This window comes from Pseudoalteromonas sp. Z1A2 (genome assembly GCF_011378755.1).
Classification (GTDB): Bacteria; Pseudomonadota; Gammaproteobacteria; order Enterobacterales; family Alteromonadaceae; genus Pseudoalteromonas; species Pseudoalteromonas distincta.
The window spans coordinates 1-57,671 of sequence record NZ_WTKX01000014.1 but is presented as its reverse complement, the minus strand read 5'-3'; the positions used below and the strand labels follow the sequence as shown (position 1 = coordinate 57,671).

43 protein-coding genes (1 of these 43 running past the window's edge) are annotated in these 57,671 nt (G+C 38.6%); 20 read left to right on the top strand and 23 right to left on the bottom strand.

The annotated features are described in order from the left end of the window. Positions 1 to 1,386, bottom strand: the 5' portion of a protein-coding gene (locus GQR47_RS11240) for a malate synthase G (protein ID WP_165723786.1). Its footprint begins 804 nt before the window's first position; 1,386 of the gene's 2,190 nt are visible here — the first part of the coding sequence; its start codon is at positions 1,384 to 1,386; its stop codon lies off the left edge, out of view. A 239-nt stretch (positions 1,387 to 1,625) separates the two neighbouring features. On the opposite strand from GQR47_RS11240, the gene GQR47_RS11235 reads away from it, so the two are divergent. After that, on the top strand, positions 1,626 to 3,227 hold the full coding sequence (locus GQR47_RS11235; protein WP_002959200.1) for an isocitrate lyase: 1,602 nt from the start codon (positions 1,626 to 1,628) through the stop codon (positions 3,225 to 3,227). Positions 3,228 to 3,780: 553 nt separating this feature from the next. Here GQR47_RS11235 and GQR47_RS11230 read toward each other — a convergent pair. The 3 genes from GQR47_RS11230 to GQR47_RS11220 form a co-directional block, all read right to left on the bottom strand. Then, the gene (locus GQR47_RS11230) at positions 3,781 to 5,799 is read right to left on the bottom strand and encodes a S9 family peptidase (RefSeq protein WP_165723785.1); all 2,019 of its coding nucleotides are present in this window, start codon (positions 5,797 to 5,799) and stop codon (positions 3,781 to 3,783) included. A 153-nt stretch (positions 5,800 to 5,952) separates the two neighbouring features. Further along, on the bottom strand, positions 5,953 to 6,687 hold the full coding sequence (locus GQR47_RS11225) for a 5-oxoprolinase subunit PxpA (RefSeq protein ID WP_165723784.1): 735 nt from the start codon (positions 6,685 to 6,687) through the stop codon (positions 5,953 to 5,955). A gap of 1 nt (position 6,688) precedes the next feature. Then, positions 6,689 to 8,500 (bottom strand): glycoside hydrolase family 3 protein, encoded by a 1,812-nt coding sequence (locus GQR47_RS11220; protein ID WP_165723783.1) that lies wholly within the window; start codon positions 8,498 to 8,500, stop codon positions 6,689 to 6,691. A gap of 369 nt (positions 8,501 to 8,869) precedes the next feature. Here GQR47_RS11220 and GQR47_RS11215 point away from each other — a divergent pair, with 369 nt between their 5' ends. After that, positions 8,870 to 10,387, top strand: coding sequence for a sensor domain-containing diguanylate cyclase (locus GQR47_RS11215; protein WP_165723810.1), 1,518 nt, complete (start codon positions 8,870 to 8,872; stop codon positions 10,385 to 10,387). Here the strand turns inward: GQR47_RS11215 and GQR47_RS11210 are convergent. After that, the gene (locus tag GQR47_RS11210) at positions 10,384 to 10,908 is read right to left on the bottom strand and encodes a hypothetical protein (RefSeq protein WP_165723782.1); all 525 of its coding nucleotides are present in this window, start codon (positions 10,906 to 10,908) and stop codon (positions 10,384 to 10,386) included. The two genes, GQR47_RS11215 and GQR47_RS11210, sit on opposite strands and share 4 nt — an antisense overlap. 149 nt (positions 10,909 to 11,057) lie before the next feature. Between GQR47_RS11210 and GQR47_RS11205 the strand changes: the two genes are divergently transcribed. Then, positions 11,058 to 15,080 carry a rhombosortase-dependent M36 family metallopeptidase gene (locus GQR47_RS11205; RefSeq protein WP_165723781.1) on the top strand — a complete coding sequence of 1,341 codons (4,023 nt, stop codon included), beginning with the start codon at positions 11,058 to 11,060 and terminating at the stop codon, positions 15,078 to 15,080. Positions 15,081 to 15,357: 277 nt separating this feature from the next. On the opposite strand, the gene GQR47_RS11200 is transcribed toward GQR47_RS11205, so the two are convergent. After that, positions 15,358 to 16,233: a LysR family transcriptional regulator gene (locus tag GQR47_RS11200; RefSeq protein WP_024596039.1), complete on the bottom strand. Its 876-nt coding sequence runs from the start codon at positions 16,231 to 16,233 to the stop codon at positions 15,358 to 15,360. A gap of 106 nt (positions 16,234 to 16,339) precedes the next feature. On the opposite strand from GQR47_RS11200, the gene GQR47_RS11195 reads away from it, so the two are divergent. Beyond that, the gene (locus tag GQR47_RS11195) at positions 16,340 to 17,020 is read left to right on the top strand and encodes a hypothetical protein (protein ID WP_024596038.1); all 681 of its coding nucleotides are present in this window, start codon (positions 16,340 to 16,342) and stop codon (positions 17,018 to 17,020) included. Between the two features lie 179 nt (positions 17,021 to 17,199). On the opposite strand, the gene GQR47_RS11190 is transcribed toward GQR47_RS11195, so the two are convergent. After that, entirely contained in the window at positions 17,200 to 19,281 is a 2,082-nt protein-coding gene (locus GQR47_RS11190) for a TonB-dependent hemoglobin/transferrin/lactoferrin family receptor (RefSeq protein ID WP_024596037.1), read from the bottom strand. A 139-nt stretch (positions 19,282 to 19,420) separates the two neighbouring features. Between GQR47_RS11190 and GQR47_RS11185 the strand changes: the two genes are divergently transcribed. The 6 genes from GQR47_RS11185 (at position 19,421) to azu (ending at position 23,516) form a co-directional block, all read left to right on the top strand. Further along, on the top strand, positions 19,421 to 20,230 hold the full coding sequence (locus tag GQR47_RS11185; protein WP_024596036.1) for an ABC transporter substrate-binding protein: 810 nt from the start codon (positions 19,421 to 19,423) through the stop codon (positions 20,228 to 20,230). Continuing rightward, positions 20,227 to 21,279: an iron ABC transporter permease gene (locus tag GQR47_RS11180; protein WP_024603606.1), complete on the top strand. Its 1,053-nt coding sequence runs from the start codon at positions 20,227 to 20,229 to the stop codon at positions 21,277 to 21,279. The genes GQR47_RS11185 and GQR47_RS11180 overlap by 4 nt, the downstream gene beginning before the upstream one ends. Beyond that, positions 21,276 to 22,064 (top strand): heme ABC transporter ATP-binding protein, encoded by a 789-nt coding sequence (locus GQR47_RS11175; protein ID WP_029770352.1) that lies wholly within the window; start codon positions 21,276 to 21,278, stop codon positions 22,062 to 22,064. Before GQR47_RS11180 ends, GQR47_RS11175 begins: the two co-directional genes overlap by 4 nt. Continuing rightward, positions 22,061 to 22,804: a DUF2470 domain-containing protein gene (locus tag GQR47_RS11170; RefSeq protein WP_024596538.1), complete on the top strand. Its 744-nt coding sequence runs from the start codon at positions 22,061 to 22,063 to the stop codon at positions 22,802 to 22,804. Before GQR47_RS11175 ends, GQR47_RS11170 begins: the two co-directional genes overlap by 4 nt. Next, positions 22,801 to 22,974, top strand: a complete 174-nt coding sequence (locus GQR47_RS11165) for a hypothetical protein (protein ID WP_240915886.1) — start codon at positions 22,801 to 22,803, stop codon at positions 22,972 to 22,974. The genes GQR47_RS11170 and GQR47_RS11165 overlap by 4 nt, the downstream gene beginning before the upstream one ends. A 197-nt stretch (positions 22,975 to 23,171) precedes the next feature. After that, the gene (gene azu / locus GQR47_RS11160; protein WP_240915885.1) at positions 23,172 to 23,516 is read left to right on the top strand and encodes an azurin; all 345 of its coding nucleotides are present in this window, start codon (positions 23,172 to 23,174) and stop codon (positions 23,514 to 23,516) included. Between the two features lie 48 nt (positions 23,517 to 23,564). Here azu and GQR47_RS11155 read toward each other — a convergent pair whose 3' ends face one another. Further along, positions 23,565 to 24,497, bottom strand: a complete 933-nt coding sequence (locus GQR47_RS11155) for a ChaN family lipoprotein (protein WP_154902853.1) — start codon at positions 24,495 to 24,497, stop codon at positions 23,565 to 23,567. 723 nt (positions 24,498 to 25,220) lie between these two features. On the opposite strand from GQR47_RS11155, the gene GQR47_RS11150 reads away from it, so the two are divergent. Next, the gene (locus tag GQR47_RS11150; protein WP_024596535.1) at positions 25,221 to 25,601 is read left to right on the top strand and encodes a hypothetical protein; all 381 of its coding nucleotides are present in this window, start codon (positions 25,221 to 25,223) and stop codon (positions 25,599 to 25,601) included. Positions 25,602 to 25,840: 239 nt separating this feature from the next. Here GQR47_RS11150 and GQR47_RS11145 read toward each other — a convergent pair whose 3' ends face one another. Then, positions 25,841 to 26,341 (bottom strand): lactoylglutathione lyase family protein, encoded by a 501-nt coding sequence (locus tag GQR47_RS11145; RefSeq protein WP_002959229.1) that lies wholly within the window; start codon positions 26,339 to 26,341, stop codon positions 25,841 to 25,843. A gap of 114 nt (positions 26,342 to 26,455) precedes the next feature. Here GQR47_RS11145 and GQR47_RS11140 point away from each other — a divergent pair, with 114 nt between their 5' ends. After that, positions 26,456 to 27,331, top strand: a complete 876-nt coding sequence (locus GQR47_RS11140) for a LysR family transcriptional regulator (RefSeq protein WP_165723780.1) — start codon at positions 26,456 to 26,458, stop codon at positions 27,329 to 27,331. 61 nt (positions 27,332 to 27,392) lie between these two features. Here the strand turns inward: GQR47_RS11140 and GQR47_RS11135 are convergent, their stop codons facing one another. Together GQR47_RS11135 and GQR47_RS11130 are read right to left on the bottom strand one after the other, a co-directional pair. Further along, a complete protein-coding gene (locus GQR47_RS11135; protein WP_002959247.1) occupies positions 27,393 to 28,070 on the bottom strand; it encodes a haloacid dehalogenase type II in 678 nt (225 codons plus the stop codon). A gap of 79 nt (positions 28,071 to 28,149) precedes the next feature. Further along, on the bottom strand, positions 28,150 to 28,926 hold the full coding sequence (locus tag GQR47_RS11130; RefSeq protein ID WP_024596533.1) for a class III extradiol ring-cleavage dioxygenase: 777 nt from the start codon (positions 28,924 to 28,926) through the stop codon (positions 28,150 to 28,152). A 105-nt stretch (positions 28,927 to 29,031) separates the two neighbouring features. Here GQR47_RS11130 and GQR47_RS11125 point away from each other — a divergent pair, with 105 nt between their 5' ends. Together GQR47_RS11125 and GQR47_RS20595 are read left to right on the top strand one after the other, a co-directional pair. Next, positions 29,032 to 29,937: a LysR family transcriptional regulator gene (locus GQR47_RS11125; RefSeq protein WP_165723779.1), complete on the top strand. Its 906-nt coding sequence runs from the start codon at positions 29,032 to 29,034 to the stop codon at positions 29,935 to 29,937. 1 nt (position 29,938) lies between these two features. After that, on the top strand, positions 29,939 to 30,112 hold the full coding sequence (locus tag GQR47_RS20595; RefSeq protein ID WP_310736006.1) for a LysR family transcriptional regulator: 174 nt from the start codon (positions 29,939 to 29,941) through the stop codon (positions 30,110 to 30,112). Between the two features lie 86 nt (positions 30,113 to 30,198). Here the strand turns inward: GQR47_RS20595 and GQR47_RS11115 are convergent, their stop codons facing one another. Further along, a complete protein-coding gene (locus GQR47_RS11115) occupies positions 30,199 to 31,080 on the bottom strand; it encodes a LysR family transcriptional regulator (protein ID WP_165723778.1) in 882 nt (293 codons plus the stop codon). Positions 31,081 to 31,195: 115 nt separating this feature from the next. Between GQR47_RS11115 and GQR47_RS11110 the strand changes: the two genes are divergently transcribed. Then, on the top strand, positions 31,196 to 31,921 hold the full coding sequence (locus tag GQR47_RS11110) for an amino acid racemase (protein WP_165723777.1): 726 nt from the start codon (positions 31,196 to 31,198) through the stop codon (positions 31,919 to 31,921). Positions 31,922 to 31,988: 67 nt separating this feature from the next. On the opposite strand, the gene GQR47_RS11105 is transcribed toward GQR47_RS11110, so the two are convergent. From GQR47_RS11105 to GQR47_RS11080, 6 genes are all read right to left on the bottom strand, one after another. After that, positions 31,989 to 33,149, bottom strand: a complete 1,161-nt coding sequence (locus GQR47_RS11105) for an aldo/keto reductase (RefSeq protein WP_024596529.1) — start codon at positions 33,147 to 33,149, stop codon at positions 31,989 to 31,991. Positions 33,150 to 33,763: 614 nt separating this feature from the next. Next, positions 33,764 to 33,955: a DUF3185 family protein gene (locus GQR47_RS11100; protein ID WP_024596528.1), complete on the bottom strand. Its 192-nt coding sequence runs from the start codon at positions 33,953 to 33,955 to the stop codon at positions 33,764 to 33,766. A 51-nt stretch (positions 33,956 to 34,006) separates the two neighbouring features. Beyond that, positions 34,007 to 35,473 (bottom strand): DNA recombination protein RmuC, encoded by a 1,467-nt coding sequence (gene rmuC / locus GQR47_RS11095; RefSeq protein WP_024596527.1) that lies wholly within the window; start codon positions 35,471 to 35,473, stop codon positions 34,007 to 34,009. Between the two features lie 875 nt (positions 35,474 to 36,348). Next, positions 36,349 to 39,495: a DEAD/DEAH box helicase gene (locus tag GQR47_RS11090; protein WP_024596526.1), complete on the bottom strand. Its 3,147-nt coding sequence runs from the start codon at positions 39,493 to 39,495 to the stop codon at positions 36,349 to 36,351. 406 nt (positions 39,496 to 39,901) lie between these two features. Continuing rightward, positions 39,902 to 40,864, bottom strand: a complete 963-nt coding sequence (locus tag GQR47_RS11085) for a transcriptional regulator (protein WP_024596525.1) — start codon at positions 40,862 to 40,864, stop codon at positions 39,902 to 39,904. A 15-nt stretch (positions 40,865 to 40,879) separates the two neighbouring features. After that, on the bottom strand, positions 40,880 to 42,118 hold the full coding sequence (locus GQR47_RS11080) for an AAA family ATPase (protein WP_024596524.1): 1,239 nt from the start codon (positions 42,116 to 42,118) through the stop codon (positions 40,880 to 40,882). A gap of 773 nt (positions 42,119 to 42,891) precedes the next feature. Here GQR47_RS11080 and GQR47_RS11075 point away from each other — a divergent pair. Beyond that, positions 42,892 to 44,106 carry a hypothetical protein gene (locus tag GQR47_RS11075; RefSeq protein WP_024596523.1) on the top strand — a complete coding sequence of 405 codons (1,215 nt, stop codon included), beginning with the start codon at positions 42,892 to 42,894 and terminating at the stop codon, positions 44,104 to 44,106. Positions 44,107 to 44,176: 70 nt separating this feature from the next. Here the strand turns inward: GQR47_RS11075 and GQR47_RS11070 are convergent, their stop codons facing one another. Then, entirely contained in the window at positions 44,177 to 45,052 is an 876-nt protein-coding gene (locus GQR47_RS11070; RefSeq protein ID WP_165723776.1) for a DNA replication terminus site-binding protein, read from the bottom strand. A gap of 955 nt (positions 45,053 to 46,007) precedes the next feature. On the opposite strand from GQR47_RS11070, the gene GQR47_RS11065 reads away from it, so the two are divergent. After that, entirely contained in the window at positions 46,008 to 47,357 is a 1,350-nt protein-coding gene (locus GQR47_RS11065; protein WP_024596521.1) for a 3-deoxy-7-phosphoheptulonate synthase class II, read from the top strand. A 63-nt stretch (positions 47,358 to 47,420) separates the two neighbouring features. On the opposite strand, the gene GQR47_RS11060 is transcribed toward GQR47_RS11065, so the two are convergent. Next, positions 47,421 to 48,230, bottom strand: a complete 810-nt coding sequence (locus GQR47_RS11060; protein ID WP_007583184.1) for a pyruvate, water dikinase regulatory protein — start codon at positions 48,228 to 48,230, stop codon at positions 47,421 to 47,423. 157 nt (positions 48,231 to 48,387) lie between these two features. Between GQR47_RS11060 and ppsA the strand changes: the two genes are divergently transcribed. After that, positions 48,388 to 50,763 (top strand): phosphoenolpyruvate synthase, encoded by a 2,376-nt coding sequence (gene ppsA / locus GQR47_RS11055; protein ID WP_165723775.1) that lies wholly within the window; start codon positions 48,388 to 48,390, stop codon positions 50,761 to 50,763. 71 nt (positions 50,764 to 50,834) lie between these two features. On the opposite strand, the gene GQR47_RS11050 is transcribed toward ppsA, so the two are convergent. Further along, the gene (locus tag GQR47_RS11050; protein ID WP_165723774.1) at positions 50,835 to 51,044 is read right to left on the bottom strand and encodes a PGPGW domain-containing protein; all 210 of its coding nucleotides are present in this window, start codon (positions 51,042 to 51,044) and stop codon (positions 50,835 to 50,837) included. A 145-nt stretch (positions 51,045 to 51,189) separates the two neighbouring features. Between GQR47_RS11050 and GQR47_RS11045 the strand changes: the two genes are divergently transcribed. Next, positions 51,190 to 54,237: an FAD-binding and (Fe-S)-binding domain-containing protein gene (locus GQR47_RS11045; RefSeq protein ID WP_024605348.1), complete on the top strand. Its 3,048-nt coding sequence runs from the start codon at positions 51,190 to 51,192 to the stop codon at positions 54,235 to 54,237. Positions 54,238 to 54,376: 139 nt separating this feature from the next. Here the strand turns inward: GQR47_RS11045 and GQR47_RS11040 are convergent, their stop codons facing one another. Together GQR47_RS11040 and GQR47_RS11035 are read right to left on the bottom strand one after the other, a co-directional pair. Continuing rightward, entirely contained in the window at positions 54,377 to 55,576 is a 1,200-nt protein-coding gene (locus GQR47_RS11040; protein WP_165723773.1) for a cation:proton antiporter, read from the bottom strand. Next, the gene (locus GQR47_RS11035) at positions 55,576 to 56,787 is read right to left on the bottom strand and encodes a tyrosine-type recombinase/integrase (RefSeq protein ID WP_024605346.1); all 1,212 of its coding nucleotides are present in this window, start codon (positions 56,785 to 56,787) and stop codon (positions 55,576 to 55,578) included. Before GQR47_RS11035 ends, GQR47_RS11040 begins: the two co-directional genes overlap by 1 nt. Positions 56,788 to 56,936: 149 nt before the next feature. Here GQR47_RS11035 and GQR47_RS11030 point away from each other — a divergent pair, with 149 nt between their 5' ends. Then, positions 56,937 to 57,500, top strand: a complete 564-nt coding sequence (locus tag GQR47_RS11030; protein ID WP_024605345.1) for a YSC84-related protein — start codon at positions 56,937 to 56,939, stop codon at positions 57,498 to 57,500. Positions 57,501 to 57,671 lie beyond the last annotated feature (171 nt).

Sequence of the window (57,671 nt, the reverse complement as noted above, 5' to 3'; positions counted from 1 at the left end):
ATCGCCGGTACGGTCTAAAAATCCAGTATTTATAAATACAACACGCTCTTTGGCTGCACAAATACAGGCTTTTAGGTTTACAGAAGTGCGGCGTTCTTCATCCATAATACCCATTTTAAGCGTGTTTTTAGGTAAGCTTAGCGCTTCCTCTACTAAGCTAAATAAAGTGTTAGTAAATGCCACCTCTTCTGGGCCATGCATTTTGGGTTTTACTATATTAATACTTTGCGCGCTTGAATTTTTGATACCTGTTTTTTTATTTAGGTCGTGCAGGGCAGCAGTGGCTGTAAACATCGCATCCATAATGCCTTCAAACACCGGTTGATTAAACACATCGGTAATAGCAGGGTTCGTCATTAAATGGCCAACGTTTCTTACAAACATCATGCTACGGCCTTTTAAAGTAACGGTGCCGCCATCAAGTGCGGTGTATGTTTTATCACTTTGCAGGGTACGCTCAACAGTTTTATCGCCTTTTTTAAACGATTCAACTAAGTTACCTTGCATCAACCCAAGCCAATTTTTATAAACTTGTACTTTATCTTCTGCATCTACCGCAGCTACTGAATCTTCACAATCCATAATGGTGGTAAGAGCGGCCTCTAGCACTACATCTTTTAAACCAGCCTTATCAGCTTGGCCAATAATGTGGTGGTGATCGATATGTAGTTCTATGTGTAAGTCATTGTTTTTTAATAACACTACAGTTGGGTTTTGTGCTTCTCCTTGATAGCCAATAAGCTGAGATGGGTTAGCTAATGTGGTTTGAGAGCTGTCACGCAAGGTAATTAAAAGTGCGCCATCTACTACTGAGTAATTCGTGCTTTCTATATGCGAGCCATTGGTCAGCGGCAATGCTTTATCTAAAAACTGGCGAGCGTAGGCCATTACCTTAAAACCACGAACAGGGTTGTAGGTATTGCCTTTTTCAGCCCCGTCATCTTCGCTTAACACATCAGTACCATATAAAGCGTCGTATAACGAGCCCCAGCGTGCGTTAGCGGCATTAAGTGCAAAGCGTGCATTACTTACAGGCACAACTAACTGAGGGCCTGCTGTAAGGGCCACTTCGGGCTCTACATTTTGGGTTTCAATTTCGAAGTTGGCAGGCTCTTTTACTAAGTAACCAATATCTTGCAAAAAGGCTTGGTATTTAGCGCTATCCCAGGTTTTATTAGCAAGATGGTAGTCGTCTATTTGCTGTTGAAGCAGCTCTCGCTTTTCAAGCAGTGCCTTATTAATAGGGGTAAGTGTTTGAACGATATGTGCAAAACTTTGCCAAAATTGTGACTCACTTAAGTGAGTGCCTGGTAGCAATTGATTTTTAACGAAATCAGCGAGTTGTGTATCTACGCTGAGTCCTGAATGTGTGAGAGTGTGGGACATAGTTGCCTTCCTTTAAACGGTCGCGATGTTGTTGTGTGCTTGTGCGTAAGGCAACAATAACTCAAAAAGGCAATGTTGAGTGCTTTTTAGCTATTCACAAAATGTATAGCCACAATAACAACTATAAATTTACTAAATCTAGAAAAGGAGCCTAATGTTGAATTAAGCGCTACGGAACACACTCCTAGCCACTCTCACAACATTAAAATAATTTACACACTCGTTCGAAGGATTTTATTATGACAACATATCAACGCGAAACAGACACACTCTCTACTCTTTGCCAAACACAAGGCAGCGCATGGAAAGCTATTAACCCTGAATACGCAAGCCGTATGCGTTTACAAAACCGTTTTCGTACAGGGATTGAAATTGCGCAATACACAGCAGACGTAATGCGTGAAGATATGGCTGCATATGACGCCGACACAAGCCAGTACACCCAATCTTTAGGCTGTTGGCATGGCTTTACAGCCCAGCAAATGATGATGGCTATTAAGCGCCATCAAAAAACAACTAAACGCAGCTATGTATACTTAAGTGGCTGGATGGTTGCAGCGCTCCGCTCTGCATTTGGTCCGCTGCCAGATCAAAGCATGCATGAAAAAACATCGGTACCTGCGCTAATTGAAGAAATTTACACGTTTTTAAAGCAAGCTGATGCACGTGAACTAGACCACTTGTTTAACGACCTAGATGAAGCAAAAGCGAACGGCGGCGATGTTCAAGCTGTTATTGATAAAATAGACAACTTTGAAACCCATGTTGTGCCAATTATTGCTGATATTGACGCAGGTTTTGGTAACGAAGAAGCAACTTACTTACTGGCTAAAAAAATGATTGAAGCCGGTGCGTGTGCCATTCAAATAGAAAATCAAGTATCTGACGCCAAACAATGTGGTCACCAAGCGGGTAAAGTGACCGTTCCACACGAAGATTTTTTAGCAAAAATTAACGCAGTACGTTACGCCTTTTTAGAGCTAGGTATTGATAACGGTATTATTGTGGCACGTACAGATTCATTGGGTGCCAGCCTTACGCAAAAGGTACCTGTGTCGCAAACACCAGGAGACTTAGCAAGCCAATACAATGCATTTTTAGAAACCACGCCCATTAACGGTGTTGATGACTTAAATGAAGGCGACACGGCAATGAAAATTAATGGCCAGTTATGTAAACCAACTCGCCTAGATAACGGTTTATACCAGTTCCGCGAAGGCACTGAAAAAGACCGCGTAGTATTAGACTGTATTACTAGCTTGCAGTCGGGCGCTGATTTACTGTGGATTGAAACAGAAAAACCACATGTTAAACAAATTGCAGAACTGGTGAATCGTGTAAAAGAACACGTGCCAAATGCAAAACTGGTATACAACAACTCGCCTTCGTTTAACTGGACGCTTAAGTTTCGTGAGCAAGTATATCAAGAGTGGGAAGAAGCAGGCCGTGACCTTAGTGCTTACCCAAGCCTTGGCGATAATAAAGGCCTTATGGCACCAGAGATGGATGCAACAGAGCTTGCACAAGCAGCCGATTTACTAGTGCAAAACTTCCAGCGCGATGGCGCACGTGAAGCAGGTATTTTCCATCACTTAATTACTCTGCCTACGTACCATACAGCTGCGCTAAGCACTGATATTTTATCAGAAGGTTACTTTGGCGATATGGGTATGCTGGCTTATGTACGTGATGTACAACGCCAAGAAATTCGCCGTGAGCAAGCTTCTGTTAAACACCAAGACCTAGCAGGGTCTAATATGGGCGATACGCACAAAGAATACTTCTCTGGTGATAACGCGCTAAAAGCCGGTGGTGAAGACAACACCATGAACCAGTTTTAATTCCTAACTAGATAGTGTTACTCAAGGGCCAATAGGCCCTTTTTTATTGTTTTAAATAAAGTTAGAACATTTAAGCACAATTACAGATCAGACTTTAACTAACCAAATCATGTTGGATCACTATTTAACTACCTGAGTGAATTTACAGATCAGAGTTTAACTAACCTTTCATAAAACGGCATATTTGGGGTGATTTTGCTGTAAAAAGCGTTTACAACAACTTTAAAAGGTAGGTAAGTGACTGATTTTTGCTTTAATAGACAAACTTAGCGAATTTATAAACCGATTTTTTACTAACTTCTCCGTGCGATAAAACAAAATTTTACTAACTTAGAGGCTATAAACAGTGACTCAAACCGATTTTTTACCAACTCAAGTTACAAAAAATGCTATAAACCGAAATTTTACTAACTGAAGTTTTAGCTAAGTCCGATATTTAACTGTCACAGAAGTGTAAAGGGGGTTTACAGTTTGAATACTACGGCGATAAATATAAAAGCCACTTATTTAAAGTGGCTTTTATTTGAGCTATAAATGTTATACTAATTTTAGGTTATTTAGTGTGTTTATCAAACCACCATTGAATATAAGCAACTTTGGTCATTAAGTTTGATGGGCGAGCTGTAATACCATGTGAAGCATTAGGAATTCGCACCATTGCAGTATCAACACCTTGTAGTTTTAATGCTTGATAAAACTGTTCAGTTTCTGAAATTGGTGTACGGTAGTCAGATTCCCCAGTGAGCAACATAGTAGGAGTTTTAACGTTTCCAACATAGCTGATAGGCGAGCGTTTCATGTAATGCTCAATGTGATCCCATGGTTTTCCTGGAAACCAGTAATCAGCAAAAAACGGGTAAAAATCGGCAGTTAGTACAAAACTGATCCAATTAATAACCGGTTTGGCAACTACAGCCGCAGCAAAACGATCTGTATGACCCACAATCCAAGCTGTTAATACACCGCCACCAGAGCCACCGGTTACAAACAATTTAGACTCGTCGATAAAGCCTTTCCCTATTAGCGCATCAACGCCCGTCATTAAGTCGTCAAAATCGTTACTTGGGTAATTATGATGAATAGTTTGTGCAAACTCTTTACCGTATGAATCACTACCACGTGGGTTCATGTATAAAACGACATTACCTTTGGCTGCAAACAGTTGAATTTCAGCGCTAAAATGTGGGCCATAATTAGCTACTGGACCGCCGTGTATTTCTAGTATTAGCGGATATTTTTTACTGCTATCAAATTCTGGCGGGTAGGCGATCCACCCCTGAATAGGAAGCTCATCGTGGCTTGATTTAACCCAAATTTCTTCCACTTTAGCCAAAGCTTTGTCACCCAATGCATCTGCATTAAGGGTAGTTAAACGCTGCACTTTACCGCGTTTAATTGTTGCTATATCAGCAGGGCGCTGAGTATCTGCAAGGGTAAAGGCTACCTCGCCATCTTCGCTTACATCAAAGTCGCCACCAGAATAAGGGCGTCCAAAGGCAACGCTGCCAATTTGAGTTGTTATTATTTTACGCTTGCCACTGCGTGGTTGGTAGGCGAGGGCGGTTTGACCTTTATCGGCGTAACTAAAGTACACACCTTTTGAATTGGCACTCCATTTTATTTGACCTACGCTACGGTCAAAATTTGGCGTTAAGCTAGTTGTGTTACCTGTTTTTAAATCACGAATATAAAGTTGAGCATTTTCGTAATTAGTGCGTTTATCGTCATAACCTGTGTACGCTAAGTAACGACCATCGGGCGATACTTTAGGTTGTTCATCAGGGCCATCTCGTTTAGTAATTTCGGTTATAGTTTGCGAGGCCAAATCAAGTTTATAAATTTCATTATTTGTGAATTTTAGCTGGTTGTTAGTGTGCCTGTTCGCAGAAAAATAAAGTGATTTACCATCGTTACTAAAGCTTACATCGCCCGCGTTATCAAACTCATCATGAGTGAGTTGTTTAGCATTACCACCGTTAGCATCTATGGAAAATAATTGGCTAAAACCTTTTTGTGTGTAACCGCCACCATCTGAACGGTAATACACATCATCAATAAATTTGGCGGGCTCTGCCCAGGTTGCGCCTTTTGGTTTACCTGGTAAGCTCACTGGCGCTGAATTAGCGCTTGGAACAAACATGCTAAATATTAATTGGTTAGAATCAGGGCTCCATGTAATCGAACGTGGACTACTCGTTAAGTTACTAATTTTTGCCATAGCACCTGTTTTAAGCCATTTAATATATATTTGGCTGCTGCCATCGCGGGTTGATATAAACGCAAGGCGTTGACCATCAGGAGAGAGTACTGGCGAGTAATCCATGTGCACGCCAGAGGTTAATGGCTGCATTTGTTTGGTTTTGTAATCAACAGACCAAATATTCCCCACTTTACGATCTGTTTTTATATCCATGCGATTACGCACAAAATAAACAGTTTTACGGTCTTCGGTTATATCTATTTGATTGGCATATTCTAAATTAAACACGTCTTGCAGTTGTAGTGTATTTGTTTCAGCGTAGGCTAAATTACTACAGCCTAAAATGAGGCTAAGTGTTAAAAGCTTTTTCATTTTTATCCCTGTTGTTACTTTTTTTAATTTGCTAAGTAGTTATATGTTAGGGATTATTAAATTAACAGTAGGATGCGATAAAGCTCTTATTTAAATCTATGAGTTAAAGCTGTAAAGGGGGTTTACAGCTTCTATTTGTGGTTGTGTAAAAGTTTAGTTAGCTGAGTTACACAGGGCTTTTATGTCTTTTATAAGCGCTATGCCATCAGCGTTGTCGCCATGTACGCATAAGCTATGGGCGTTGAGCGTTAGTTTTTTTCCAGTTTGTGTTGTCACGCTGCCATCGGATAAAAGCTGAGTTACTTGTTTTAGTAATGCAGCTTTGTTGTGAACGCTACCCTCAAGTGTTCGTGACACTAAATGCCCGTCGTCGGTATACTGTCTGTCGGCGAATGCCTCAAGTATTAGATCAACTCCTGAGCTTTTGGCTATTTGAATGTGCTTATTGGCATTTTTAGTCGCTAAAATCATTAGCTTTAAATCTATTGGGTAGCTGGCAATTGCATTTATAACGGTTTGTAATATTTGATCATTTGCCATCATGTCGTTATACAGTGCGCCGTGGGGTTTTACATAGCTAAGTGTTAAACCTTGTACTTTTGCCATACCCTCAATAGCGGCTATTTGATAGTGCAGGCAATTTGTAAGCTCTTTTTCGCTAAGTACCATTGAGCGTCTACCAAAGCCCTGCTTGTCTGGGTAGCTTGGGTGAGCACCAATTTGTACGTTATGTTGCTTGGCAAGTACAAGAGTGTTTGCCATTACATCGGCGTCACCTGCATGAAACCCACACGCAATATTCGCCATATCAATATGTGGCATAACGTCATCGTCTAGCCCCATTTTCCACGCGCCAAAGCTTTCGCCTAAATCACAATTGAGCTTCATATTAATGCGCCTTTTGCGGTTTTATTGTGACAGGTAATACGCCGTTAGCAGTTGCTTCGCCTAGTAACACTTTTGCAAGTGCGGTAAAAGCAGGACCAGATACAATATCGTTTTTATCTACATCAATATTATATGCGTAGGATGCAAGTACAGCATTTGCATAATTGCCAAATTTAGCAATGTCGTAAGGGGCTCTTAGGCTTATAAAAACAGTGCTTTTGTTTTTCTCTTTTGCCATATTTAATAATGACTCAAGTGCTTTTGGCTGCTCTGCATTATTAAGTGCAAAATTTGAATCATCTTTTAAATCATCCATACCGCCAATTTCGACCGCACTTTGATTAGGCGTTGCATTACCGGCGATAACTACATCAGCAGCCTGTATTTGTGCTTTTGCATGTGCTGGATTAAACCCTTGTAAACTACTACAGCTATAGTTAAGTTTCTGCTGGCTGATAGCTTCAATTGCTTGCTGCATTGCCATACATTTACGCGTGTCGGGCATAATAATATGAATATTACTTCCTGCTTTTAAATTAAGCGGCAAAGTACTGTTATTATTTTTAACCTGCGTTATTGCCTCTACAGCAAGCTGCGCTTCTATTTCGCGATGTGCTGCACTGCCAATTGTTTGCTTTGCATTTATGAGCGCGGTAATAGGGTCAAAATTAGTGCTTAATCTAAATTTATTTTTAAGTGTAATTATACGCTGTGCCGATTGTGCTATTTCTTGCTCATCAAGTTGGTTTGATTTAATCGCTGCAACAAGATCTTTAATAAGATCATCGAGTTTATTTAAATCATCTGGTGTTCTAATTTCAATAGGCATTAGGGCAATGTCAGCTCCAGCGGCAAATGTATTTATTACCGCTTGAGTTGGTGTGAAGAAGTTACTAATACCAGCCATATCAAGCGCATCAGTTACTACAACTCCTTGGTAATTAAGCTCGCCACGTAAAATATCAGTAATGATTGCGCGCGACATTGTTGCTGGTTTTACCATAGTTTTGCCATTAACACTTATAAACGTTGTGCTATCAAGCGCTGGGTATTGAATATGCGCCGTCATTATCATACCTGGGTTTTGCTTGGCGATAATGTGTTTAAACGGTGCTAGGTCTTGCTCGTAAATAACTTCTTTTGCATGGTTTACTTTAGGCAAGCCTGTATGGCTATCTACGTTTGTATCGCCGTGACCCGGAAAGTGCTTTAACGAGGTAATCACGCCATTGCTTTCAAATCCTGCAACCTGTGCGGCGCCCAATTTACTCACTAATGCTGGGTTTTCACCAAACGAACGAACGTTAATAACAGGGTTATCGGGGTTCATGTTTACATCAACCGTGGGCGCGTAGTTTACATTTATACCCAGCGAATTTAGCTCTTTAGCTATTACTGTTGCTGTTTTTGTCGCAAAGCTTGTACCGTGTTTTTTGTAGGTTGCGCCAATCGACATATTACCGGTAAATGAGGTGGCAACATCGCGTGGTAAACGCGCTACACGTCCGCCTTCTTGATCTATTGATATAAATAGCGGCAGCTTACTACTGGATTTACTTGCAGCTGTTTGCAATTGGCTATTAAGCGCAATTGTTTGCTCTATCGATTGAGTGTTTTCAGAAAATAAAATTACCCCACCAATATCGTATTTTGCAATAGCGGTAGCGAGTTCATTAGGTAACTCGGTCATTGGAGTTCGGCATTTATTACTAACTCCTTGCTGGCAGAAGTAACGAAAGTCGAGTATTAGCTTTTGCCCAAGTTGTTGTTCAAGAGAAAGCACGGGTTTAGCAAGCGAGGATTGTAATGGCATTAAGCACCCAGATAAAAAAACGATAGACGATACAATACACTTATTTAGCAAAACACACTCCAAAGCTAAAAAGTAGATAAGTGTAAGCAGCTTAACTACTTTTTGAGGTAACTGCAAAAGAAGGATTTTTGCAGAGGAACCAATAACGTATTGTAAAAGTTAAAGAAAATTCATAATCTTGCAACTAGCGAAAAGTTATATTTAGTTATATTTTTTGTGGCTTTGTTAATATTAGATAATAAATTTTCAAGAGGGTATAATTGCGGGCTTTATATACAATTATAGGCTCGGGTACTGAATACCTGTACTTAGGATGGCATACGTTTGCGAAAAAAATTATTAACGGCCTTAAATCTTCGATTTCTTATTTTGCTTTTAGCGATTACGGCTTCTATTAGTACTTTAGTAAGTAGCTTTTATTCTACCTACCAAGTACAAAAAGAGCAGTTAACAGCTTACACGCTAAAAAGTAACTATGCTTATGCCAATAAACTGGCATCCGCAACAGATAATTTTTTAGAATCCGCAATGCAACAACTGGCCTATTCAGCTAAAAAAATAGAGCAAAGAGTTGATGATGAAGATTTATTAAACCAAGAAGCGACCCGCTTACACTTACAAACGAATAGCTTTAACTCGGTTGTAATTAATAAGCATAGTGTTGTTGTCGCAACCTCTCCTAAATTTCCGCAACTTATTGGTGAATCAATCCACTCACCTGGCGCTGTACAAGCGCTACAAGAAAAAAGACCATTAATCAGCGCGCCTTATATGTCGGCTGCTGGGAACTTTATTGTTTTTATTTCTCATCCTTTGTTTGATCAAAGTGGAGATTACCTTGGTTATATTGGTGGCTCTCTTTATCTAAAGGAGCGTAATATTTTAAATAGCTTATTAGAGCAGCATTATTATGAGGGTGGAACATATATTTATGTGGTCGACGCCAGTAGGCGAATTCTCTATCACCCAGATCAGGCACTAATAGGGACAGTCGTCACAAATAATTCCATCACTAATAATATGATTACAGGCCAAAGCGGTACTTCTATTGTTAAAAATAGCCAAGAGATAGAAATGCTAGCAGGCTTTTCCTCCGTGCCTAAAGCAAAATGGGTAATTGTCGCTCAGCGCCCTGTAAGAGCAACGCTTTCGTCACTTGATTTACTCATAACTGAAGTAATAAAACGTACATTACCGATGGCTGTTATTACGTTTCTTTCAATAGGTTTTTTTGCTCACTTAATTTCTAGACCTTTAAAACAACTAGCAGACAAAGCAAATACACTTGACGATCCAACAAGTATTGAAGAGCTAAAAAGTGTTAAATCTTGGTACTTTGAAAGCCAAAGACTAAAAATTGCAATGCTCAATGGAGTTAATACTTTGCAAATGCAGATAGGTCAGCTTCGTCATGATGCGCAAACAGATCCCCTAACTGATACTCATAACCGTAGGAGTTTAAACGGTTTATTAAACCAGTTGATGTTTAAGCAAACTCCATTTGCTATTTTAGAGATAGACATCGATTTCTTTAAGCGAGTTAACGATACCTTTGGCCATGATAAAGGAGATGAAGCTCTTAAATCGCTTACTGATATTATCAAAAAATTATCTCGAAAAGACGATATCGTAGCACGTATAGGTGGTGAAGAATTTGTACTTGTCTTGCCTAATGAAAACAGCCAAAGTGCGCTCAAAATAGCAGAGCGACTACGTAAAACTGTTGAGTCTACAAATATGGAAACTATCGGCTTTATAACAATTTCTATTGGGATTGCAACTTGGCCTGAGCACAGTAACGACATAGACCAAGTTTACAAATGTGCTGACAAAGCACTTTACCATGCAAAAGAACATGGCCGTAATCAGTGCATTGTTGCTGATTAAAAGTGTGTTTCGATAGGTGAATAGTTAATTGCAATTTCTACATTGCTCACTGATCTATAGCTGTTTAGAGCACTAGACAATCCTGCAATATCAACATCCTTTTCAACAAGTAATGTGTAATTGTGAGCTGTTGACTTGACTAATTCATAATTATTTTTTAACTCATCAGGCACAGAATCGGTATTTAGTGTAATGGTAAGAGTACCTGTTACTACACCTTTTTGTTTTAAGTTCTGATTATAAATAACGTCGCCTTTAAATAACTGCTCAGAGTTAAAGATAAGTTTATCACCAGATGAATTTATGCTTTTAGATGCATTTTTAACAACACCTTGACTACTTTCTTTTTTAGGGAAAATAATGTCACTTTTCTGGTTCTTAGATGGTTCTTTTATAATGATCTCTGCTGTTTTAGGTTGTACCTGAGAGTTGTTAACCTCTGTTTTTTCACTGTTATTACATGCAGATAGTAATAAAGCTGCGATTATTGGCACTGCACTTGTAAAAATTATTTTTTGCATTCGTTTACCTTTGTTTACTTTTCTTTAAATTTAAAGCTATTCAGCCTTATTCAAGTCTGTATATTAACAACTTAACTAGATGTTTACATAAAACAATCAATTTAAAAACATTAAGTATTTAAACATAATAAATACAAACAGGTGGATACATGTCTCAATTCAAATTAACAACTATTGCCATGGTTGTAACATCTACATTAGCAGCAGGTGAACTAACGGCCGCTGAACAAACTCGATTTTATGATGTAAGTGCAACAAATTCAGTTACTCAGGGCGCTTCTTTAGCTGCCGTTCAGCAGAAAACCTTAGCCGAACGCGCCACTGTGTCGGGTCAAAAATCTATTTACGATGCACAAATGGGTAAAGCAACGTTTTTATGGCAAGCAATAGGTCAGCGTAAGCCTGACATGGCTTTAATCGCAGCTGATAACCGTAACCAATATGCTGCTGACTTTTATATTGAGGCTTTAACAGGTATTAGTAATCGTAAAGCAACAGCATCTTCTGCTGTTATGGTTGATTTATCAGAACAAAAACGTGGCTCTATTAGTGCAAAATACAAGCAACAAGTAAACGGTGTTGAAGTTTTTAACCGCGAATACAACTTGTTAATGGATAAAGAGTACAACTTAGTAGCAAGCTCGGGTTATTTTGCTGATACGTCGTCATCTAAAAATAAACTTGCTGCATTAACTGGTTTTGTAAGCTCAGAGCAAAGTATAAAAAAAGCATTTAGTGAATTAGCTAATATTGATGTCTCACTTCGTAAAATTGGTAATGAAGGTGGCTATGCAAAATATGAGGCTAAATCATTAGATGACTCTAAGATTGTTTTAGGTACACCACGTGCAAAAGAAGTGTTTTTTGAAGTGGCAGGCGAGCTTAAATCTGCTTACTACATTGAAGTAGAAGTAGCAGAAGTTGGCTCTTTAGAAAGTGACTACTTTAGTTACGTAGTAGATTCGAATAACAGCAAAGTATATTTTGCGAAAGATTTGAAATCTCATGCAGCTGACTTTAATTACCGTGTTTACGCTAACCAAGATGGCTACCCAATGGAAAGCCCGCACGGTGACGTAATTCCTGCTGATGGCCCAGGACAAGTAGACGAGACTGAGATTTTAGACGCGCCAATGGTTTCTCTATCTTACTACAGCAAACTAAGCACAATGGACCCATGGTTAGCTGATGATGCAACGACAACTTCGGGTAATAACGTATTCGCATACGCCGATGTGATTGCACCTCAAGACTTTAGTGAAGGTGACTTTACCGCTGAAACAACTGCAGACTTCACATTTGACTACCCTTATCAAGTAGATGAAGTTGCAAATAGCTACGCAAACCGTAAAGCAGCTATTGTTAACTTGTTTTATATGAATAACTTTTTACATGATTTTTTCTATGATCATGGTTTTGATGAAACATCAAATGTAGCGCAGGTATCTAACTTTGGTCGTGGCGGCATAGAAGGCGACCCGATTGAAGCACAGGCTCAAGATAACTCAGGTCGTAATAATGCAAATATGTCTACACCAGCTGATGGTGCTAGCCCACGTATGCAAATGTACTTGTACAACAGTAAAGATGCCACTGTTGGTGTAGATTTTGGTATTACAGTAACTTCACATGACTCTTTAGGCCTTTTAGCTTCAACAAAAGAATCTGGCTTTGGTAAATACCAATTCAGTGATGTGGCTGCAGAAGTTGTTCGTTTAGATGATGGAAATACCGTAGATTCAACAAGTATTAATGATGGTTGTGAGCCTGCTATAAATGCTGCTGAACTAGCAGGGAAAATTGCAATTGTAGATCGTGGCTCATGTGCTTTTACGATTAAAGTAAAAAATGCACAAGATGCAGGTGCAATAGCAACTATCGTTGTTAATAATGACCCAGATACGGCAGAACCGGCACCAATGGGCGGTGAAGACGATACTGTAACCATTCCAAATATGGGTTTAAATTACGCTGATGGTCATGCAATGTATGACCTAATTGATGCTGGTGAAGTTGTTACTGTAGACATGTTTACCAAAGCAACATTAAAAGATGGTACGTTTGATAATGGTATTATTGCTCATGAATGGGGTCACTACATTAGTAACCGCTTAGTCGGTAATTCATCAGGCCTTATTAACTTCCAAGGCCGCGCAATGGGCGAAGGCTGGGGCGATTTCCACTCATTAATGTTTATCGCTAAAGAAAGCGATATAAATATTACAGGTAACGATAAGTTCCAAAAAGCATATGGTAGCGGCACATTTGTAGAAGACTTCTACTTCGGTATTCGTCGTCTTCCTTATTCAACTGATACAGATGTAAATGCATTGTCGTTCCGCCATATTACTGAAAATGCTGGTGCTGATATTGGTATATCACCAACAAGCGTGGCTTCTCCTCATGCTGCCGGCGAAATTTGGGCAACTGTATTATGGGAAAACTACGTAGCGCTTATCAACGAGCATGGCTTTAATGAAGCACAAACTCGAATGGCAGATTACTTAGTTGCAGGTTACAAATTAACACCTATAGCACCAACCTACACTGAAGCACGTGATGCTATTTTAGCTGCTGCCTATGCAGTAGACCCTGCTGATTACAAGTTAATGGTAGGTGCATTTGCTAAACGTGGTATGGGTCTTGGCGCAGTATCGCCAGATCGTTTCAGTAATGACCTTACTGGTGTGGTTGAATCAGATAAAACACAGCTTTCTAGCTATGCATTTGCAAGTGCTGACTTAAACAACATGTACAATGGTACAGAGCTTGGTTTTTGTACTAACGACAATATTTTAGATAAAGGCGAAACGAGTACGGTTAGCGTAACAATTACTAACCGTGGTAGTGAAGTACTTAGTGGTACAACAGCGCAACTGACAGTTATAAGCGATCATGATGTAACATTTGAAAATGATGGTTTACTTACTTTTGGTGAAGTTCAACCGTACGAAGCAATAACTAGTAACGATATTAAAGTTACTTTGAACGAAGCGGGTACAGCTGAAACACTAGAAATTGAAGTCACATTCCCTGAAATTGAAACGGACGATGATATCGTTGAAGCACTTGATCAAACACTTACGTTTGAAGTAAATATGGGCTTTAAGTCAGAAATACCTGTTGGAGCTGTAGTTTCAGATGATATGGAAGTAGCAAGTTCATCACTATTAGATTTAAAAGAAAACGTAATGTTTGGCGGTGACTTAGCTGTTGGCACTCAGGTTATGGATAATAGTGGTAATATTGCCTTCTTTGAACAAGGTGGGTTTGAGCTAGGCACACAGGCAATGCGCCTTGTAAATAATGGCTTCCAATCAGATGTAGCAATAGAGAGTAAGCCATTCGAAGTTGGTTACTCAGGCGACTTTGAAATCTCGTTTTGGCATTTCTATAGTATTGAGCAAAACTGGGATGGTGGTGTTGTAGAAGTTAGTGTTAATGGCGGTGACTGGGTTGATGCCACTGAAATTGGCGGCACATTTGATGTTGGCTATGACGCTGTTCTAATCGAAAACGATTCTCAAGAGCTTCAAGAACGTGAAACATACACAGGTAATAACGTACAAGATAGTGGCGCGTATGGTAATTATGAAACTATCAACTTTGGTGATGCCCTAAACGGCAACTTAGTAAAAGTACGCTTTAGAATTTCATCAGATGGCGCAGTAAGTGATTTAGGTTGGTGGATTGATAACCTAACTATGTCTAACGTTTTATCTCCTGTATTTTCTGAGCTTGTAGCGGGTGATTCGCTAGCATGTGATAACGCAGCCCCACTTGTTTTAGTCGAAAGTGCATCAGCGGAAATTACTGAATCTGCTACAGGAACTATTACAGCAACAGCGTCAGATCGCAATGGTCAAACACTAACTTATGCTTGGACTCAGGTTAGCGGTAGTGCTGCTACGCTCACAGGTACCGACACTGCAACTTTGAGCTTCACACCTGCAGCTATTACTGCAGATGAAGAGCTTGTTTTTGAAGTTGCCGTAAGTGATGGTGTAACAACTGTGACTCAACAAAGTACTGTAATGGTAAAAAATGAAGCGGTAGCAACTGTGCCTGTAACAGAATCAAAATCTAGCGGTGGTGGTAGTTTTGGCTTTATAGCTTTATTACTTACTCCATTAGTATGGTTTAATAGACGTCGCAAAAACGTTAGTAAATAAGTTTAAATAACATCCGTCAACTCTAAGCACATGACGGTTTTAATGAAAGGCCAGTAGCGTTTGCATCTGGCCTTTTTTATACACTTAGTTTGATGTTTTTAGTCCTGAGCACAGTAAATACATAGACCAAGTTTAAAAATGTGCTGGTAAAGCACTTTACCATGCAAAAGAGCATGGCCGTAATCAGTGCATTGTTGCTGATATTAGCTAACCACTGCTTAGCTAACCACTGCTTAGCTAAGTAATACTTTACATTGAACTTAAATTGATAAATTCTCTACAAAGAGTGCATGAGTTTATTAAGCCAGCCATCAGCTTTTGATGGTTTGTAAATCATTACTATGTCTTCGCTGTAGCGACTGTTAACCCCCTTTACAGTTAATTTTTTAAGCCCTAAATCATCAATCACGAAATTTGGTAAATATGCCAACGCCAAGCCACTTTGTATCACCTCTATTAATGCACTGTAATCGCTACATCTAAATACAATATTGCGCGGGGCTATTTCATCTTGCCAACCGTCGGAGCCAATACCTTGTTCAAGGCCGCACAGTGGTGAAAACAACGGGCATGCAAAAGACAACTGTAGTAATTGGTTTTTATTGAGTGTTAAAAAGCCTTTTTGTACTAGCTGATGTGAAGGAGACGCAGCTACACTAAACTCAGTATTAAATACGTCAACCGCCACTAAATTAGTATGTGAGCTGTTGTTTAATGCCTCGCGAGTAACTAGCGCAATATGCGCCGAACCTGATGCAACTTGGCTTATGGCTTCACCTTCAAATACATTATTAATACGTACCGAGCAGGGCAGGTGGCTAAGTGGTGTAAGCAGCCTCTTTAAACCACTTTTAAGTAAAATAGCAGGGCCTGCAATTACTGCATTAAATTTATGATTATCGCTTTTAAAGCGGCTAGTGAGCTGTTGGTAGTTATGAACTAAATCGCTACTGTGCTTAACAAACTCTTTGCCTTTATCATTAAGTACTAAGGTTTTACCCACACGATTGAATAGTTTAGTGGCTAAGCTTGCCTCAACTTTTTTTAGGGTTTTAGAAAGCGCACCAGCGGTAACATTAAAATGCTTAGCGGTTGTGTGCAGGTTTTGCGAACCCGCCACGTGAATTACTTTTTCAATGTCATCTAAATGCATAGCGCCAAACCGTATTGATTAAAAGGAAACAACTAACAACTTATTATCGATTATTTATACATAAAAATCAGCTTATAGTAGCGCTATATTAATTTGGAGCATAAACATGAAACACATACTGTTATTTTTTATTTTGTTTTCAACAACAGTTTTAGCAAACACTCCCCTACACAATTCACAAAATACGCATAAGAGCCACAGCTATGTAGGGCTTCATGGCATGGCGCTTATATTAGCAAACGATAAAGTGCTTGCCAGTCACATGCCTTTATATGCCACTCCCCACGACTACCAAATAGTGTATGAAGTAACTACAAGTGATACCCACTTAAAAATAATCAAAGATGCTTTAAGAAAAGCAGCAAACGAGCAAAGCCAGATCACTATTTTACCAAGTAAGTTTAACCTAAACTTATTAATAAATAAGAAGACACCCATTTTAAATACCACTGTGTTTAATGGTCATTTTGAACGCGGAGGTACGGCCCTGTTTTCGACAAAGCTGACTTTTAAAAACCCGTTATATGTAAAAAAACTCGCTATTACACAACCCGTAAAAGCAGAGTTTGATTTAATAAAGGTATCAGCAGGGCAGGGGGTGGTAATTCATAAAATACAAAGTAAACCAAGCTATGACTCGTTAAGCTTAGTGTCGCTTATTAAGGGGAAGTATAACGGGGAATTAGAGTGCGACAGCGCAATAAATACAACGCTTGCAAGTAAGCTAACGGCGTGCTTTAAAAACGCCCCCAGCTATTTAGAAACAAAAGATTTTGCGATTAATTAATTCATAAATAACGGCGATTTTAGCTTTAAAAGTGCTGTTTATATAAAGTGTTAATGGGCATTAAGTATGTAGAGGTGTACCTGAATATACTCACCATTAAGTAATTTGACTTGAGTAAATATGTGGCAGGCAAACGCTGCATACCCATGCAGCGTTTACTGCCATTTGTTTAGCCCTAATTAAAACTGATAGCTTACCCTTGCTGAAAAGTTACGCCCAGGTTGGGTGTATTGGCTAAAATCAACACTTTGCGATTGACCTGCAATCAACTCAAAAGGTACATATTCTTTATCGAGCAAGTTAAGTACACCTACATTTAGCTGCCACGCTTGCCATTCGTAGTTTGCGTATAAATCAACAACCACGTAACCATGCCCTTGCGTAGTTTTATCATCGTTTGCATCAAGTACTACATCCGATTGCGATTTAGCTAAACGCAACGCAGCGGTCCAGTTAATATTACCCAGCTCTGTACTTAACAATATTGAGCCATTTAACGGGCTAATGCTGGTAAGTGGCTGATCGGTTTCTTTGTTTTCACCATCAACGTAAGCTACGTTTGCCTCAAGTAGTATATTTTCAGCGACATACATGGCAATTCCGGCTTCTACACCGCTTATTTGTGTTTCGCTAATATTTTGATATTGATACAGCGTTTTGTTTACGCCAGGAATGTACGTTGGCTCAACACCCACTACGGCGGTTTCAATAAAATCATCGAATGCTGCATAAAAAGCACTTAAGTTTACGCTAATATCGCTGCTGGCGTATCTTAGTCCAAGCTCAAACGAGTCACTGCTTTCTGGGTCTAAATCGGCGTTTGGTAATATTTGATAAAACGGCTCAACGCCGTGGCTTTGATAGGCTTGGTCGTGTGGTGGTATTTTAAAGCCTCGTACGTATTGCCCGTACCACGATAAGTTATCATCCACTTGGTATATAACACCTAGCTTAGGCGAGAAAGCAGATTCGGTAATATCATCAAGCTGCGCATCAGCGTAAAGCTCATCACTTTTAGCTTCTAGGATGTAGTAATCATATCGCACGCCTGCAATAACCGACCAGGCACTGTTTTTAAACGAAATACTGTCTTGTACATAAGCGCCAATTAAAGAGGTGTCAGCCCCCGGGAATGCTTTTTGTTTTTGGTCTGTAAAATCAACCGTGCCATCAGCTAAAACACGTGTTTTTAAACGTGGGCGAGTGGTGTCGTATAAGTCGATATCAACTCCGTATACCACTTCGTGATCGGTGGTTTCTCCTTTAAGCTCTTTATTAAATATCGCTTTTACACCTAAAATATTTTGCTCAAAGCGATAGTCGTTATAATCGGTGTAGGTGCTTGCGCCACTAATTTGATCGCTTTGCTGCTCGTAACTACTATAAGACACTTGCCCATACCACTTATCGAACGCGGCTGTTGCTACCTCAGAATGGTAATCTAGCGCCAGTGACCAACTCGTGTCGTCTTCTTCGGTTTCTTGAATGGCGGGAGTTATTTCTTGCTCAATTGTTTGATTAAAGTAATCAAGGGTGTATTTAAGTGTGCGTTTTTCATCAAGCTGTTGCTCAAATTTAACTAATAAAGCATCCGACTTAGCATCATAACCGGGTAAGTTTTCGTCATAGTTTTGTACTTCTTCGCTGTCGCGGTGGCTATACACGGCGCTTACTGCAAAGTCGCCTAAGTCTTTTGCAGCAGTAATATCGGCGGCTACTTGATTACTTTGACCTTGATACCCAAGCGCCATTTTTACAAAGCTGCTGTTATTTTTTAAATAATCACTAGGATCTTTAGTGGTTATAACCACAATGCCACCAAGTGCATCAGAGCCATATAATGACGATGCAGCACCTTTGGCTACTTCTACTTGTTTTACACCTGCTACGTCAAAATAATTACGGCCAACTAAATAGCCCCCTCCACCTGCATAACCATCGTTGGTGCGTCGGCCATCTTTTATAAATACAACCCGGTTACCACCAACACCACGTACTGTAAGTGTTTGCGCGCCTGCGCCACTGCCTGTCGTTGCAATGCTTGGGTCGTACTTAAACATGGTTTGTAAATCTACAGCTAGCTGACGCTCTATGTCTTGCTCGGTAATAACAGTAACTGAGCCTGTAACATCTTTAAGCTTTTGCTCAAAGCGCGAGCCACTTACAACAATATGATCGTCAATTATGTTTTCGGCAATGGCAGTGCCCGAGCCAAGTAGTAAGGTTGCTATAGCAGTAAATCTAAACGCAGAGGGATTCATTTTAACTCCAAATGATAATAGTTATTATTTATGGCGGAGATGTTACAACTAAGTCAAATTAAGATCAATTAATTATGATAATCATTTTCATTTATATTTAACTGGTTATAATAGCCAAAAAATAAAACCGGAGTGTGTAATGAAATACCTATTTATATTGTTTGCTTTAATGGCCCAATCTGCACTTGCACAAGAGCGCGTTATTAGCGCTGGCGGCACCCTTACTGAAATAATTTATGCGCTAGGCAAACAAAATACCCTTGTAGCTGTTGATCAATCGAGCATGTACCCGCACCAAGCCACGCAATTACCGCAAGTGGGCTATTATCGCGATTTAGCTGCAGAAGGCGTACTTTCAATGCGTCCAACCACCTTGTTAGCGCTTGAAGGCGCAGGGCGAAGCCAAGCACTTAAGCAAATTGAGGCAACAGGGGTTAAGCTAATTCATTATAAAAAGCCGACCTCAGTTAACGAGCTACTTGAGCTTATAAAACGCCTTGGTACCGACTTAAACGCCAAGCAAAAAGCACAAACACTTATTACACACATTACAAAATCGTTACCTGAAAAAGCAAAAGCGCAAACACACAGCGCGCTATTTTTACTCTCAGCTAATGAGCGCGGGCTTATTGCAGCCGGGCAAGAAACCGTCCCTAATTTATTATTTAGCTATGCAGGCATTACCAATATAGGCGCTACGCATTCAGGCTTTAAAGCAATTAACACCGAAGTACTTGCTATAAATCAGCCCGACTTTTTAGTAGCCCCAGCCCATGTTGTACACAGCCTTGGCGGTAAGCAGGCTTTTTGTGAGCAACCTACACTACGCTTATTAAAAGCGGCGCAAACCTGTAACTTACTTGTAATGGATAGCCTACTTTCGCTTGGCATGTCGCCACGTATTGCCACAGCAATTAATGAGCTTAACGAGTACAAAGCCCACTTATGAACACCCTAACATTGAGCCGTTTTAACCCTGTAACACTTAGCCAAACCCATAAATGGATGCTATTAGCCTCTGTGTGTATTTTTGCTTTGGCGCTACTTAGCATAGGGTATGGGCCAGCAGGGTGGGATTGGCGTTTAGCCATTGCTTGGCTTGCACCCGAGCGCTTTAATCAGTTTGATGCGCTGCAAATAAATGTCGTAATGCAAATACGTTTGCCACGCTTTGTGCTTGCAGTGCTTGTAGGGTTGGTGCTTGCCCAAACAGGCGCGTCAACGCAAGCGCTGTGCCGCAACCCATTGGCCGATCCATCTATTATTGGCATTAGTGCGGGTGCGGCTATGGTTGCTGTGGCGTTTATAGCACTTAGCGCGCAGTTTAATTTTAACGCGCAGTTGTATTTACCTTATGCCTCTTTTTTAGGGGCGCTTGGTGTTACCTCGCTGGTATATTTTATTGCCAAGCAGCAAGGGCAAATTAATATCACCACACTTATATTAGTGGGGGTGGCTATTAACGCGTTAGCATTTGCGGTTATTGGGCTACTGAGCTTTTTTGCCGACGATAGCGCGCTACGATTAATAAATTACTGGACCATGGGCTCATTAGGCGGAGCAAGCTGGAGCACGATTATTCAAGCTGCGCCGTTACTGTTTATCAGCCTAATTGGCCTGTGGCGGTTAAAAGAGCCCATGAACTTACTCCTTATTGGCGAGTCACAAGCTCAGTACCTAGGGGTAGACACCAACAAGCTCAAACTATATGTAATTATACTTGTTGCACTAGGAGTAGGGGCGGTTGTGGCACTTACCGGCTTAATAGGGTTTGTTGGATTGGTAGTCCCGCATATTGCCCGATTAATGGTGGGGCCGCATTTACGTAATATGCTGCCGCTTTGTATGCTAATTGGCGTAGTGGTATTGCTACTTTCTGACTGGCTAGCACGCATTGCCATAATGCCATCAGAGCTACCCATTGGAATTATTACTGCATTATTGGGTGCGCCATTGTTTATTTATTTAATAGTGAAAAATAAGCGAGGTTGGTCATGATCACGTTTAACAATCTAAGCGTTGGCTTTGATAATCACAGCGTTTTAAACGCTATTAATGGCAGCGCTAAACAAGGGCAACTTGTAGCACTACTTGGTGAAAATGGCGCAGGTAAATCTACCTTGCTGCATACCTTAGCAGGTATGCACTCCTTTACAGGCAGTGTACTTTTTAATGCTAAGCCGCTGGCTGCTCACGCTAAAAAAAGCCTAGCCACACAGCGTGCAGTAATGATGCAAGCTAACCACGTCGGGTTTGATTTTACAGTATTTGAGCTTATTGCCATGGGCCGCTACCCGTATGTAGAGTCATTAAAAATGCAAAGCGAAAAAGTACATAAATACGCCGCTATTATGGATTTAAGTAATTACTTAACTCGCCGCGTAAGTGCGCTTTCGGGCGGGGAGCAACAACGCGTACATATGGCGCGTACTTTAGCGCAACTAAACGCCTTTACACAATCGGCCAAGCCAAAACTAATGCTGCTCGACGAGCCTACATCAGCACTTGATATGCGCCACCAACATGCTTTGCTCAGCTGCGTTAAAACCTTTGTAGAGCAGGGTAACAGCGCCATTATTGCAATACACGATCTAAATTTGGCCAGCCTTTATGCAACCGATGCTATTTTACTGCACAACAAAAAAGTGCTGCAAAGTGGGCCTATAAACACCGTATTAACTGAACAAAACTTACAACAAATGTACGCCATGAAACTGCACGTAAACCCTCATCCTTATAACGATGCACCCATGGTTTTTTCTCAACGTCAGGAGTTTTTATGAGAGAGCAAGCGTTAAACGATGCACGCACCTTGGTTTACAAAACCAATGCTGGTGTCATGTCGACCATTTCTAATAATTTACGCGGCTACCCGTTTGGCTCAGTAACCCCCTATATGTGCGACGAACAAGGCCGTGTTTACTTTTTTATTAGCGATATAGCCCAGCACACTAAAAACTTAAAGCACGACTCTCGTATGAGCCTTACCATATTTGACGCCGCCGACTACGGCGATCAAAACGAGCACGGCCGCGTAACGCTCGTAGGCGATGGCTCTATTGTGCCAAGTGAGCAAGCACACACTTTACTTAATAACTATATTGCCCTATACCCCGAAGCCGCTAGCTATCGCAATGCGCACGACTTTCAGTTATGGCAATTAGACGTAGTGCGAGTGCGTTACATTGCCGGCTTTGGCAAAATATTTTGGCTTGAACAAATCGAGTGGCAGGGCGAGGCAAAAAACTGGGATGAAAGCCAACAGCAAAGCATGATTAACCATATGAATGAAGATCACCAAGATGCTATGTCGCTCATATTAATGCAGCACTACGGCGTAGCCGATAACACCCCAATAATGAGCGGCCTATTACCCACTGGTTTTTATATACAAAGCCAAAAGCGTAATTACTTTATTAATTTTAAAACCCAGTGCAACAGCCCGTTAGAGGTACGTAAAGCGCTGGTTACGTTAACCAATCAAGCACGCAACAACTTAGCTAATACAGAGGAAACAGTATGAAAAAATTAATTGCTTTACTAAGTACTGCACTACTACTTAGTGTCAATGCAGCACATGCGGACGAATGCACACTTAGCCTTGATGCAAACGACATGATGCAGTTTTCAACTAAAACGCTAAGCGCTCCTAAAAGCTGTAAAAAAGTAACCGTAAAGCTTTGGGCGTGTTGAGCTTTGCGGATTGAAATTTGTTCAATCTAGGGGCTATTAAATCGCGGCGCGAGGTTTGTAACCTAGTGGGCTAAGTAAAAATCGAGCAACAAAGAGTTTATCGCCCCTAGGCAGAACCCGAAGGGCAGCGCATGTTTGGCATTTATGCTGCGTTATCGCCTATTTATGTGGAATAACCACACTTCATAGGCTCTGCCTTGCCTAAAAACCAAACACACTGCTGCAAATTCAACCATCAAAGAACAACACGCCCTATCCACGTAGGTAAATTACCCGCCAATGTTATGGGCCATAACTGGGTGCTTGCTAGCGAGAAAAACATGCAAGCTATAATAACCGATGGCAACGCAGCAGGGCTTAGTAACCACTACTTAAAGCCTAACGATACTCGCGTACTTGCCGCTACCGACATTATTGGCGGTGGCAAATCAGCGCAAGTTACTTTTAATATTAGCGCCTTAACAGCAGGGACTAACTACACGTATTTTTGCTCTTTTCCTGGGCATTACGCCATGATGAAAGGCACATTTACGCTTAAATAAATATCAAAGGGTGTATTGCACTAACACTGTGTAATACACCCTATTTTATTATTGGCAATGCGTTTGCTCGCCTCGTTTGGCTAAAGCTTTAAAAGCCGCTTGTTGATGTTCTTTTTGTACATAACGGGGTGGCAAAGGATTAACCTGCAACTGATACCCTGTTTGATTAGCTTGCACGCTTGTTACCGGCGATATCCAAACAACATTTAACTCTGGCGCTAAACGCTTAATAACACGCGCTATACCTTCGCCATTTTTTACATGAAAATCGCCCGAAATATGCATTACCTGCGTATTTTTATGCGCTGTTACATAGTTAACAATAGACTCCCCCATAGTTTCATCCCATGTAACTTGTGCTGCAAAATAGTTTTCGTTTTGACTCGGTGAGCCGTGGTGCATTGACGCCATAAAACGTTGTTTATAATCACTGGGGGATGTATCAATAGCGGCTGCAATGAAGCTCTGCTGTGTTTCATCAAGTTTATTTAGGTAACTTATGCCTTGCCTGCCAATACAGGTGACTATATTTTTTGGCGCATTTGCAGCTATTACATCGCTATTGTTCGCTTTAGCCAGCTCTACCAACGCACGGTAATCACTTTTGTAATTAGGCCACGCTTGGGTGTTATCAATTAAATATTGCTCACCAATTTCACTCTTAACATACTGGTTTAAAATAGGCTGATCCGCGCGGCTAAATTGTTCAAGCGACAGTGCTGTGCGTTTATTACTTTTGCTTAATTGCTCAAATAACTCCGCCTGAAATAAATGCACACCCGGGTGCGTATGCCATTCACCCACTAAAACCACATCGGCATTTAATAGCTTGGGCTCTAATAATACAGAGCTAACAGGCTTTGCTTGTGCATTATAAAGCGCAGTGTAATAAAGCGATGAGCTTTTATCAGGCGGCACAGTTGTTGTGCTACAACCACTCAAACCCGTAACTAACGCCAGAGTTAACATAGACTTTTTCATACACACCTTTCAAAACCTTTTAATGCAAATAATTATCAATATCATATACTTGTAATACCTATTAAGCCAGCCAAACTGCTGCTTACTTACATAATCAAGGAAATGAGCGAAATGCGCATTTATATGCCTTAACTTTGCTTATAGATATTAAATAGCTTTTGATAGCAATATCTTAGGTAATTTGTTAAAACTGTGTAAAGTATAAAATGAGCGTGACATCGGCAGAAGTATGCTCGATTCGAGGCCTATAAAATCGTTCGATGTTAAATGGAGTTCTAAGAAGCATCCAATTTTTAGTGAAAACATGGAAGATGGTTTTAGCCTATTCTTACTAAAATTTTCAGAATCAAGAAGCTGTCTCTTATTTGGTACCTCAGCTCTTTTGTTATTTATATTTGCAAGTCAAAACACCAGTTTTATGAGTTTTCTTAATGAACACTGGTTTGGTAACATTCTTCAGATTTTATGTGTAATTGGAGCTTTATTAAGTTGGTTTTCAGCACAAGCACATTCATATAAAAATGGACACTTTAAACTAGTAGCTTCCATATTCTTACTTTGGCCCATTATCTATATATAATTGTTTTATATACATTTAACTGAAAAAACCTAACGTAAATATCAAATGAAATTATAGTTGGCTGTTTTTTGTTCCTAAAACCATTTTAGTCAACTATATTATTCCGCTTATGTAAGCGCTAGGCCCTGGAGAAGGTTTTATAGATGGAACCAAATTATTCAGAATATTCTATTACTGAATTGCAAGAAGCTATCACGTCTATTGATAGGGCTTTGTACCCTGAACGCTTTGAGCTATTAAAAGCCGAACTATTAAATAGAGAAGAGGAAGAGCATGATGCTTCTCAATTAGTAAGTCTTTCATCAAAGGACTTACTTATTAAGCTCAGCAATGCATTTTTTGTAATTCCGTTGATGATCTATATAGGAATAGATGCACTTAATAGCGGTGAAATACTCCTTAAAGGAGGAGCTATATCAAAAAATGAAAACTTTATATTATTTACATTAAGCGTAATATTTTGTTTTTTAATCTCAGCGGTACTGACATATAGCCTGTTTATGGATAAGAGAAAAAGTTCCTGACATATGTGTTATGTCGTTCATAAATTCACTAGGACACAGTTCGATTGGTAGTGCTTTTCTGGAGGTTGATAATATTTTCAACTCAGGGCAAAACATGCTGCACAAGCTAAGCAAAAACAAGTTATAGAGAATAAGAAGACGGTGAAGTGTATTTAAAAACTCTTTAACTGAAACAAAAAGGCCGCAGTAATAAATACTGCGGCCTTTGTTTTTAGCTAAGCGCTTTAAACTAGGTACGTTTAGTAAGCGCCTGCGCTATATATAAGCTCGTAGCTGTGGCTGTAAATCTCAAGGATGTTACCAAACGGGTCTTCCATGTAGATCATGCGGTACGGCTTTTCACCCGGGTAGTAATAACGAGGGGCTTCCATACGTTTTTTACCGCCAGCTTCTACAATACGCTCGGCTAAACCTTCTACATCAGGGTCTTGAACACAAAAATGAAAGATGCCTGTTTTCCAGTATTCAAAATTGTCTTTTGGGTTTTCTTGGTTTTTAAATTCGAAAATTTCGACACCAATACGATCCCCTGTAGATAGGTGCGCTATTTTGAATTTTTCCCACTTTTCGCCAAATACTTCTGTACACATTTCGCCAATTGGGCTTTTGTCTTCGGTAATTAAAGTCGGTTCCATTATTGTGTACCAACCCATAACCTTAGTGTAAAACTCGACTGCTTTTTCAACGTCGGGAACCGAAATACCAATGTGCGAAAAACTACGTGGATATGTATGACTCATAATGCTTCCTCTTTAACTTGTGACTTATCTTGTGGCTAGTTGATGGAGTTAGTTTACGAATCGACCAACATTAAGTAAAATTATCATTAGTCATCGTTTTGAGTACGTTTTGTAATGATAAATCCAACATGGTTAAATACGTTTTGTACTTTGGTTGAGGTAAATCATTTTACCCAAACCGCCGAGCGTCTTTTTATGACCCAATCGGGCGTAAGTCAGCACATTAAAAAGCTAGAGCAGCAAGTAAACTGCGCGCTATTAGAGCGCCACGGCAAACAATTTACCCTTACCGTACATGGGCAAAACTTGTATCAACAAGGCAGCTTGTTATTAAAGGAATGGCAATTTTTAGAACAACAATTAAAAGATGATTCGCCTTACAGCGGCTTGGTAAAAATACAATCGCCTGGTAGTTGTGGGCTACAATTTTATAGCCAATTATTAGCGCTGCAGGCAAAGCATACCGAGCTTAATATTGATTATCGCTTTGCACCCAATACAAGTGTAGAGCAAGCTGTGGCAAACCACAGTGCCGACATCGGGTTTTTAACTCAAGCTCCAACATTTAGCGAACTAACCAGCCATAAAATAAGCCAAGAGCCACTACTACTTGTAACGCCTGCAGGTATAAACATGCCTAATTGGCAAACCCTGTGTGAGCTAGGGTTTATTGCTCATCCTGATGCAAGCCATCATGCGCAGCTACTACTAAGCGAAAACTACAGTGAGTTTGAGCATATTGACCAAATAACACGTACGGGATTTTCTAACCAAATTAGTTTAATACTAGAACCTGTAAGCTTAGGGCTGGGTTTTACGGTATTACCTGCTCATGCTGTAGGTGCATTCAATAAACCACAACTTATAAAAACACATCATTTAGAATGTCCGGTTAGTGAATCTATTTATGTGTGCCATCACCGAAATAGGCCGTTGGCAAAACGTATGAATACAGTAATTGAGCTAATAAAGGCGGGAGTAAATAGTTAAAACGTAAACCCCCTTTACACCCACGGCACTTAATACCATAAGCAAAAGGGGGAATAGAAAATTAATTAACGCTTTCTAATTTTGCTTTTAAATCAAGTAAGTCGGTTGCGATAGTATTTGGCTGTATTTCCCACGGATCGAAAATAGATTCTTTAGATCGTTGAATCCACGCCGCGCGCATACCATGCGATATGGCACCGGTTACATCAAACGGATTACTTGATACAAGCCACGTGTTTGCGCCTGTTGAATTAGTTTCGCGTAAAAAGTGGCTATAAACCCCTGGGTTTGGTTTAAAGGTTTTAACGTCGTCGGCACTTACTACCCCTTCAAAAAGCTCACTAATGCCAGCGGTTTCTAATAAGGTATGAACTGCGTCGGCAGCGCCGTTTGAAAATGCAAACAAACGGTAATCCTTCGCTTTTAATTGCTCAAGGCCTGCTTTTACATCATCGAACGCAGGAAGCGTTTTATAAAGCTCTAGCAGTTGCCCCTTTTGATCTTCACTTAGCTCGGTTTTGTGCGCTAAGCAGGCGTAATCGAGTGCGTGTTTTGTACATAGCGAGAAAGGAATATAATTTTGCATTAATCCACGTCTAAATGAATACTCTAATTGCTTTTCGCGCCATGTATTTGAAAATGCTTGGGCGTTATCGCCAATCATGTCGTCGAGTAAGGACAGTACGCCGTGAGTGTTTATTAGCGTACCGTATACGTCAAATGCAAGTGTAGTTGCCATGTTTGCTCCGCAATAAAATAAATTAAGTTGGTTTAGAGTACTTGCTTACAGCTTAACTTACTTTGAACGAACGCTCAATTTAATAAAACTTATACGCATCAAGCGCTAAAATATCCATTTCTATACCTTCATGTATTTTTTCGGCTTTACCGTCACTACTTCCAAGCGCTGCAAAAAGAGGTAAAAAGTGCTCCTGGGTAGGGTGATTAAATAAAGCATGAGGTGCTTCATTTAAATAGTTAAGTAACGCTTGGGTGTTTTGCGCTATTAATTTTTGCTCAACCCAATGGGTAAACTCATTAACCATTTGAACACGATTAGGTGTAGCAGGGTTTTTAAATATTTCACGTAGATTGTGACTAATCCCGCCGGAGCCAATAATTAATACGTTATCGTAACGCAGTGGTGCAAGTAACTGCCCGTATTTATACATAGCCTGAGCGCCCAAACGCGTGTTAATAGACACCTGAACAATGGGAATATTAGCTGCTGGGTACATTAAGCGCAGCGGGATCCACACACCATGATCCCACCCTTGATCTGCATTTTGCACCGTTTTAATACCCGCTTTGTAAAAGTACTCACTAATAGTATTAGCAAGCTTAGGGTCTCCTAGTGCTGGGTATTGAATTTCATACAGGGGCTTGGGGAAGTTATAAAAGTCGTGAATAGTATGCGGCGCATCTCCGGATGTAATAACTATATCGTGCGCTTCATCAAAGTGGGCAGAAAACACCACAATAGCTCGTGGTTTACTAAGCGTTTGACCTAATGATGCAAAAAAATCTGACGTAGCCGATTGCTGTACAGCCATCATTGGCGAGCCGTGAGATATAAATAAAGCAGGCTGAGTCATACTAAAACCTTAAACAAATAGACGTGTTATAAACACTATATAAGTTTCTAATTTGACGATAAATATGATACTTATTTATACATTATCAACAAAGTATTGTTAAATATGGATAAGCTCACCACCATGAAGACCTTTTTAGCCGTTGTGCAAGAAGGATCATTTTCAAAAGCGGCCGATAAGCTCGATATTTCCCCGCAGTTAGTCAGCAAATATATTTCTGCGCTGGAAGATAATCTACGCACGCGTTTATTACACCGTACAACGCGAAAAGTAAGTGTTACAGAGGCTGGAAATCAATATTATCAGCGTTGTCAGCAAGTGATTATTGATATTGAAGACATGGAAAACTCACTAAACAACTTAAGCGAAAGTGTATCGGGTGTGCTTAGTATTAGTGCACCTATGTCGTTTGGTACTAAGCATTTAGCAGGTTTGTTGGTTGATTTTCAAAATCAGTATCCAAATTTAAAGTTAGATTTACGGCTCACCGACCAATATGTAGATATAGTAGAGCAGGGTATTGATATTGCTCTGCGCATTGGTGTATTAAAAAACTCAACGTTGATAGCTAAAAAAATTGCACCTATACACCTAGCGGTGTTTGCATCACCCGACTATTTAGAACGCCATGGCACGCCACAAACACTGCTAGATTTACAGTCACATAATTATTTACGCTATTCCCACAGCGAACCCACAAAGCGATTATTTGGGGTTAATGAGTTAAAAAGCGAGCTAAAGCTTGAAAGTAACTTTGTGGCTAACAATGGTGATTTGCTACTAAATACAGCCATTGCGGGTGGTGGTATTGCTATGCAGCCAACATTTATAGCAGGGGAAGCACTGGCTCAAGGTAAAGTAGTGCGCATTTTAAATGACTACGAACCCGAGCCAATGGGGCTTTACATGGTGTATGCAAACAGACAGTTTTTACCCAGTAAAGTACGTGCGTTTGTTGATTTTGCAAGTGGCTATTATGGCGATACACCTTACTGGGATTTAGGACAGTGATATATCGATAAGTAATCAATTAACATTATTTGTAGATGTAGTGCAACAAGGCTCATTTGCCAAAGCCGCAGCACTGCATGATATGGATAATTCGTCACTATCTAAGCAAATTAAAAAAGGGACAAAACACCCAATTATTATGGAAGTAAAAATCCATAATAAAATAGGAATATAATTAAAAAACAGATTCATATTACTGTGAGCGCGTTAAATTAATAACGCCCATTTTACTGTAATGGGGGTTTACAGTAATTTTTTGCGTTATACATTTAGCTCTTTTAATTTATTCCAGACGCTCTCGCCGCCAGGGTGAAGCGCTGCATGGTACCGATACGCATAATATGTAATAGGTACGCAATGATGCTTTTGGCCAACCACAACTAAACTTTTCTCTTTTAGTTCTTTAGTAATGACATAGTTTGGTAACCAAGCAATGCCATTACCCTCTAAAGCCTGTATTTTTAAAAGCTCTGTCATCGACGATACAAATACTTTTTTAAGTTTAGAGCCCGATATTATCGGCTCTAACTGCCTACCCATATAAGAATCTAAACTGTAAGCTAAGTGAGGTACAAACCCATCACTTTCTAAATTGTATATTGCCTTACCGTTTGCATTGCAGGCACTCACTGGCAATAACTCTGCACTGCCTATTTTTTGATGACTAAACGGAGGTAACTTTAATCGTTCGTTATCAAAAGCAATAAGTAGGTCACATGCGCCCTGTTCGAGCGTAGCTGTGGCTTTATCAACATCAATGGCTTCTATATTGAGGACTACTTTGCGATCACTTTTACTATGAAAGTTCGACAGCTTTAGCGCTAAAAACGTAGCTAATGAGTGCGCTGCAGCAACCTTTACTGAGTGAATTTCTTCAGAGGAGAGTTCTTCTAACATACTCACTGAGTTATTAATTTGGTTTATTAGATTACGCGCTGTTATATGAAATATTTTACCGCTTGAGGTAAGTGTAATTGGTAAGTTCTCTCTATCTATTAGCTCTGCACCTACGGCTTCTTCTAATGCTTTAATTCGTCGACTAAAAGCAGGTTGCGTTATATGCCTAAGCCTTGCGGCCTGCGAAAAGCTTTTTGTATTAGATAAGGCCAAAAAATCTTCTAACCATTTACTCTCTATATTCATAATACTCACTCAAGATATGCAATTTAAGCATGGGCAGTAAAATAATAGCATTATTCAAAACAAAAAAAACACGATAAATTTAACCCATACAGTAACAGCTTATCGGAATATAACAATGCTTAGAACACTAGGAGTATTGGGAGGAATGGGGCCTTTGGCTACCGCCTCATTTATGAATCAAGTAATTGCGTTATCACCTGCTAAGAATGATCAAGAGCACATACCTATGTTTATAAGGAATATCCCGCAAATTCCTGACAGAACAAATTTTTTAATGGGTATAGAAGATGAAAATCCATTTTTTGAGCTTAAAAAGGGTTTTAACCAACTTACTAGCTTAGGTGTAAGTTGCATTGTTATACCGTGTAATACCGCGCATTATTGGTACAACGCACTAACGCAAAATGCTGATGTGCATACCATTAGTATTGTACAAAGCGTTATTAAGCGCGCAAAGGCAACGGGCAAACGTAAGGTAGGGATATTAGCGACCACAGCCACGCTCAATATGCGGATATATCAGACGGCATTTAGTAAGCACAATATTGAATTTATTGAGCCTAACGAGCAACAGCAAACATTTATAATGCAAGGTATAACGGCGGTTAAGTCAGGAGATTTAACCTCAGGACATAATCTTTTAAAACAAAGTTATGAGCTAATGCTAGCCCACGGTGCCGATACAGTACTATTTGGTTGCACCGAAATACCGCTAGTTTTAAATGAACAAGTATTTAATTCACCCGATACATGTTTAGATACCATCGCGATTTTAGCGCAAGAGTGTGTTAATTGGGCTTATACAAGCACTCAACAATCAACCCTCTCAAGTGTGGCTTAATTAAACATTAGTTATAAATAGGTGTGCTTACACTGGTGCATTTAAGTAGCACACCTAAATAGCCAACTTACACTGGCGCGTTTTGTTCAATCAAGTTTTTAGCTTTTAACTCACTCCAAAACGCATCCGGAATAGTAACCTTCATTGAGGCTACATTAGCTTTAATTTGCTCCTCCGTGCGTGCCCCAGGAATAATTGAGGATACCGTTGAAGGCGCCTCTGCAAACTGCAGTGCAGCTGTTTTAATATCAATCCCATGTTTAGATGCAATGTCGCTTATTGCATTAAACTTTTGCTGCATAGGCCCTGGAATTTTAGGCGAGTAATTAAAGCGGTTACGACCGGCTAAAAAACCACCATTAAGCGGCGCACCAATGACTGCTGAAATACCTCGTTTATCAAGCATAGGAAAGGTTTTATCAAGTGCCTGCTTGTGATCTAAAATTGAATACTGCAGCGCTAGTAAGCAAATATCTGGGTCTGACATATCAAGCGCTTTATAAACAGCATGAGGTGTATTTACTCCAAAACCCCAGCCTTTAATTATTCCTTCATCACGCATTTTAGTCAGCTCAGGAATAGCACCTTTAGCCGCTTGATCAAAATACTTAAGCCAGTCATCTCCCATATCGCTGTTTTGTGGTGATAAATCGTGAATATAGACAATATCGAGTGAGGCGACACCAATACGATGCAAAGTATCTTCTATTGAACGGCGCGTGCCTGAGGCTGAATAATCATACTTATAATGAAACGGTGAGTGATCAGCCCAATGCCAACTATTTTCTAAAGGCTCTGCTGAAGGGGTAAGAAGGCGACCTACTTTTGAGGATAAAACATAATCTTCACGCTTTTTGTTTCGAAGTAAATCACCGAAGCGCCTTTCGCTTAAACTCAAACCGTAAAAAGGTGATGTATCAAAATGACGAATACCAGAATCCCATGCTGCATTTAGCATTGTTAAAATTTCTGTATCGCTTGATATAGTATTAAAGCCATTCCCGGCGGCAAGGCCGCCCAAGCCCATTCTTGATTCCGGCCGGTAATGCTTAGCGTTAGTAACATCGTTTGTGGGTAGAGCAGCGCTTTTATCTATTGAGCCTTTAGTTTGCATAACACTGCCGTTAGACATTTTTACCTTTAGTTGCTCAGCCAAAGCTGAAGCACTAAAAATAGAGCCTAAACTTAAAGCAGCCCCTGCTTTAATAAAATTTCTGCGAGATACCATGTGACTATTCTCCTTGAGTAGGTTAAATATCTACGCTATAAGCTAGTATAAACAACAACCAAACTCAAGCAAGAAAAAGACAATAAAAACCAATACTATCAATAAGATAGTTAAATTAACAAACACTGAACAGACGTTTGAATTTACATTTAAAACTGATTATTTTCTTTACTCGTATAGTCCTTTTAAATGCACAAAACAGTGCTCTTTAATAGCTTGATAAAAAAGCATACTTCCAAATTGGTGCACGCTTTAATACTCATTTATGCAACATAAAATGGTTAAATTTATTAAATGTGTACAAATTAGTAGACAAAACCGTAATAAATTTAAGATGCACAAATAATCTCACTAGCAAAGCGATTGCAGCAACACTTAGCTAATTTAACCGAGCGTAGTTGAAATAATTAGGGTAAATATTACTGAAGCGTTTATTTTTGAAGGTTTGCCTTGCAATACACGGCGTATTTTACTCTTTCACAATGCTATTGCTAGCAAGCTCTGTGAGTTTTATCTTGCCAAGTAACAATGTGCAGGGCAGCAAATTGCAACTAAATTCAACGTAGTTAGCGCTGAAAATAGCTGCTTAAATAGATCAATTATTCAAGTTCAGGTTACTTGAGCTTTTTAATACCAATTAACACACAGATGGCACCGCCAATAATACCCGCCCATGCTTCTATTGGTGTGTCGCCACTAAATGCACGGCTAAGCTGCGAAGCCGCCGCATCATACACGTCGTATCCCCACATAATTAAAGCGATACCTATAACGATTAAAACAATTCCTACAATCTTATTATTCATAAATACCCTTAAGGTTTAACTTACATAAACTAAATAAAAAATAAATCAGGGTTAATCTAATTCTAATTGAGCACGTTCTACGCTCTCACTAGGTAACTCTTTTTGTACCGATACACCAAGCTCTTTAAACTCTGATGCTTGTTTAATTAAATTACCTTTACCACGGTATAGCTGCGAAAATGCTTTATCATAACTTTCTTTCGCTTTATCAAGCTGCTTACCTACGCCTTCCATACTCAATAAAAAACCATTGAGCTTGTTATAAAAACGCTCCGCTCGACTTGCCAGCTCTTTTGAGTATTTGGTTTGCTCTTCAAAACGCCAAAGCTGTTTAACAATATTAAGGCTAGTAAGCAGGGTAGTGGGTGTAGCTACCAGTATATTTTTTTCTATTGCTTGTTGGTAAATATCGCTTTGATATTTGAGTGCTTCTACAAAAGCTGATTCTATTGGTACAAACATAACAACTACTTCTGGCGAGTTAATACCTGGTAAGCGGTCGTACGATTTACTCGCAAGTTCATTAATACGCGCTGTAACGGCGTTTACATGCTCTTTAATTGCTTGATTAGCATCTAGATCATTTTCAGCGTTCACGTAGCGTGTATAGGCATTTAATGAAGTTTTAGCATCAATAACTAAGTGGCGACCCTGTGGTAAGTACACAACTACATCAGGGCGCAAGCGGCCATCTTCAGTGTTAAACGACACTTCGCGCTTATAATCAACGCCTGCACGTAAGCCAGCACTATCTAATACGTTTTCGAGCATAAGCTCGCCCCAATTACCTTGGGTTTTCTTTTGCCCTTGTAGGGCGTTACTGAGCTTGTCGGCTTGATCTGTTATAGCTTGGCTTTTAGCTTGCAAATGCAGTAGCTCGGTTTTAAGTGCAGTCCGTTGTTTTATGTCTTCAACGTGCATTGATTCCATTTTTTCTCTAAAGCCTTTTAGCTCGCCTTGAACTGGTTTTAATAATTGCTCAATGCTTTCTTGATTTAAGGTTTTAAAGCTTTGTGATTTTTCTTCTAAAATTTTATTGGCTAGGTTTTCAAACTCTTTTTTGAGCGTATTTTTACTTTGCTCAATTTGCGCGAGTTGCTCGCTAAAGTTTTGCTGTTTTTGCTCAAGGGTAGTGCGCATATTATTATATTCAACATCGCGCTGATTGTATTGTTCACGAAGCGCTGCCAGCTCGCCTTCGGCTTTACGCCAAAAGTGATTGTATTGAATGCTTTGTTTTTCTTGTTCGCTAAAACGCGTTTTAAAATGCTGCGCTTCATCGCGCTGCTCTTGGTGAGTATGTTCTAGCAGTTCATGATCTTCTAGCAAGGCGCTGTATTGCAGCTCTTTATTATCAAATTGGTTTTGTAACAGGGAAAGCTGTTGCTGCTGTTCGCTTATTTGTAGATGTAGCTTTTTGCGAAGCCGTGTTGATACAGCGCCGTAAAATAGGGCGCCTAAAGCAACACCAGCACCAGCGCTTAGCCAATCAATATTAGTGAGTACTTGAGTGAGCATAAAATAAACTTATAAAATTTAGAGACATGCCATCATAACCAATAACCAACAACAGAAGTAGGGGAGTTAAGAAATTACAGACATAAAAAAACCAGCTTAAAATAAGCTGGTCAAATATTACTAAGTTAAGTAATCAAAGGGATAATCAACATGTGCCCGAGCAAGCTGCAACTTAAATACATAATCACCAAAATAACTAATATTATTGGGTGAGGCTATATAACAACAGGCATTAGAGTAGACCGGATAACAAAATAATTAATTCAAATTAATTTGCGGAAGATCATTTATTTTTATTCGGGTTGATTTAAACAAATCAAATTATGGGCATAAAAAAAGCCAGTTCAAAATGAACTGGCTCAATCATTACTAAAATTAGTAACTAAATAGGGGGAATCAACATGAAAACTTGTATTAACTGCAATTAATCAACAAGCATAATAGTAGACGCGTCTTTTTTAATTAAGTTCAAAAAAAATAAAAAACTTTTAAAATAAGTGCTGAACGCTAGATTTTAGACATAAAAAAAGCCAACTCAAAATGGGCTGGCTCAATCATTACTAAAATTAGTAACTAAATAGGGAATCAACATGAAAACTTGTATTAACTGCAATTAATCAACAAGCATAATAGTAGACGCGTCTTTTTGAATTAAGTTCATAAAAATAAAAGCTTTTAAAATAAGTGCTGCGCGCTAAATTTTAGGCATAAAAAAAGCCAACTCAAAATGGGCTGGCTCAATCATTACTAAAATTAGTAACTAAATGGGAAATCAACATGATGCTTGTGTTAACTGCAATTAATCAACAAGCATAATGATAGACGTCCGCTTTTTAATTAAGTTCATAAAAAGATCAAAAATTTTTAGATCTTTTTTAGTTTTTAATTAATGACAACATTTGCTGCTCATCAAACTTTGTAAAGCTCATTGATTTATCAGTAAATAATGCATCAACAAGGGCTTGCTTGTCTTGCTGCATTTTAAATACTTTTTGCTCTATTGAGTTACTCATTATGAGCTTATAAACAAATACAGGATTAGTTTGACCAATACGGTAGGCTCTATCAGTCGCTTGCTTTTCTACTGCGGGATTCCACCATGGATCAAAATGAATAACAGTATCTGCTTGTGTTAAGTTAAGGCCTGTTCCACCGGCTTTTAAGCTAATTAAAAACACGGATGTTTTACCACTGGTAAACTCGTCGATTACTTTATCTCGTTGACGCGTTTGCCCTGTAAGCATACTAAAGTTAATGTTTATTTCTTCAAGGCGTTGGGCTATTAAATCGAGTGCCGATGTAAACTGACTAAATATAATAATCTTACGACCCAGACTTAGCATAAGCGGCAAGTGTGTTGTTAACCATTCAAGCTTAGCGGAGCCTGCTTGAGTATCTGGATCTATTAATTTGGGGTGGCAACAAATTTGCCTTAACTTTAAAAGTGCCTCTAAAAATGCAAGCTTACTTTTTTGTGCGCCTTGTTCGGCAAATAAGTCTATTAGCTTCTCTTCTAATGAACGTGTAATGCCTTGGTACATTTCTTTTTGCTTAGACTCAAACTCAAACTCTTTTGTAAGCTCTGTTTTTTCAGGTAACTCTTGCGCTACTTGTGCTTTAGTGCGGCGCATTATAAAGGGCATAATTAACGCTTTTAACTGCTCAGCCCTCTGCATATCAGCTTCACGCTCAATAGGTGTTTGAAAGTGCTGCTTAAAGTGGGCTTGAGAACCAAGTAACGATGGCATAGCAAAATCGAGTAACGATTTAAGCTCAAGTAAATTATTCTCGATTGGAGTACCACTTAAACAAAGTTTAAAGTCGGCATTTAAGCGTTTAACTAATCGTGAGACCTGTGCGGTATCGTTTTTAATGTATTGTGCTTCATCGAGGATTATATTTTCAAAATATAATGGCGAATAATATGCAATATCACGCTTTAAAAGCGGGTATGTAGTAAGAATGCATTGCGCTTGTGCTAAGTGTTGTAAAGGATCGTTACGGTTTGATCCAAAAATAGTGGTAACTTTTAAACTTTTAGCAAACTTAGTAATTTCGTTTTTCCAATTACTCACCAAGCTAGTTGGGCACACTATAAGTGTAGGGCCTGCTTGAGGGCGGTTAAATGTACTCGCTAAAAATGCAATAACTTGGAGTGTTTTACCCAACCCCATGTCGTCAGCTAAAATACCACCTAATTGATGACGTTTTAAAAAGCTAAGCCAATCAACGCCTTGCTGTTGGTACTCACGAAGTGTTACTGAGTCATTTAAGCCATGTAATGAAACCTTAGGCATTGCCTTATCGGTATTATTTAACTCTTGTAAATATAGCTCAAGTGAATCGTCGTGAAGCTCTACGTTAATAGCTGTGTGCTTTACTAGTTCAGGTAAATACGAAAGCGGAATATTAAATTCGTCACGTGTTTTTACAAATTCAAAACGTTCTTTAAATTCGTTTAATAAGTTAATGGCAGACTTATTAATAACCCCAAATTGACGGCCAAGCGGGTAGTAATAAAACAGTTCACTTTGGCGATTCAATGACTGATAAAGCGAATCAGCATTAGTAAACAACAGCGATGCTTTTGCGTCACACAACAATACTTTGCAGTGCATTTGATGCCCTGCCGCACGGTGTACATGTAAACTCACTTCACATTGTGGATTAGGGCTCGTTACTTTACTTACACTTACTTGCCAACCGCGTTGCTTAAAGCCAGGGAATACTTCGTACATTAGCCAATGCAAATGGATTGAAGACTGCTTTGTAAATACCAGTTCACTTTGTAAACCCCCTTTACAAAATTCAAATCCTAAGTTAATTAGTTCGTTAGTTACAGTATTTTCAAATGCACTATTAATCGTACTTGCAGGTGCAGCACCTGCTAAATAGTTTTTATTTTTATACTTAAATAACAACGAAAGAGATAAACCTTGATCACCCATAGTTACTTTTAAAACAGCATTACTAGAGATTTTAGGCAATGTTGGCTGTAAATTAGTAGGGTGGGGTATTACACCTGCACCAAAGTTATCGGCAAGCTGCTTGTATATTCTATCAAAATTAGCGTCATGCAAAGCAGGCATAGTTTGTAAATGCGCTATTTCGTCTGCACTCAATGGGGTACGAAGACGACCCGCTTTTAAATGATCTAAATCGAGATAAGTAGGCGGTGTTGTTTTTAATAAAGCCCAGTTTTGGGTTTGCTCAAGCTTAATAACTAATTGTGATAGATCTTTATCTTGCTCCCAACTAAAACTCAATGCTTGGCCAGATTGCGCTTTAATTGGCACGCGAGAGCGCTGAAAAAACAAGCGCTCAGTAGCTATCAATTGTTGTAGGGCACTAAAGCCCCATTGGCCTTTTAGCTCAATACTTCCTACTGCATTTTGTGAACGTATCCAACTAAATAATCTAAAATCACTTTCGAGTAAATCATTTGGCGTTACGAAACTATTTAACTGTTGCTCTGTGAGGTTTCGGCCTAACGTGTAATTCTTTTTAGTCTCAAAATTAGCTATTTTAGGTGTTAAAAATACTTTGTTATTTTCAATATCTAATACAAATAATAATACTTGCGACGGTGTATGTTGATCACCACTTTTAAGAGCGCTTAATTCACTAAACCAATCATTAATGAAGTAATCTTCACCGTATTCACCAGAGTGCTCTATTTTAAGCTTAAACAAAATAGCAGCTAAATGTCGGCATTTGGTTTTTGCATTACACGTACAGTGTGTATCAACAGAATAACCAGTTGGTACTTTACTGATCTCAATACGTTGGTTAAATGATGATCCGTTATCCACTTGCACGGTAGAGTCTACAACAGAAAAATTAGGGGTATGCTCTAGCCAGGTGATTTGACCTTTCTTGTAGTACTCTTTGCCTTTATCTAAGACATTTTCGCGAAAAAGTTTTTTAATAAAACGTTCAGAAAGAGGAAACTGGGTAGCCTGCTCATTTTTAATTTCTTCAAAAATAGCCATTAAATCATTTTTTGATAAGTTAGCAGACATGTCACTCTAAGCATTAAATTTTAAAAATAATTCTGCCAGTATATGCCTTATGTGCTCTGAGCTAAAGCACTATTAACAAGATATAAACTGGTTGGAGCTGATAGCTTAGTAAAAAATCGGTTTATAGGTAAAAATGAGTATAAAATTTCGTAAAATATTAGGCACTACATACAAATATAAAGATTAAACGACACGTTATAGATCACAATTTTACTAACAATAATAATAAATCAAGAGCGAATAGCTAAAAGGGGGCGATTAGTTAGTAAAAAAGTGATCTTGAAGAGGAAGTATGATTATTTAAGGTAGGATTAGGCTAGTAAAGATCAGATTTTTACTAACAAAACAATCTGTCAGATCAGTATTTAACTAAGTACATATGTCTGACAGATCATTATTTAACTAACTAATTAAAGACACTTAATAGCTTAGTTAATTGTTCTAAGCGTTTGTCTGTCATCACTTTATTGTCGATTTTGATAGACACATCACCACTTTTTAAATTACGTTGTACCGATACAAACTTATTTTCAAGCACAGCTTCACGTTTAACAGCAACTTGAGGCTCAGCAGTTAGGCATTTGGTGATTGCCATTGCACGCTTGTCGTCACTTGTAATGGCGTTTAGCTCTTCATCACTAGCTAGGTCACTAACAAGTTGATTAAACGTCTCTTGGTCTCTCTCCTTGGCGTTCATGAGCTTTTTAGCCACTTCGCGACCCACGTGATTCGCAGTAGGGTAGAGTGCAATAACTTCAGCAGGTATTTGTTCATACGCTTTAATAGCATCTGCAATGGCGGTGTGTGATACACCTTCAATTGCAGCAATCTCTCTGTAAGATCCTTTTTTACCTTGTTCAATAAGCTCATTTTTAGTTTGCTGGTAAGCTTGTCCCAGCTCCCATAAACTTGGAGCGATATATTGATCTGAAGATACAGCTAAAATTTTAGCGTCTTGCTCAGTAAAGTCACTTGAACTAAGTACTAAATAATCGGCGTTACCTAAAATACAGGCCATACGACGGCGAGAACCCGCTAAGACTAAGCTTTTATCACCCTGATCCCAAAGCAGTGCAGGGTGCTGATTACGGCCATCATCGCTAATGGCAGGTAAAATATCCGATACTGACTTTTCGTTAAGAAGTGCTTGTACACGGCGGTTTTTACCGTATACACCAGTTGTAGATTCAATGTCAGCGTGTGCGATCACTTTGCAAACAAGTGTAATTTGGCGCTCAGGATCGCTCGGTGCTGGCATGCGAATTACATCACCAGCATTTGCTTGTTCAAGTAATGCGTCAAGGCTACTACTTCCTACAGCTGTTGCAAAAGGATCTAAGCGGGTGTCATTTTTACGTTTTTTAGCCATTTTTATTTAACATCCTTACTTAGGGGTATTGAGTGTTGATTGAGTTGACTGCCAATTTGAACGAATAAGCATTTCTAGCTCATCGACCACATCTTTAATATTTTCTTGAGCGCGCATTAGTGATTCACGGCTTGCTAAGCTGTCTGACGCTTTTTGATCAAAAATAGTATTGAAAGACGAAGAGCTAGCAGTAATCGCCGAGCTGTGGTTGATTGGGTAACTCATAACTTGGCGACCGAATGCACTACGAACATCTTTAACAATATCGCGCTGTGAGTGATTACCTTTTACATAGTTGGTTACTAAAAACTGCATAAAGTCCCATCCCTCATGGCCAAGTGCCGCAACGGTATGGTAAATCTCGCCTAATCGTTTTAAATATTTATTATTAGCATCAAAGTCTACAGCTTCTGGATGAACAGGGATAAGCATCGCAGTAGAAGCCATTAATGCATTATAAAACATAAAGTTAAGAGTTGGAGCTGTATCTATTAATATAATATCAAACTCGTCTTTAACAGGGTTAATTACTTTTTCAAGTAACTTATGGTAATGACGAGTTTGCTCATAATTTGAGGTGTCTTTGAGTAATGTTGCAGTTTCGTGCTCAAAATAAAAATCGTCCATACCTGATGGTAGTACACGAATATTTGGGATATGCGTTGGTAAAAATGAGTTTGAAACAAATTCAGGCCATGTTTCGCCCTCATCCAAATCTATACAATCACGCATTAAATCACCAACAGTAATTGGGTCATGTTCGCTTGAAGGAAAAAAGCTTGAAGAAGAGCCTTGAGGATCTAAATCAATTATTCCAATGCGATAGCGCTTAATATTTGTAGTTGCCAGCGCTGCTGCAATATTAACCATGCTGGTTGTTTTGCCACAACCACCTTTGAGAGAATTAATGACAATAACTTGCAGTTTGTCATCACCAGTACGATGATCTGGTTTAATATCCATAATATCAGCCATAGCAAAAATATTTACTAATGTGTAAGCATAATGACCATTGGCGCCGCGTTTTATGTTTAAATCATCAAAGTCACCGTTGTCATGACGTCTTTTTAAAGTACGATTATTACAACCTAATAAATCGGCAGCTGCTTTTTGCGTATAAGTTCTTAATTCTTTTTCTTCTGATTTAAGATGAGCACGATAGTGCTGAATACGACCTTCTAATGATTTTTCAGCTACTTCGGCAGTTGCTTTTAAAAGCCGGTAGGTACTTAACGCGTTATTATTGATAGACATACTTTCTTCCTCAAAGTTAGGCAGTTAGTATAATGTCCATTCAAATTGCTGTAAACAACTATTTAAGACGACATGCATTTTAAAAAGAAGACATTTAAAAATACTTTTACACTTTTAATATTGCTTAGTATAAATAAAGAAGTTTAAAGGTGGTTAAATATATAAGGTAATAAAGGTTAAGGACCTTAAATTAACACATAACATTATGATTAATATAAACAATATAAAAAAAAGCAGATCAGCGTTATACTTGGTTAAGATCAGATCTTTATCTACCTGCAGATCACCTTTTTACTAAGCCTTATTTTTTAAATCAAGTTATACACAGGTTGCGCATAAGGTTATGAACAAAAAGAGCCCTTGAGATCAATTTTTTACTAAGTAAATTATAAAGTTATGCACTAACCTTAGCGTCAATAGGTTCGTTTAATTAGTATAGATCTGATCTGTACTTGGTACAGATCAGATCTATGCTAACTCGATAAGCCTTTATCCACAGGGATATTAATTTTCATATGAATTTGTCGTGCTAAATTTTAAAATAAAGCCATTGTGATGGACAAAATAACAGCTGAGTTAGTAAAAAACCGATTTGAGATGACCTAGTTAGTAAAAATATGATCTGAAATCGCAAGTTATGTACATTACTTAGTATAATAGTGATCTAAACGTTTTATTTAAAGTCAGATCACTTTTATACTAACTTAAACATTTAACTTTTGTTGTTTAATGTGTTGTTATTAGATGTCGCAATAAAAATGGAAATAAGAACAATGAGCCGAAAGGTCAACATCTCGGTAGATAATTTGCCCGATACACTCAGGGGCCAAATCCACGGGGTGGAAAGTGCAATTGATAACGAAAGTTTAGCACTATTTACAGACAACAAAGACGTGCGAATTTCTATTGAAAATGCAGCTCATGGTTTACGTGCATATTCAAACACGTTTAATCATTATGATTTGTGGGGCCGTTTTGTTCGCTCTGGCTATAAAAAATTGCCACTTGAAGAAGCGCCTAAAAAAACAATCATTACGCGTAAAATATCAGAGAAAGTAGATGGTATTTTATACGATGGTGAGATAAAAATTACCCCTGCTGTTGTCAGTACTCGTAAAGATGGTGAAGATATTGAGTATCTTGTTTGGCCATCGGACAGGGAAGAAAAAGTAGAACGAGCACTTATTCGTTTAGCTTCTAAAGGCAAAATAGTTAAAATTAATTTTAAGTCCGGTATTCAATACGCGGTTGTTTTTTCTATGAACGAATTAGCGCAAGAGCTCAAAGCGGTAGGGCAGTCAATGCCCTATCCTGCAATTAAAGAGTCACTTGAAGCATTGCAAGGTTCTAAACTTTCATTTAAATATTCAGCAACCGATACTAAAAACTCCGATATAGATGATTCGTTTTACGAGTCAAATATGAACTTTTTATCGTCACTTCACTTTAGTGGTAAAAAAGGTCAAGGTGGCAATGTAAAGTGTGTGGCCTGCTTAAATGCGTTTGTTCATAACATGATTGATAACCTTGAATACAAAGGGTATTACTTTAATAGTGCACAAGAACTAAAACGGGGATTATCGCGTTGGATGATGCTTCGTTTGTATCACCTTTGGCGTTATGCAGCTCCAGGTAAAACGTATCATTTTAGATTACTTTCTATTATGGAAAAATATGGATCTATTTATTCAACTGATGATATTACGGAAAATAAATTAAAAGCGCTTCGTCGTGATATGACCACCACAATGAAAGATTTGATTGAAAAAGGTGCTATATCAGAATACAGCATTACAAACGTCAAAGATGACAAAACTGGTAACATTATTGATTACACATACGAAATGCACCCCTCTGATCAGTTTTGCGATGAAATACTTACATTGAACAAACACAACAAGCGCATTGAGATTCAAGGCGGTAAACGTATTGTTGAAAATGCAGTGTTAATTGATGAAGATAAAATAGAAGAGATAGTAGAAAAATAATAAACGTTATTTTAAATACTGTACATATCTACTAAAAAGGCCACATATTGTGGCCTTTTTAACATAATAGCTATCGGTCAACTTGTTCTAAATATAGCCTATCAACTAAAAAATCATACTCACGTTTTCGAGGATGAGCTTCGGGTTTTTTATAATCAGGTAAGATACCTAGTTTAACGTCTGGTTCTGGATTAATCAGAATAAATGGTAATGCGGCGCTCACATGATAGCGGTTTTGTGCTGTGTATCTCACATTAACTTGAGGGCTTACACGAGTAGGGCGACGAATTCTTAATTTTTCCTTTTCACCTAAACTAGCAACCCGTAATTGTTCTTGAGCTACAAGTGATTGCCATTTTTGCTGATCTATCATTCTTGGATTTCGATAACTGGCCGATTTGTCGAGCATTTCGAGGGCCATTTTTTTAGTCAACGTTTTAGTTGCGTGCTTGTGCATCCAAGTAAACCTAACAGAAAATGGTGATTCACTCTCACTGTGAATCTTACGATAAGCAGCAAGTGTTATTAAATTTGGTATTGCATTATGAACAGCCTCAAATCGGGCATCGTTATTATCAATTGCCAATATACACTCTTTGAAACTAGCTTTAGCTTTGTTAACCTGTGCTATACGATTATTTAAAGCTTGCTTATCTGCATTTTTAATAACAAGTAAACCAGGGTGCCTTTTTAACACGCGACTGCTTAAGCCCGATTTTTTATAAATGTCAGAAAAGGAGTTTAAAATTGCCTTTTGAGCCGGCGCTCCAGTTATTTTAGAGACAAGTATGGACTCAGGAACCTTATTTTCATCTAAATTACTTACATCAGGTAACTGATAGTACTCTGCTCTGGAAAACTCACATTCGTTTAATTCCTCAATTAACCTTAAAGTTAATTCGTTCATTAAATCAAACTGACTCCTAATTTGCACTTTAGTAACCACGGCACACCTCAAAGAACACATCTTACAAATTCCATATTATTGCATGCACTTTGCATTGAGTAAATATTTAATAAAATAATACTCGGCGCTCAGATAAGATCAAAAGGGAATAGAGTATGATGTGTTCTTTCTGAAGTAAATGGTTCTACTTCTTCCTGTAATTTAGTACTGTTTTATTGATTAAAGAGTTAGTCCGCTTAGAGCTTAATTGCCCATGTAGTGTAATAAATGAGGGATGTAAAATGAAAATGGTGCGGTTAAGTTCTAAATAATAGGTTGGTTTTGGTTGTTTCTCTAATTAGTGATTAATATTATAACGTGTTTTAACTATGGGTTTATCATCCAAAAGCGTAGAATGTCATACATGATTTTTGTTGCATGAGAGCCATTTAAGGCATCACTGGCAGTTAAGTTTTTAGTTATCACAACTTGCTAAATAACGTTGGCGGCAGGGTGGGAAGGTGAGTGGTGAATCAGCAGATTACCTTGTGTCAGTTGTAAGTATATTCTGGCATCAGAATAATCAACAGCGCTATTCTACTAGGCTTAAAGTACATATAAATGAGCAACACAAAATCTCATATCATATATTTAGGCCTGCACATAGTCCCTGTTAGTTAATAATTAATTTAGCGTGTAAAGTTAAAATTACATTTGATGCAATTTAAGTATGATGTGTTCTTAAGTAAAATACATATAATATACCCTTGTGCTTTATTTATTCTCAATGTGTTAAAATTGAAACTAATTAACTCTAATTGTATGTTTTTAATCACTTTATTTTATTTAAAATAAAACTAAAGTGATTGTTATATAACCGCCTAAGTTAAGTAAAATTACTTTTATACTTAACTCATAACTAAATAATTGGAAAATAGTGAATTTAGTCCTTGAACATAGGGGTCTGCATACGTTAATTTCTTCTTATCAGGTAATGTAGGAATGAGGAAAAATTATGTCATCGTGGAACCCAAATAGCTGGAGAGAGCTGCCAATACTGCAGCAGCCACAGTACCCAGATCAAGAAATACTTAAATCAGTAGAAGGCCAATTAAAAACGGCTCCGCCTCTAGTTTTTGCAGAAGAAACAAGAAGCCTATTTAAACAACTTGAAGACGTGTGCGAAGGTCGTGCATTTTTACTTCAAGGTGGTGACTGTGCCGAGTCGTTTAGCGATTTTAATGCCGCTAATATTCGCGATACATTCAAAACAATTTTACAAATGGCTGTTGTATTAACTTATGGCGGTAAATGCCCAGTAGTTAAAATAGCGCGTATGGCTGGTCAATACGCTAAACCTCGTTCAGCAGACTTAGAAACAATTAATGGCGTGTCTTTACCATCTTACCGTGGCGACATTATTAATAATATTGAGTTTACAGAAGAAGCGCGCATTCCAGACCCACAACGTTTAATGACTGCATACCATCACAGTGCCGCTACGTTGAACTTATTACGTGCATTTGCACAAGGTGGCCTAGCCGATCTTCATCAGGTTAACCGCTGGAACATGGGCTTTGTTGCTGCAAATCCACTTAAAGAAAAATACCAACAACTTGCAGATAAAATTCAAGACGCACTAGAGTTTATGGAAGTGTGCGGAATTAACTCTACAATTGCGCCAAGCTTAAAAGAAACCGATTTATACACTTCTCACGAAGCTTTACTACTTGGTTACGAAGAGGCACTAACACGTCGCGACCATTTATCGGGTGATTGGTACGATTGTTCTGCTCACTTTGTTTGGATTGGTGAACGTACACGCCAACTAGACCACGCACATATTGAGTTCTTTAAAGGCATTAAAAACCCAATTGGTGTTAAAGTTGGCCCAGGTATGGACCCAGACGACCTAATTCGTTTAATTGACGCATTAAACCCAGATAACATTCCTGGTCGTTTAACGCTAATTACACGTATGGGTGCAGACGTACTGCCAGAAAAACTCCCAGCACTAGTACGAAGAGTTCAACAAGAAGGCCGTAAAGTAATTTGGAGTTCTGATCCAATGCACGGTAATACTGAAAAAGCGACTTCAGGTTACAAAACGCGTAACTTCGATAATATCATGCGCGAGATCAGTCAATTCTTCGCTGTACACAAAGCTGAAGGTTCATACGCAGGTGGTGTTCACCTAGAAATGACAGGTCAGCACGTAACAGAATGTACAGGCGGTGCTTACGGTTTATCTGACGATGACTTAGCACAGCGTTACAAAACACAGTGTGATCCACGCCTTAACGCCGACCAAGTATTAGAGTTAGGCTTTTTAGTAGCTGATTTACTAAAAGACGCACGTAAATAATATTTATTGATACAAAAAAAACCGCTTAGTTGCGGTTTTTTTATTTCAAATTTGATGAGTAAGTCAGTACTTACGTCGCTCCAAGTCTGTTTCTATCAGTATTTTTGCAGAAATTTCTTCAACAGAATGATGCGTAGAATTAAAGTAAGCTATTTTGTGACGCTTATACAACATTTCCACTTCGCGCACCTCAATACGGCACTGTTTAATTGAAGCATACTTAGAGTTAGCCATACGTCGATGCCTTATAGCCGCAAGCCTCTCAGGGTCAATCGTCAGTCCAAATAACTTATGTTTATAAGGGACTAAACACTTAGGCAAACCTTCATTATCTAAATCTTCTTCTGTAATAGGATAGTTAGCTGCTTTAATGCCGTACTGAAGTGCTAAGTATAAGCTTGTCGGTGTTTTACCACTTCTGCTAACGCCAATTAAAATGATGTCTGCCTCGGAAAAGTTTTTAATATTTCCGCCATCATCATTCATAAGAGCATAGTTAACCGCATCAATTCTAAAATCATAACTTTTTTCGTGGATAGAATGCGTACGATGCATTTTTGGAACAGGAGCTACGTTGAGTTCTTTTTCTATTTTTTCGCTATACGTAGTTAAAAAATCATATGTAACTGCATCAGCCGATTTTATAATTTCACTTAAATTGTGATTCACAAAAGTAAAAAACACGAAAGGCTTTTCACCTGTTTTTGCAGCGGTTGCATTAATTAAAGCTTTAATTTCGTGCGCTTTTTCTTCAGTTTCTACAAATGGAATTGTTTTATGATTAAAATCGATAGGAAACAACGACAAAGTCGCATGCCCAAACACCTCTGAAGTAATTGCTGTTCCATCTGATATATAAAAAGCAGTTCTCATAATTAACCTTTTTATTGCGTTTAAATCCCTAAAATGGGTTTCCCACGGTTTACGTGAGGACTGTTGCCAGTGTAGAATGATGACGACCTTTATAAAAGGTTTTCTTTCTTAACTCTCACAGTTAGACCTACAATTTGTTTTTTTTGGAGAAAGATCCGTGCAAGAATACGTTCTCTGGTATCAAGAGCTTGGTATGCAAGATGTTCCTCGAGTTGGCGGTAAAAACGCGTCACTTGGCGAAATGATTTCAAACCTCGCAAACGCTGGTGTACAAGTACCGGGTGGTTTTGCAACTACCGCAGATGCTTTTAATGAGTTTCTAGATCAATCAGGACTCACCGCCAAAATTCATGACATCCTAGATACACTTGATGTTGATGATGTAAATACACTCGCTAAAGTCGGTGCCGATATCCGCCAATGGATAATCGACACACCATTCCAACCAAACCTAGATCAAGCCATTCGCGAAGCATATAGCCAACTCCATGGCGATACTGCAGCAGATGTTTCATTTGCAGTACGTTCATCAGCTACCGCTGAAGATATGCCAGATGCATCATTCGCAGGCCAACAAGAAACTTTCCTTAACGTTGTCGGTATCGATTCAGTCATGGTCGCTATTAAACACGTATTTGCTTCATTATTTAATGACCGCGCAATCTCATATCGTGTTCACCAAGGTTACGATCACCGTGGTGTAGCGTTATCAGCAGGTATACAGCGCATGGTACGTTCAGATAAATCAGCATCTGGCGTAATGTTTAGTATTGATACAGAGTCTGGTTTTGAAGACGTTGTATTTATTACATCAAGCTATGGCTTAGGTGAAATGGTTGTACAGGGCGCGGTTAACCCTGATGAATTTTATGTTCATAAACCAACACTCCTTAAAAACAAACCTTCAGTAGTACGTCGTAATATTGGTTCTAAAGCCATACAAATGATTTACTCAGAAGATAAAGCACATGGTAAGCAAGTAGACATCGTTGATGTTGACCCTGAGCTTTCTAATAAATTTTCGATTACAGATGAAGAAGTGCAAGATCTTGCCAAACAAGCTGTAATCATTGAAAAACATTACGGTCGTCCTATGGACATCGAATGGGCAAAAGACGGAAACGACGGCAAACTATATATAGTTCAAGCACGTCCAGAAACTGTCCGCTCAAACGAAGACTCAAACGTAATGGAACGTTTTCAATTAAATGGCACAAGTAATGTACTTGTTGAAGGCCGTGCAATTGGTCACAAAATTGGTAGCGGTGTTGTACGTGTTCTTGATTCAATCAAAGAAATGGACCAGGTACAAGTAGGCGACATTTTAGTTACCGATATGACCGACCCTGATTGGGAACCAATCATGAAACGTGCAGCAGCGATAGTTACAAATCGTGGTGGCCGTACGTGTCACGCGGCAATAATTGCACGCGAACTTGGTATTCCGGCAGTTGTTGGTTGTGGTAATGCAACTGATTTAATTAAAGCGGGCCAAGAAGTAACAGTATCGTGCGCCGAAGGCGATACCGGCTTTATTTACGAAGGTATTTTAGATTTTGAAATACTAACGTCACGCGTTGATAAAATGCCAGAACTACCAATGAAAGTAATGATGAACGTGGGTAACCCCGATCGCGCCTTTGACTTTGCACGCTTACCGCATGCAGGTGTTGGCCTTGCGCGAGTTGAATTTATTATTAACCGTATGATTGGCGTTCACCCTAAAGCGTTATTAAATTTTGATGCGCAAACCGATGCATTAAAAGCAGAAATTACTGACATGATTGCCGGTTACGAATCACCAGTAGAGTTTTACATAACAAAACTGGTTGAAGGTATTTCAACGCTTGGTTGTGCTTTTGCACCGGAGCGTGTAATTGTGCGTATGTCTGATTTTAAATCAAACGAATACGCAAACCTAGTTGGTGGCCAGCAATACGAGCCAGAAGAAGAAAACCCAATGATTGGTTTTCGTGGCGCCGCACGTTATATCTCTGAAGACTTCCGCGATTGTTTTGCATTAGAATGTGAAGCTATAAAACGCGTAAGAAACGACATGGATATGGCAAACATAGAAATCATGATCCCATTCGTACGTACCCTTGAAGAAGGTAAACGCGTAATTGAACTACTAGAAGAGCATGGCCTTAAACGTGGTGAAAATGGTCTTAAAGTAATCATGATGTGTGAGCTGCCTTCAAATGCATTACTTGCTGATGAATTTTTAGAAATGTTTGATGGTTTTTCTATCGGCTCTAACGATTTAACACAGTTAACGCTTGGTCTTGACCGTGATTCTGGTTTAATCGCACATTTATTTGATGAGCGTAACCCAGCAATTAAAAAACTACTTTCTATGGCAATTAAAACAGCTAAAGAAAAAGGCAAGTACGTAGGTATTTGTGGTCAAGGTCCTTCAGATCACGAAGACTTTGCAGCATGGTTAGTAGAGCAGGGCATTGACTCTGTTTCACTCAATCCAGACACAGTAATAGAAACATGGTTATACCTAGCTAAAAAATTAGCAAAGTAATAAATAGGTAAGCTATAAAAAATGCCAGCAATGTATTGCTGGCATTTTTTTATAACCAATTAAAAGTTAAATTAACGGGCTAATTTTTTATCTAAATAAGCACATGATTTAGTTAACGCCTTTTGACAAAGTGATAAGTAATGTCGCGCTTTAGGGTAGTAAAACGAAAAACACAATAAACCCGCCATAAAAAATATAATCGATGGGCCAGGGACGATCGCAAAAAATAATCCTAGCAAAATAAATAGCACGCCACTGATCTGTAATAGTAATTTTTTCATATAACACACCTCATTACTCGTTAACTTGAGTATAATTTAAGCTGCATTAAAATCGACTAAAAGAGTGTTACAAACTGTAAAATCTTCAATTTCTATTCGCCATCACCATGATATAATTAGTCAAATGCCCTAAAATATCGCCGTCATGATAGCAACAATTACACAGCAAGATGCCGCGACAGTACTTGTCGCAAATTACCTAAATACCATTGCAAGCCAAGGTTTTAGTGGAGATACCGATGCCAGTTATGCAACGCGTATTACTGCTTCAACCGATAACAGTGTGTATCAGGAAATACCCCAAGGTGTTATTTTTCCAAAAAATGAAAAAGATATTCAACTCGCACTGCAAACTGCATCTCGCGACCCATTTTTATCATTAACTTTTGGCCCTCGTGGTGGCGGAACAGGTACTAACGGTCAATCGTTAACACCAGGTATTGTTGTAGATTTGTCTCGCTATATGCGCGAAATCCTCGAAATAAATGTAGAAGAAGGCTGGGTACGCGTTCAAACTGGCGTAATAAAAGATCAACTTAATGACTTTTTAAAACCTTATGGTTTTTTCTTCTCACCCGATTTATCTACTAGTAACAGGGCAACTATTGGTGGCATGATAAGTACTGACGCATCTGGGCAAGGTTCGTTAGTTTACGGAAAAACAAGCGATCATGTTTTAGGGCTTACAACTTATTTAGTCGATGGTACACCTATGTGTACCTCACCAATAAACATCGACAAAGCAAAAATTATAGCCGAGCAAGACTCTTTAATTGGTAGTTTATATAAAACAGTTTTAGATATTTCAGTTAATGAACGCGCAGCTATTTTAGCTAAGTTTCCACGATTAAATAGGTTTTTAACCGGTTACGACCTAGAGCATGTGCTAAGTGATGACTTACTTACTTTTGACATGAGCCGACTAATAACAGGTTCAGAAGGCTCATTAGGTATAGTAACTGAAGCTAAATTAAACCTAACACCGATTGCCGAATTTAAAACCCTTATAAATATCAAGTACGATAGTTTTGACTCAGCACTTCGTCATTCACCGTTTTTAGTTGATGCACGCGCAACATCGGTAGAAACCGTAGATAGCAAAGTTTTAAACTTAGCGCGTGAAGACATCATTTGGAATTTAGTATCGGACTTAATAACTGACGTACCAAATAAAGATATGCAAGGCCTTAACATGGTCGAGTTTAATGCAGTATCAAACGATGATATAAAAGACAAAGTAGACACACTTTGTAAGCTTCTAGATGAATGCGTAGCAAATCAAACTAATGGCGTTATTGGATATCAGTTAACCAGTGATAAAAGCGATATACTAAAAATTTACGCAATGCGTAAAAAATCAGTAGGTTTATTAGGTAATGTAAAAGGCAGTCAAAAACCACTCGCCTTTGCAGAAGACACTGCAGTACCCCCTGAAAATTTAGCAGATTATATTGTCGAATTTAGAGCATTACTCGACAGCCATAATTTACAATATGGTATGTTTGGCCATGTTGATGCTGGGGTTTTACACGTACGCCCAGCACTTGATATGTGCGACCCAGAACAAGAAAAACTACTTAGAACTATTTCAGATCAAGTAGTAAAACTAACCGCTAAGTACGGTGGTTTAATGTGGGGCGAACACGGCAAAGGTTACCGAAGTGAATACAGCCCTGAATTTTTTGGTGAGCATTTATATACGCAACTTCGTAAAATAAAAACAGCTTTCGATCCTAACAACCGCATTAACCCCGGTAAAATATGTACTCCTATCGATAGTGAAAACTCACTAGTTAGTGTTGATGGACAAAAGAGATCGCACTTCGATAAGCAAATATCAATAGAAGTTAAAACCAGTTTTAACAATGCAATGACCTGTAATGGTAATGGCATATGCTTTAATTACGATGAAAATTCACCTATGTGTCCATCGTATAAAGTAACCGGCGATCGTCGTAATTCACCAAAAGGTCGCGCAAGTTTAATGCGCGAATGGCTTCGTTTACAAGAGTCAAAAAATGTAGATTTACTCGAAGTAGAAAAGCAGCTTAACAAAGGTGAAGTAATCACCTGGTGGGAACGTTTCGTTCACAGCCGCGAAAAACGAAAAGGTATTTACGATTTTTCTCACGAAGTAAAAGCGTCAATGGATGAATGTTTAGCGTGTAAAGCATGTACAACTGCCTGCCCAATTAAAGTAGATGTTCCTACTTTTCGTTCGCGCTTTTTAAATTATTATCATAGTTATTATGCACGTCCGCTAAAAGATTACCTTGTTGGTAACATAGAAAATAGCGCGCCATTAATGGCAAAGTTCGCTAAAGTTATAAATCCAATTGTTAAAACATCATTAGTTAGTAATGTTATTAAAAAAACGGTTGGCTATGTTGATACACCACAGTTGAGTATTCCTGCACTTTCAAAGCGTGTTACTAAAACACAAAAATTTGATTTTGATTTATTAAATAAATTAAATGCAGAGCAACAAAGTGAGTATGTATTAATAGTACAAGACCCATTTACGAGCTTTTACGAAGCGGAATTAGTAGAAAGTTTTATTACTTTAATAACCCAACTTGGCAAAAAACCAATGCTATTACCTTTTAAACCAAATGGTAAACCGCAACACGTAAAAGGTTTTTTGCATGAATTTAAAGTTACAGCTAAAAATGCAGCTGAGTTTTTAAATAAATTAAATGATATTAATGCACCGTTAGTCGGTTTAGATGCTTCACTCGTTATGTGCTACCGCGATGAATATAATACAATTTTAGAAAATAACCGTGGTGAATTTAATGTGCAACTTGCCCATGAATGGTTAGAAACACAATCGTTTAAATCACTAAACGCAAAGCAAAATACTGATACCGAATTTACATTACTGAGTCACTGTACTGAAACAACTGCACTGCCAAAAGCAGCAAATGTTTGGCAAACAATTTTCAGTGATATTGGTTTAACATTAAAAACAACAAATACAGGTTGCTGTGGAATGGCGGGGACTTATGGCCACGAAGCACAAAATCAAGATAACTCACGTGCACTTTACGAAATGAGTTGGAAACCAATTGTAGATAAAAATAAACCAGAGCAACTTTTATCTACGGGCTTTTCTTGTCGTAGCCAAGTTAAACGTTTTGAGAAATTTAAACCCAAACACCCAATTGAATTACTCGCACAGGTACTTAGATAATAAAAGTTAAAAAAAGGCGTAACTTAAAAATAAGTTACGCTTTTTTTATTAATACCCATTCGCTTAATTAAATGATCGTTTTTGAGGCTGGAAAAACGCCTTGATACCACGTCAATAAATTCACTAATTTTTATAAAAGCTATTTAGATTTTTTAGCGAAACTGTCTGCAATTGGCTTTGTACTTATACCGTGAATAAATACACTAAACAAAATAGTCGTCATTGCTATTGTCGCTATTTGATATTTGTTTTCTATTTGCGTATCAATCACCATCAATGTAAAAACAATTGATGCTAATCCTCTTGGTCCAAACCACGCAAATGTAAAACGCTCTTTAATATTCAATGCCGTAAACTGCAGTGACAACATAACAGGAATTATTCTAATTAATGTTGTACTTAATAAAGCGTAAATTATAATTTCAGTATTTAATTTCGGGATAACTAAGTAAGCACAAACAAACCCAAACAAACACCAAATCATTAGCGATGTAAAATCTGCGATGTGCTCTGAGTCTTCAATTAATTCTGTTCTAACTTCTTCAGTCGAAAATTTGTCAAATAGTAAACCTGCAATAAACACCGCAATAAATCCACTGCCATGAAAATACTGAGTGACAGAAAACACAGCCATAGCAAAACCAAGTAATAAAAATGGACTGGTATTTTGTGCAAAGTAATGACGTTTCATTGCAAAGTTTAAACTCGGTATAAAAACAGCGATACTTGTAATAGCTATTAATAGAGCCAGGCCAAGCTCTCGGCCAAACACACTTAATGTTTGTGTTGCAGTAATAGCTGAGTCAGGATTTTTAGCGAGTAATATAAATATTAAAAATATGGGCACACATAATCCATCGTTCAAACCACTTTCAGTATTTATTCCTTCGCGTATTTTTTCAGGCACTTGTGTACTTGCTAGTAACCCTTTACTTAATGCCGCATCAGTAGGTGTTAAAATAATAGCGAGAAACGCCGCTTGAATAAGTGAAAGCTCAGCAAAGAAAAATAAAGCAACAGCAATACCGAGTAATAAAGTTAAGGGTAGGGCAACAAACAACAGTAAACTAGGATACTGAAAACTATGCCTTAATACACTTAACTTTGATTTAGCTGCATCAGAAAATAAAAATATACTTAGCGTAAGCTCTATAAATGGTAATAAAAGATCAACGCCTTCTTTTATTTTATCCCCTTCGTTGGGTAGCATTAAAGCTAAACATATTCCCCCAACAACAAAAAACATTGGGCCTGTTACTTCTGTTTTTTCTAACTGGCGAAGTGTTAAAGAATAAATTAAAAATAGTCCGCCTATAAATGATATTACTAAATACTCCATTAAATTTTCCTTTTAAGTCCTGATTTTGCTCGCTCTTTAATATTTGTTTGAATATAAATTTGATCGGTAGTCGCAATTTTAGAATGGCCTAAATCTTCTGATAAATGTTTGAGCGGTCTGGTTTGCGCATCATGTGTAGCACCAGTATGACGAAGCCAATGTGCAGTTGCAGCGCCAAGTTGTTCAGCGTCATCTTTAAAACCATCATTAAGTAATGATTGCTGAGCATAATCAAAACTTTGTTGAACTAAACGCCTAATTTGCCTTACGGTCATACCACCTTGACCGCGAATTTTATGAACTAACGGCTCAGATTCATCAACCCGAGGAAGGGCAGGTAGACCTCGATATAATCTGTATCGTTTTAAATATTCAACAAAATCATCACTCAAGGTTACATCTCGTAATTTATTACCTTTACCCATTATACGTAAAAACCAAAATCCATCATTATCTTGCCAAAAATGAGACATCACCGGCGACCATTGTGGGCGCTCAGATAATTCTGAAATTCGTAAATAAAGACCTTTTAAGCAGGCAAGCGTAAACAAATTTCGCTCTAAATCAGGGTTATGTTCGCATAAATCACGCGTTACACCAAAAACGTATTCCCATTGAATATCACTTAATGTATCAGGAATTTGAATTTGTGATTGAACAACTAAATACGGGCTATTTTTTTTAACAACAGGGACAAAGTTCGCGAATGTTTTTTCTTCGAGTAGGGCAAACTTATAAAATACATTTAAGGCAGTAAACATGGCCGATAAAGTTTGTTGGCTGGCAGTCGATTCTTTTAGCATAAAAGGGCGCCAATTTTGATTTAATCTACGAATTCCTTGCTCATCTTTATAACGCCATTGCACTGAAGTTGCAGCCCATTCTTTATCAGGTTCAACCATAAAATCAACGTAAGCTTCAATATCTTCACGTTTTAAATCGAATACTGATTTTTCTGCTATTAACCACGACCATAAATAAAAGCGTTCAAGTTCATTTCGAAAACGGCTATAAGTCGCTTCTGATTTTCTGCCATAAACATATAAAAACTGATATAAGAATGTCAGATCGGCTTTTGATTCAGTTACAGTCAAGCCAACTTCCTGTATAAAGGATGCAAGTTCTGGGTATTCTGAATTTAGAGTACCGTCATCTAGATGGGCAATTTGATATCTTAATTGTTTTAACGTATCAACCAAAGCAACAAGCATAATGTATAAATATTCAATTAAATAATAGGTTTACAGAATAACGTTAAAGTCCGATACTGTCTAGTATTGGACATAGTAAAGCTCTAATTATTTTAATACCGTGATTATTCTATGGTTGTTGGTTGCTATATCTTATTAAGGAAAACATTATGAAAAAACTAATTATACTAAGCGTACTTGCTTTAACTGTTGCGTTAACTGGGTGTGCTACTACAGGTAGTGCATCACCAAGCGAAAAACGTTCACTTGTACAAAGTATGAAAACAAATACATTAGATAAACTATACGCTGAAAAACCTGATGTTAAAAAACAAATTGCTAATTCGGCTGGTTACGCTGTTTTTGATAACGCGAACGTAAATGTTGTTTTAGCCAGTTTTGGTGGCGGTTACGGCGTAGTTAAAAATAACCTTACTGGTAAATCGACTTACATGAATATGGGTGAAGCCGGTTTAGGGCTTGGTTTAGGTGTAAAAGATTTTAACGTTGTAATGGTTTTTCATAACCAAGCTGCACTAAATAGATTTATTGAACATGGTTGGGCATTTGGCGGAAACGCTGATGCAGCAGCAAAATATGAAGATAAAGGCGGTGCACTGGTTGCCGAAGCAATTGCAGATCAAGTTACTGTATATTCTGTAACCGAAAATGGCCTTGCACTACAAGCTGTATTAAAAGGTACCAAGTTTTGGGTTGATTCAGAGCTTAATTAACCTCCAAATTACTCTCCTAAAAGCGAGCTGGTTTGTATAATCACGCTCGCTTTATTAAAACCCATGTAATTTAACATAACATAATTTATGGGTTGTTAGTGGTGGTAGATATTAAATGTTTATTTAAAAGCCCTTACAGGCAGTCAGAGGCTCGGAGCTCGCCTTTCTGGC

Excerpts from the sequence above, each read along its gene's own strand:
- GQR47_RS11035 (WP_024605346.1), bottom strand. The coding sequence starts at position 56,787 with ATGCTTGTTGCTTTGGTTGATACGTTAAAACAATTAAGATATCAAATT.
- GQR47_RS11235 (WP_002959200.1), top strand. The coding sequence starts at position 1,626 with ATGACAACATATCAACGCGAAACAGACACACTCTCTACTCTTTGCCAA.
- GQR47_RS11065 (WP_024596521.1), top strand. The coding sequence starts at position 46,008 with ATGTCATCGTGGAACCCAAATAGCTGGAGAGAGCTGCCAATACTGCAG.
- GQR47_RS11110 (WP_165723777.1), top strand. The coding sequence starts at position 31,196 with ATGCTTAGAACACTAGGAGTATTGGGAGGAATGGGGCCTTTGGCTACC.
- GQR47_RS11125 (WP_165723779.1), top strand. The coding sequence starts at position 29,032 with ATGGATAAGCTCACCACCATGAAGACCTTTTTAGCCGTTGTGCAAGAA.
- GQR47_RS11190 (WP_024596037.1), bottom strand. The coding sequence starts at position 19,281 with ATGAATCCCTCTGCGTTTAGATTTACTGCTATAGCAACCTTACTACTT.
- GQR47_RS11085 (WP_024596525.1), bottom strand. The coding sequence starts at position 40,864 with ATGGCTAAAAAACGTAAAAATGACACCCGCTTAGATCCTTTTGCAACA.
- GQR47_RS11105 (WP_024596529.1), bottom strand. The coding sequence starts at position 33,149 with ATGGTATCTCGCAGAAATTTTATTAAAGCAGGGGCTGCTTTAAGTTTA.
- GQR47_RS11220 (WP_165723783.1), bottom strand. The coding sequence starts at position 8,500 with ATGCCATTACAATCCTCGCTTGCTAAACCCGTGCTTTCTCTTGAACAA.
- GQR47_RS11205 (WP_165723781.1), top strand. The coding sequence starts at position 11,058 with ATGTCTCAATTCAAATTAACAACTATTGCCATGGTTGTAACATCTACA.
- GQR47_RS11050 (WP_165723774.1), bottom strand. The coding sequence starts at position 51,044 with ATGAAAAAATTACTATTACAGATCAGTGGCGTGCTATTTATTTTGCTA.
- GQR47_RS11115 (WP_165723778.1), bottom strand. The coding sequence starts at position 31,080 with ATGAATATAGAGAGTAAATGGTTAGAAGATTTTTTGGCCTTATCTAAT.
- GQR47_RS11045 (WP_024605348.1), top strand. The coding sequence starts at position 51,190 with ATGATAGCAACAATTACACAGCAAGATGCCGCGACAGTACTTGTCGCA.
- GQR47_RS11170 (WP_024596538.1), top strand. The coding sequence starts at position 22,061 with ATGAGAGAGCAAGCGTTAAACGATGCACGCACCTTGGTTTACAAAACC.
- GQR47_RS11080 (WP_024596524.1), bottom strand. The coding sequence starts at position 42,118 with ATGTCTATCAATAATAACGCGTTAAGTACCTACCGGCTTTTAAAAGCA.
- GQR47_RS11165 (WP_240915886.1), top strand. The coding sequence starts at position 22,801 with ATGAAAAAATTAATTGCTTTACTAAGTACTGCACTACTACTTAGTGTC.
- GQR47_RS11100 (WP_024596528.1), bottom strand. The coding sequence starts at position 33,955 with ATGAATAATAAGATTGTAGGAATTGTTTTAATCGTTATAGGTATCGCT.
- GQR47_RS11040 (WP_165723773.1), bottom strand. The coding sequence starts at position 55,576 with ATGGAGTATTTAGTAATATCATTTATAGGCGGACTATTTTTAATTTAT.
- GQR47_RS11135 (WP_002959247.1), bottom strand. The coding sequence starts at position 28,070 with ATGGCAACTACACTTGCATTTGACGTATACGGTACGCTAATAAACACT.
- GQR47_RS11075 (WP_024596523.1), top strand. The coding sequence starts at position 42,892 with ATGAGCCGAAAGGTCAACATCTCGGTAGATAATTTGCCCGATACACTC.
- GQR47_RS11180 (WP_024603606.1), top strand. The coding sequence starts at position 20,227 with ATGAACACCCTAACATTGAGCCGTTTTAACCCTGTAACACTTAGCCAA.
- GQR47_RS11225 (WP_165723784.1), bottom strand. The coding sequence starts at position 6,687 with ATGAAGCTCAATTGTGATTTAGGCGAAAGCTTTGGCGCGTGGAAAATG.
- GQR47_RS11155 (WP_154902853.1), bottom strand. The coding sequence starts at position 24,497 with ATGAAAAAGTCTATGTTAACTCTGGCGTTAGTTACGGGTTTGAGTGGT.
- GQR47_RS11175 (WP_029770352.1), top strand. The coding sequence starts at position 21,276 with ATGATCACGTTTAACAATCTAAGCGTTGGCTTTGATAATCACAGCGTT.
- GQR47_RS11230 (WP_165723785.1), bottom strand. The coding sequence starts at position 5,799 with ATGAAAAAGCTTTTAACACTTAGCCTCATTTTAGGCTGTAGTAATTTA.
- GQR47_RS11140 (WP_165723780.1), top strand. The coding sequence starts at position 26,456 with ATGATAAATCCAACATGGTTAAATACGTTTTGTACTTTGGTTGAGGTA.
- GQR47_RS11150 (WP_024596535.1), top strand. The coding sequence starts at position 25,221 with ATGGAACCAAATTATTCAGAATATTCTATTACTGAATTGCAAGAAGCT.
- GQR47_RS11130 (WP_024596533.1), bottom strand. The coding sequence starts at position 28,926 with ATGACTCAGCCTGCTTTATTTATATCTCACGGCTCGCCAATGATGGCT.
- GQR47_RS11200 (WP_024596039.1), bottom strand. The coding sequence starts at position 16,233 with ATGCATTTAGATGACATTGAAAAAGTAATTCACGTGGCGGGTTCGCAA.
- GQR47_RS11195 (WP_024596038.1), top strand. The coding sequence starts at position 16,340 with ATGAAACACATACTGTTATTTTTTATTTTGTTTTCAACAACAGTTTTA.
- GQR47_RS11185 (WP_024596036.1), top strand. The coding sequence starts at position 19,421 with ATGAAATACCTATTTATATTGTTTGCTTTAATGGCCCAATCTGCACTT.
- GQR47_RS11060 (WP_007583184.1), bottom strand. The coding sequence starts at position 48,230 with ATGAGAACTGCTTTTTATATATCAGATGGAACAGCAATTACTTCAGAG.
- GQR47_RS11030 (WP_024605345.1), top strand. The coding sequence starts at position 56,937 with ATGAAAAAACTAATTATACTAAGCGTACTTGCTTTAACTGTTGCGTTA.
- rmuC (WP_024596527.1), bottom strand. The coding sequence starts at position 35,473 with ATGCTCACTCAAGTACTCACTAATATTGATTGGCTAAGCGCTGGTGCT.
- GQR47_RS11210 (WP_165723782.1), bottom strand. The coding sequence starts at position 10,908 with ATGCAAAAAATAATTTTTACAAGTGCAGTGCCAATAATCGCAGCTTTA.
- GQR47_RS11090 (WP_024596526.1), bottom strand. The coding sequence starts at position 39,495 with ATGTCTGCTAACTTATCAAAAAATGATTTAATGGCTATTTTTGAAGAA.
- GQR47_RS11145 (WP_002959229.1), bottom strand. The coding sequence starts at position 26,341 with ATGAGTCATACATATCCACGTAGTTTTTCGCACATTGGTATTTCGGTT.